This is a genomic window from Collimonas sp., from assembly GCF_035566375.1.
Taxonomy (GTDB): domain Bacteria; phylum Pseudomonadota; class Gammaproteobacteria; order Burkholderiales; family Burkholderiaceae_D; genus Collimonas.
This window is the reverse complement of the sequence record NZ_DATMRK010000048.1, coordinates 1-50,065: the sequence shown is the minus strand read 5'-3', so window position 1 is coordinate 50,065 and position 50,065 is coordinate 1. Positions and strand designations below refer to the sequence as shown.

At 56.4% G+C, this 50,065-nt stretch carries 39 protein-coding genes, 1 tRNA gene and 3 pseudogenes; 28 read left to right on the top strand and 15 right to left on the bottom strand.

The genetic code is table 11. The features are described 5' to 3' along the window. From VNZ60_RS16340 to VNZ60_RS16325, 4 genes are all read left to right on the top strand, one after another. The coding region (locus VNZ60_RS16340) for an AMP-binding enzyme (protein WP_414648863.1) at window positions 1-307 on the top strand (307 nt) is incomplete at its 5' end. A gap of 139 nt (window positions 308-446) precedes the next feature. Beyond that, a tRNA-Ser gene (locus VNZ60_RS16335) sits at window positions 447-537 on the top strand. Between the two features lie 182 nt (window positions 538-719). Next, the gene (locus tag VNZ60_RS16330) at window positions 720-1,034 is read left to right on the top strand and encodes an Arm DNA-binding domain-containing protein (protein WP_325660916.1); all 315 of its coding nucleotides are present in this window, start codon (window positions 720-722) and stop codon (window positions 1,032-1,034) included. Window positions 1,035-1,441: 407 nt separating this feature from the next. Next, on the top strand, window positions 1,442-4,177 hold the full coding sequence (locus tag VNZ60_RS16325) for a sensor histidine kinase (protein WP_325660914.1): 2,736 nt from the start codon (window positions 1,442-1,444) through the stop codon (window positions 4,175-4,177). Window positions 4,178-4,204: 27 nt separating this feature from the next. Here VNZ60_RS16325 and VNZ60_RS16320 read toward each other — a convergent pair whose 3' ends face one another. From VNZ60_RS16320 to VNZ60_RS16305, 4 genes and pseudogenes are all read right to left on the bottom strand, one after another. Next, window positions 4,205-4,618, bottom strand: a complete 414-nt coding sequence (locus VNZ60_RS16320; protein WP_325660912.1) for a hypothetical protein — start codon at window positions 4,616-4,618, stop codon at window positions 4,205-4,207. A gap of 60 nt (window positions 4,619-4,678) precedes the next feature. Further along, window positions 4,679-5,032: pseudogene (locus VNZ60_RS16315) on the bottom strand (molybdopterin cofactor-binding domain-containing protein); the annotation flags it as partial. A gap of 14 nt (window positions 5,033-5,046) precedes the next feature. Continuing rightward, a complete protein-coding gene (locus VNZ60_RS16310; RefSeq protein ID WP_325660922.1) occupies window positions 5,047-6,225 on the bottom strand; it encodes an MFS transporter in 1,179 nt (392 codons plus the stop codon). A 260-nt stretch (window positions 6,226-6,485) separates the two neighbouring features. Further along, complete coding sequence (locus VNZ60_RS16305; protein ID WP_325660910.1) at window positions 6,486-8,372, bottom strand: amidohydrolase; 1,887 nt, start codon at window positions 8,370-8,372, stop codon at window positions 6,486-6,488. 374 nt (window positions 8,373-8,746) lie between these two features. On the opposite strand from VNZ60_RS16305, the gene VNZ60_RS16300 reads away from it, so the two are divergent. Both VNZ60_RS16300 and VNZ60_RS16295 read left to right on the top strand, forming a co-directional pair. Beyond that, complete coding sequence (locus tag VNZ60_RS16300; protein WP_325660908.1) at window positions 8,747-9,445, top strand: YoaK family protein; 699 nt, start codon at window positions 8,747-8,749, stop codon at window positions 9,443-9,445. Beyond that, complete coding sequence (locus tag VNZ60_RS16295; protein ID WP_325399724.1) at window positions 9,442-10,017, top strand: TMEM175 family protein; 576 nt, start codon at window positions 9,442-9,444, stop codon at window positions 10,015-10,017. The genes VNZ60_RS16300 and VNZ60_RS16295 overlap by 4 nt, the downstream gene beginning before the upstream one ends. Before the next feature lie 25 nt (window positions 10,018-10,042). Here the strand turns inward: VNZ60_RS16295 and VNZ60_RS16290 are convergent, their stop codons facing one another. Together VNZ60_RS16290 and VNZ60_RS16285 are read right to left on the bottom strand one after the other, a co-directional pair. Then, window positions 10,043-10,702: a c-type cytochrome gene (locus VNZ60_RS16290; RefSeq protein ID WP_325399722.1), complete on the bottom strand. Its 660-nt coding sequence runs from the start codon at window positions 10,700-10,702 to the stop codon at window positions 10,043-10,045. Between the two features lie 148 nt (window positions 10,703-10,850). Further along, complete coding sequence (locus tag VNZ60_RS16285; protein ID WP_325399719.1) at window positions 10,851-11,453, bottom strand: response regulator transcription factor; 603 nt, start codon at window positions 11,451-11,453, stop codon at window positions 10,851-10,853. 392 nt (window positions 11,454-11,845) lie between these two features. Between VNZ60_RS16285 and VNZ60_RS16280 the strand changes: the two genes are divergently transcribed. The 3 genes from VNZ60_RS16280 (at window position 11,846) to VNZ60_RS16270 (ending at window position 14,499) form a co-directional block, all read left to right on the top strand. Then, on the top strand, window positions 11,846-12,535 hold the full coding sequence (locus tag VNZ60_RS16280) for a hydrolase (RefSeq protein WP_325660906.1): 690 nt from the start codon (window positions 11,846-11,848) through the stop codon (window positions 12,533-12,535). A gap of 110 nt (window positions 12,536-12,645) precedes the next feature. Next, complete coding sequence (locus VNZ60_RS16275) at window positions 12,646-12,930, top strand: XapX domain-containing protein (protein ID WP_325660904.1); 285 nt, start codon at window positions 12,646-12,648, stop codon at window positions 12,928-12,930. 123 nt (window positions 12,931-13,053) lie between these two features. Then, window positions 13,054-14,499 carry a catalase gene (locus VNZ60_RS16270; RefSeq protein ID WP_325660902.1) on the top strand — a complete coding sequence of 482 codons (1,446 nt, stop codon included), beginning with the start codon at window positions 13,054-13,056 and terminating at the stop codon, window positions 14,497-14,499. 92 nt (window positions 14,500-14,591) lie between these two features. Here VNZ60_RS16270 and VNZ60_RS16265 read toward each other — a convergent pair whose 3' ends face one another. Together VNZ60_RS16265 and VNZ60_RS16260 are read right to left on the bottom strand one after the other, a co-directional pair. Further along, entirely contained in the window at window positions 14,592-15,215 is a 624-nt protein-coding gene (locus VNZ60_RS16265; protein ID WP_325660900.1) for a response regulator transcription factor, read from the bottom strand. Between the two features lies 1 nt (window position 15,216). Then, a complete protein-coding gene (locus tag VNZ60_RS16260) occupies window positions 15,217-17,217 on the bottom strand; it encodes an ATP-binding protein (RefSeq protein WP_325660898.1) in 2,001 nt (666 codons plus the stop codon). A 599-nt stretch (window positions 17,218-17,816) separates the two neighbouring features. Between VNZ60_RS16260 and VNZ60_RS16255 the strand changes: the two genes are divergently transcribed. Then, window positions 17,817-18,734: a LysR family transcriptional regulator gene (locus tag VNZ60_RS16255; protein WP_325660896.1), complete on the top strand. Its 918-nt coding sequence runs from the start codon at window positions 17,817-17,819 to the stop codon at window positions 18,732-18,734. Between the two features lie 90 nt (window positions 18,735-18,824). Here the strand turns inward: VNZ60_RS16255 and VNZ60_RS16250 are convergent, their stop codons facing one another. Next, window positions 18,825-19,799: an alpha/beta fold hydrolase gene (locus VNZ60_RS16250; protein ID WP_325660894.1), complete on the bottom strand. Its 975-nt coding sequence runs from the start codon at window positions 19,797-19,799 to the stop codon at window positions 18,825-18,827. 486 nt (window positions 19,800-20,285) lie between these two features. Between VNZ60_RS16250 and VNZ60_RS16245 the strand changes: the two genes are divergently transcribed. The 12 genes from VNZ60_RS16245 to VNZ60_RS16190 all read left to right on the top strand — a co-directional run bounded on the left by VNZ60_RS16245 (window position 20,286) and on the right by VNZ60_RS16190 (window position 36,641). After that, window positions 20,286-21,212 carry a glyoxalase gene (locus tag VNZ60_RS16245; protein ID WP_325660892.1) on the top strand — a complete coding sequence of 309 codons (927 nt, stop codon included), beginning with the start codon at window positions 20,286-20,288 and terminating at the stop codon, window positions 21,210-21,212. Window positions 21,213-21,222: 10 nt separating this feature from the next. After that, entirely contained in the window at window positions 21,223-22,638 is a 1,416-nt protein-coding gene (locus VNZ60_RS16240; RefSeq protein WP_325660920.1) for an alginate export family protein, read from the top strand. Between the two features lie 272 nt (window positions 22,639-22,910). Beyond that, a complete protein-coding gene (locus VNZ60_RS16235) occupies window positions 22,911-23,951 on the top strand; it encodes a LacI family DNA-binding transcriptional regulator (protein WP_325660891.1) in 1,041 nt (346 codons plus the stop codon). A gap of 98 nt (window positions 23,952-24,049) precedes the next feature. Next, window positions 24,050-25,894 (top strand): hypothetical protein, encoded by a 1,845-nt coding sequence (locus tag VNZ60_RS16230; RefSeq protein WP_325660889.1) that lies wholly within the window; start codon window positions 24,050-24,052, stop codon window positions 25,892-25,894. 149 nt (window positions 25,895-26,043) lie between these two features. Beyond that, a complete protein-coding gene (locus VNZ60_RS16225; RefSeq protein WP_325660887.1) occupies window positions 26,044-27,195 on the top strand; it encodes an ABC transporter ATP-binding protein in 1,152 nt (383 codons plus the stop codon). Between the two features lie 97 nt (window positions 27,196-27,292). Then, window positions 27,293-28,531, top strand: coding sequence for an ABC transporter substrate-binding protein (locus VNZ60_RS16220; protein WP_325660885.1), 1,239 nt, complete (start codon window positions 27,293-27,295; stop codon window positions 28,529-28,531). A gap of 514 nt (window positions 28,532-29,045) precedes the next feature. Then, complete coding sequence (locus tag VNZ60_RS16215) at window positions 29,046-29,891, top strand: carbohydrate ABC transporter permease (RefSeq protein WP_414648864.1); 846 nt, start codon at window positions 29,046-29,048, stop codon at window positions 29,889-29,891. Continuing rightward, the gene (locus VNZ60_RS16210; protein ID WP_325660881.1) at window positions 29,892-30,743 is read left to right on the top strand and encodes a carbohydrate ABC transporter permease; all 852 of its coding nucleotides are present in this window, start codon (window positions 29,892-29,894) and stop codon (window positions 30,741-30,743) included. A 15-nt stretch (window positions 30,744-30,758) separates the two neighbouring features. Further along, window positions 30,759-32,927, top strand: coding sequence for an alpha-galactosidase (locus VNZ60_RS16205; protein WP_325660879.1), 2,169 nt, complete (start codon window positions 30,759-30,761; stop codon window positions 32,925-32,927). A gap of 198 nt (window positions 32,928-33,125) precedes the next feature. Next, window positions 33,126-34,178: a porin gene (locus VNZ60_RS16200; protein WP_325660918.1), complete on the top strand. Its 1,053-nt coding sequence runs from the start codon at window positions 33,126-33,128 to the stop codon at window positions 34,176-34,178. Window positions 34,179-34,654: 476 nt separating this feature from the next. Further along, window positions 34,655-35,803: a galactonate dehydratase gene (dgoD, locus tag VNZ60_RS16195; protein WP_325660877.1), complete on the top strand. Its 1,149-nt coding sequence runs from the start codon at window positions 34,655-34,657 to the stop codon at window positions 35,801-35,803. Window positions 35,804-35,864: 61 nt separating this feature from the next. Continuing rightward, entirely contained in the window at window positions 35,865-36,641 is a 777-nt protein-coding gene (locus VNZ60_RS16190) for an SDR family oxidoreductase (protein WP_325660876.1), read from the top strand. Between the two features lie 121 nt (window positions 36,642-36,762). Here the strand turns inward: VNZ60_RS16190 and VNZ60_RS16185 are convergent, their stop codons facing one another. Next, on the bottom strand, window positions 36,763-37,887 hold the full coding sequence (locus VNZ60_RS16185; RefSeq protein ID WP_325660874.1) for a hypothetical protein: 1,125 nt from the start codon (window positions 37,885-37,887) through the stop codon (window positions 36,763-36,765). A 384-nt stretch (window positions 37,888-38,271) separates the two neighbouring features. On the opposite strand from VNZ60_RS16185, the gene VNZ60_RS16180 reads away from it, so the two are divergent. The 5 genes from VNZ60_RS16180 (at window position 38,272) to VNZ60_RS16160 (ending at window position 45,515) form a co-directional block, all read left to right on the top strand. Further along, window positions 38,272-39,456, top strand: coding sequence for an efflux RND transporter periplasmic adaptor subunit (locus tag VNZ60_RS16180; RefSeq protein WP_325660872.1), 1,185 nt, complete (start codon window positions 38,272-38,274; stop codon window positions 39,454-39,456). A 25-nt stretch (window positions 39,457-39,481) separates the two neighbouring features. Then, the gene (locus tag VNZ60_RS16175) at window positions 39,482-42,565 is read left to right on the top strand and encodes an efflux RND transporter permease subunit (protein ID WP_325660870.1); all 3,084 of its coding nucleotides are present in this window, start codon (window positions 39,482-39,484) and stop codon (window positions 42,563-42,565) included. A 118-nt stretch (window positions 42,566-42,683) separates the two neighbouring features. Continuing rightward, on the top strand, window positions 42,684-43,475 hold the full coding sequence (locus VNZ60_RS16170; protein WP_325660869.1) for a MipA/OmpV family protein: 792 nt from the start codon (window positions 42,684-42,686) through the stop codon (window positions 43,473-43,475). A gap of 14 nt (window positions 43,476-43,489) precedes the next feature. Beyond that, window positions 43,490-44,176, top strand: coding sequence for a response regulator transcription factor (locus VNZ60_RS16165; RefSeq protein WP_325660867.1), 687 nt, complete (start codon window positions 43,490-43,492; stop codon window positions 44,174-44,176). Beyond that, window positions 44,166-45,515, top strand: a complete 1,350-nt coding sequence (locus VNZ60_RS16160; protein ID WP_325660865.1) for a sensor histidine kinase — start codon at window positions 44,166-44,168, stop codon at window positions 45,513-45,515. Before VNZ60_RS16165 ends, VNZ60_RS16160 begins: the two co-directional genes overlap by 11 nt. Before the next feature lie 42 nt (window positions 45,516-45,557). Here VNZ60_RS16160 and VNZ60_RS16155 read toward each other — a convergent pair. Further along, window positions 45,558-45,794: pseudogene (locus VNZ60_RS16155) on the bottom strand (helix-turn-helix domain-containing protein). A 529-nt stretch (window positions 45,795-46,323) separates the two neighbouring features. On the opposite strand from VNZ60_RS16155, the gene VNZ60_RS16150 reads away from it, so the two are divergent. Then, window positions 46,324-46,530 carry a SymE family type I addiction module toxin gene (locus VNZ60_RS16150; protein WP_325660864.1) on the top strand — a complete coding sequence of 69 codons (207 nt, stop codon included), beginning with the start codon at window positions 46,324-46,326 and terminating at the stop codon, window positions 46,528-46,530. A gap of 423 nt (window positions 46,531-46,953) precedes the next feature. Here VNZ60_RS16150 and VNZ60_RS16145 read toward each other — a convergent pair whose 3' ends face one another. From VNZ60_RS16145 to VNZ60_RS16130, 4 genes and pseudogenes are all read right to left on the bottom strand, one after another. Next, complete coding sequence (locus VNZ60_RS16145; protein ID WP_325660862.1) at window positions 46,954-47,280, bottom strand: hypothetical protein; 327 nt, start codon at window positions 47,278-47,280, stop codon at window positions 46,954-46,956. Between the two features lie 197 nt (window positions 47,281-47,477). Beyond that, window positions 47,478-48,380 (bottom strand): hypothetical protein, encoded by a 903-nt coding sequence (locus VNZ60_RS16140; RefSeq protein ID WP_325660861.1) that lies wholly within the window; start codon window positions 48,378-48,380, stop codon window positions 47,478-47,480. Window positions 48,381-48,399: 19 nt separating this feature from the next. Then, entirely contained in the window at window positions 48,400-48,681 is a 282-nt protein-coding gene (locus VNZ60_RS16135; RefSeq protein WP_325660859.1) for a hypothetical protein, read from the bottom strand. Window positions 48,682-48,693: 12 nt separating this feature from the next. Further along, window positions 48,694-50,065 (bottom strand): annotated as a pseudogene (locus VNZ60_RS16130) (hypothetical protein); the annotation flags it as partial.

Genomic DNA, 50,065 nt, shown 5'->3' with positions numbered 1-50,065 from the left:
CGTGGTCGGCAAGCCGGACGAAACCACCGGCGAAGCCATCTGCGCCTTCGTGGTCCTCAAGCGCAGCCGGCCCACCGGCGATGAAGCCAAACAGATCGCCAAGGAATTGCGCGACTGGGTCGCCAAGGAAATCGGGCCGATTGCCAAACCAAGGGAAATCCGTTTTGGCGACAACTTGCCAAAAACCCGTTCCGGCAAGATCATGCGCCGTTTGCTGCGGGTACTGGCCAAAGGCGAGGAAATCACCCAGGATGTTTCCACGCTGGAAAATCCGGCGATCCTGGAGCAGCTCAAGGAAGCCCAGTAAGCGCTTGGAAATGGCTTGAGTAGGGCTTGAGTAGGGCTTAAATAAGGCTTTAAAGAGAAATTTCTATTTCTGCCGGATTTGTTGCTATAATACGCGGCTTCGTGAAAATCAAATTTCGCGAAACGCTGTTGTAGTTGCAGGAGAGATGGATGAGTGGTTGAAGTCGCACGCCTGGAAAGCGTGTATAGGTTCATAGCCTATCCGGGGTTCGAATCCCCGTCTCTCCGCCAAGTATTAGTTTCAAATAGATCCAAGAAGTCCTGAAACCCGCATACCTCACTATGAGAATGCGGGTTTTTCGTTTCATGACGTCTCGGTTGGTTCATTGACATCCCAAAAAATTGGGGGTGTTTGGGGGAGTATCAAAAGTACCCTGTGGGGATACTCATATCAACCCTGACCCAATGAACTGATGGCACTGACAGACGCAGCCTGTAAAAATGCAAAACCAAAAGAGAAACCCTATAAGCTGGCCGATAGCGGCGGCTTGCATTTACTGGCGAAGCCGAACAGCGGGCCTTACTGGCGCGTGAAATACCGCTTTGACGGAAAAGAGAAGTTGCTTTCCTTTGGCCTCTACCCTGAAGTTTCCCTTGCCGACGCCCGTACCAAGCGCGATAAAGCCAAGGCTCGCCTTGAGCAGAGTCAGGATTCGGCGCAGGCCAGACTGATTGCTTACCGGCAAGCATGTGGCGTAACATTCATGCCGCTATACGTCATTGCCTGAACGGGTGAAAAGGGGCCGGTTTGGCTGCCGGCTTGCGTTTTTTTTTGGGAGTAGAACATGAGAGTGGAAGGAATGCACGAGGCAATATCTTTCATGTGGCTGATTTTTAAGTGGTGTCCAAAATCATGACTGGTTGGGCTCTCGCACTAGCGGTTCTGTTGTTGCAACAGACTGCGCTATCAGCCACTCGCTTCTCGCCGGAGGTTTCGCAAAATCCCATGAGCGCAAGCAATGCTGTCCCGATAGACATGCATCACACGAGCTGGACTGCAAAGGACGGAGCTCCTCCTTACATTATCGCGATCGCTCAAACATCTGATGGCTGGTTGTGGCTTGCCTCTCCTAGCGGAATTTTCCGATTTGACGGCGTAACTTTCGAGCGTTTCCGCCCAAACGGAGTGCAGCCCATGTCTAACAATGTCTGGGGCATGCGCTTGCTGGCGTCTGGTTCACTCTGGTTCGGGTATGTTGGCGGTGGCGCCAGCGTCTGGAAAGATGGGAAGGTTCGCAACTACGGCCTTGAAGAAGGAATGCCAGCGGCAAGCGTTTTCGATTTTGCAGAAGATGGCGTCGGCAGAGTCTGGGCTGCCACAAGCATGGGATTGCGCGTTTTTGATGGCAAGCGCTGGCAACAGCCGGCACAGGATTTTCATGCGCCTGAGAGCACTTGTACGCTGTTGCCGGACCAGGACAGGAGCGTCTGGGCGCAGTGCGAATCTGGTGCATTCAGATTAGCGCCGAAAGGACAAGCCTTTGTTCAGATGCCAGGTCCTGTCGGCATGGGGCGAATGGTTCAGGGGCCGGGTATGAGCGTCTGGAGCATAGGAGGTCCCAAGGGCGAAATTGTCGCTCTCAACGGGGCAGCTGCGACGATGTCCAGACATGCGTGGCCACAGCCTCGGGTGAGCGGTGGGACCATGTTGTTCGATCGAGACGCCGAACATCTTTGGATTACCCGTGCGGATGGTTTGATCCGCACCAGCACCGATGGCCGCATCGAGGTTTTTGGCGTCGTACACGGTTTGAGCGGCGCTATTCCAAACAGCATCCTGCAAGATAAAGAGGGCAATGTCTGGGTGGGTACCGAAAACGGTCTGGATCGTTTTCGGCGCAATGCACTTTCCGGTGTCGCATTACCTCAAATATATGGCGACAGCCCGGCGCTGGCGGCTGGCGAAAATGGCGCTTTGTGGGTAGGGAAAACGCTTCTGGCCAAGCCGACAAAAGAAGCATTTGCAAGTATTCCGCGGGAAAGCGGAGAGGACACCGTCACGGCGCTGTGGCGAGAAGCGCCTGACAGCGTGTGGATCGGGGCGAAAGATGGCTTGTTCCATCAGCGCGGACTGGCGCGAGAGAAAATTGCCTTGCCTAAGGAAGTCCGGGCTCCACAGATTCATGGCATTGTCCGGGACGCCGGGGGGGCGTTATGGATATCCATAGTACGGGCTGGAACTTATCGGCTGCGAGATGGCGCATGGGAGGCCGGGGGCGGCTTTCCGGAACTTAAGCGGAAGATTTTATGGATGCACGCAGACAGGGATGGCCGGATGTGGTTTGCATGCCGCGGCAATAAGGTGTTGATGCTTGAGCGGGGCAAGTTGCGGCAGTATGGCGTCGAAGAAGGTCTTCAAGTTGGCAGCGCGTTGCAGATCAGCGGTAGCGGCAACGATATCTGGGTAGGCGGAGAAAACGGTCTGTTCCATTTTGATGGCCAGAAATTCACTCCCATCCTGGGCACCGGCGACGACAGCATGCTCGGCATCTCAGGCATGCTGGAGTTTAATGGCGCATTGTGGCTGAACGGCACTGCCGGCATCACCAGTATCGCGCTGGATGAGCTGAGGCATGCGCAGAGTGAACCCGGATATCGCGTACAGTTTCGCCGCCTTGACCATAAAGACGGATTGCGCGGGGCGGCGACGCAAAGCGAACCGTTGCCGTCTGCGGTGCTTGGCAGCGACGGTGTGCTGTGGTTCAGTACGACAGCCGGCGTGTTCTGGCTGAATCCATCGGCGGTGCCGAGGAATCTGCTGCCGCCGCCGGTGTACGTTCGCCGGGTCACGACGGAACATGCTGCCTTTCCATTTGTTGCAGAAACTGCGACACGCCTGCCCCCGCACCCGGGCCGTATCCAGATTGACTTCACGGCACTGGGCTTGACCATGCCTGAGCGCATGCAATTCAGTTATCGGCTGGAGGGCGTGGATAGCGATTGGCAGAAGGCCGGCGCCAGTAGGACGGCGACTTACACCGACTTGGGGCCGGGAAAGTATAGATTCAAAGTAAAGGCGGCCAATAACGACGGAGTATGGAACGAAGAGGGCGCCGCCGTGCAGTTCTACCTGGCGCCAGCGTTCTATCAAACGCTATGGTTCCGAATGCTGATTGGCTTGCTGATCGTGGCTATCCTTTGGGTGCTTTACAATTTTCGCCTGGCGCAGGTCGCGCGGCAGGTGCGCGCCCGCAGCGAAGAAAGGTTGATGGAGCGTGAACGCATTGCGCGCGAACTGCACGACACCTTGCTGCAGGGGACGCAAGCGATGATTCTGCGCTTTCATGCAGCAACGGCGCACGTTCCACGGCAAGACCCGGCCCGAAAAATGATCGACAGCGCGCTCGAGGGGGCAGATTGCATGTTGCTGGAAGGGCGAGAGCGGGTGCACGACCTGCGTGCTCACGATCATTTCGGCGTTGGCGTAACTGCTTCGATCAGGCGTAATGGGGGAGATCTGGCAAGGGAAAGCGGCGTGCAGTTTGACTTCGAAGAATCGCTGCAGCCGCGCAGCATTATCCCGGCTGTCGGGCACGAACTGTACCGTATTGCCAATGAGGCGCTCACCAATGCTTTCCGCCATTCCCAGGCTACTCAGGTAAAGGTTGAGGTGATGCATGGGCGAAAAGCTTTGATTCTAGTAGTTCAGGATAACGGCTGCGGCTTGCCTGTGGAAGTGATGCGCTCGGGCCAACTTGCCGGGCACTGGGGCCTGCCGGGCATGCGCGAGCGTGCCAGCAAGCTGGGAGCAACCATGGTGTTGGAGTCAGCACCAGGCAAGGGGACTACCATCCGGCTGAGTATTTCGGCAAAAATTGCTTACCAGCCGGCGCCAAGCCGCATCGGCTGGATATTCCATCGGCTGACATGAGTCAACGATTTTGGCGGAAGAGGACGGCTATCGGGCAGGTTGGTTTTGCGGAGAAACGCTCACTAGTATCTGGCGCAGCGCGCCATGCGCCATCACAAGGTCGGGCGAGTCGTGCAATAAAGCGTTGTACTTGGCGCGAAATGCCATATCGCCTTTTTCGCCTGGCCCGATCAGTTCTTCTATTGCGACTCGGAACGCATAGGCATCGGCAGCACTGATCTCCTCTGGCTCATCAAGGCGCTCATCCATCTGCGCCATCAAACCTGATAATTTCTGCAGCCAGGAAAAATGAGGGTGATTGACTACCAGGTGCAGGTGCTCTAACGGGCTGCCGACGACGCCAAAGTTCTGGGTTTCAACGTGAATTAATTGTTTATGCAAGTCGCGCAGCGCCCGGCCCAGCGAACTCAGTTTTGCGTGTTGAGACTGATTCGAATCCATTATGGCGTTCCTTTGAAAATTATCTTCTTTAGAAAAATCTATCCGTACATCACTTGAGACTCAGGAGCGCAGCTGCGGCCCGGCCAATGGCAAATTACGCAGGCGCTTGCCAGTAGCCTGCGCCAGTGCGTTGGCCAATGCACCTGCCATTGGTCCCTGGGCAGCTTCGGCCACGCCCAGAAATGGCAACCCAGGGCGCTCCAGCAAGCATACCTCTACCTTGGCCGGCACCTGGGAAAAGCGCATGATCGGATAGCTGGACCAGTCGATGCTTTTGACGCCATCGGTCGAAAACTGCAATTGTTCATACAAGGTCCAGCTGGCCGATTGCAGTATGCTTCCCTCAATCTGGTTCTTTACGCCGTCCGGATTGACGATCTCTCCACAGTCGGCAGCCGCGACCACGCTGGCTACCGAGGAACGCATCTTTACCCGACGCTTTTATATGCCTTGACGCCACCCTGGATGAATTCGGTCGCCCAGTAGAGCAGTGCCAGGCCCGGGAATGCCATGCCGGTCAGCATGGCAGCTTGCCAGCCGTGACTGGCATACATCCAGGCTCCCAATGCCGAGCCGAGCGCGCCGCCGGCGAAGAAGATGGCGAAATAGATGCCGTTCAGGCGGCTTCGCACTTCCGCACCCAGTGCGAAGATCGAGCGTTGACCAAGCACCAGATTGGCAGCGACTCCCATGTCTAGAATAATAGAAGCCGAGGCCAGCATAGCCAGTGTGGCGTTGCGTGAATCGGTGGCAATCAAGGGTAATGCAAATCCGATAACACCTAACAGCAGCGCCACACCCGTGGCAGGCCGGGTGAAACCAGCATCGGCGAGCCGCCCCGCGACCGGCGACGCTACCGCGCCGGCGATGCCAACCATGGCAAAAATTGCGATGCCGGTCTGCGACAGATGCAATCCCGGGCCGGCCAGTGCCAGAGGAACCGTGGTCCAGAACAAGCTGAATGAACCGAACAGCCCGGCGTGATAGGCGGCGCGACGGCGCAGCACGGGTGTGCGCTGAAACAGATGCCAGAGCGATGCCAGCAGCTGCGGATAGCTAAGTGGCGAGACGGGGACGCGTTGCGGCAGTTTTTTCCACAATAGCACTGCCAGCGCAGCGACGACTACAGCGGCGCCGCCGAATACGGCGTGCCAGCCGGCATGGCCAGCCACCAGGCTGGCTGCGGGGCGCGCCAGCAGGATGCCGATCAAAAGGCCGCTGACAACCTTGCCGACAGTTTGGCCGCGCGTCGCTTCCCTGGATAAATGCGCGGCGAAAGGAACCAGGATCTGGGCTGCCACCGAGCCCAGTCCGATTGCCAGCGACGCCGCCAGAAAGATTGACGGACTGGCCGCAGTTGCCGCTACGACCAGCGCCACGGCAGTAAATGCCAGGGCGCTGGTGATCAGGCGGCGGTTTTCAATCAGGTCGCCCAATGGGACGATGAATAGCAATCCGAGGCAGTAGCCGATTTGCGTCAGTGTAACGATCAGCCCGGCCGCCTCGGGCGACAGGCCGGTAGCCGCGCTGATCGGGCCGACCAGTGTTTGCGCATAGTACAGGTTGGCAACGATGAGCCCGGTAGAGATGGCCAGCAGCCATACCATGCCGGGAGAAATGTCCGATTCGGGGATGTTGCTCACGATATATCCTTCATTTGAGATGCCATGCTGACCATGGCGAAAAATGCCTGTACCGATTTCCTGCTGGGGCTCATTCTAGGCACAATGCAGGTAAAGATAATTGGGGCCGGATGCACTCATACTGTTCGTTTTAATTGAACAATCGATGCCGGCCCCGATCGTGGCAGATGCATATCGCATCATTCGAGCGACAGTTCCCTGAGATAGCGCAGCTGCTCCATACCTTAAAACGCAAAGCAGCTGCAGCCTAATGCCCCCCAGAAGCCCGAGTAATTCGACGCCGGGACAGCCGATTTACGGGCAACGTCATGCGCATGTGCATGCACGCCACAGGCACCCTGGCATTGATGCGGCATGGACGTCATTGGTTTATTCGGCAGCGGCCGATAGTGCCCAGGGACAGTATTGACCGGCGACCAGTCTGGCAAGACAGGAATTGGCGCAGGCGCGAGCGGTTTGAATTCGGCCTCTCCGTACACAATTTTTCCGCCAACGATCGTCAGTACAGATTCAATCGACTTGATCGTTTCCTCGTCGATGCTAAAAAAATCCGCGCTGAGTACCGCCAGGTCAGCTAGCATGCCTTCCTTGATCCGGCCTTTCTTGCCTTGCTCGCTGGAGAACCAGGAACTGCCGGCAGTCCACAGTTCCAGCGCGGTATCGCGCGACAGGCGGCTGGCGCTGTCATACATGCGGAGGCCGCCTACCGTGCGGCCGGACACCAGCCAGTACAGTGCGGTCCAGGGGTTGTAGCTGGCGACACGCGTGGCGTCCGTGCCGGCGCCAACCGGCAAACCTGCCGCCAGCATGCGGGCGATAGGCGGGGTATTTTTTGCAGCTTCCGCGCCGTAGCGATCAACGAAATATTCTCCCTGGAAAGCCATGCGATGCTGAATGGCGATGCCGCCGCCAAGGGCGCGCACGCGGTCGATGTTTTTGGGGCTGATGGTTTCTGCGTGATCGAACATCCAATGCAAGCCATCGAAAGGGATATCGCGATTCACTTTTTCAAACACATTCAGCATGCGTTCGATGGATTCGTCATAAGTAGCATGCAAGCGGAACGGCCAGCGTTGGGATACCAGGTGACGCACGACTTTTTCCAGCTCGTCGTCCATGCCGGGCGCCAGGTCTGGGCGCGGCTCCAGGAAATCCTCGAAATCGGCCGCGGAAAACACCAGCATCTCGCCGGCGCCGTTGTGACGGTAAAAGTCTGTGCCTTGCCCAGGCGTGACCATGCCTGTCCACTTCTCGAAGTCTGCCAGTTCCTTGCCCTTGTTTTGCGTAAACAAGTTGTAGGCGATCCGTATCGTCAGCTGGTCATCGCGCGCCAGCTGGTCCACCACGGCATAGTCTTCCGGGTAGTTCTGGAATCCGCCGCCGGCGTCGATGGCGCTGGTCAGACCGAGGTGATTCAGCTCGCGCATGAATTGCCGTGTCGAGTTGACTTGCAATTCGCGCGGCAGGGTCGGGCCCTTGGCCAAGGTGGCGTATAGAATCATGGCATTCGGACGGGCGATCAGCATGCCGGTAGGATTGCCGGCAGCGTCGCGGACGATCTCGCCGCCAGGCGGATTCGGCGTGTCCTTGGTGTAGCCGACCACGCGCAGCGCTGCCCGGTTCAGCAATGCCCGGTCATACAAGTGCAATATGAATACCGGCGTATCGGGCGACGCAAGATTGATTTCATCCAAGGTCGGCATGCGCTTTTCAGCAAACTGGAATTCATTCCAGCCGCCGACGACGCGGACCCATTGTGGATTGGGTGTGCGCAGCGCTTGTTCTTTCAACATGCGCAAGGCATCGGCGAGCGAGGGTACGCCTTCCCAGCGCAGTTCGAGATTGTAGTTAAGACCGCCGCGGATCAGGTGCAGGTGCGAATCGTTCAGGCCTGGAATGACTGTGCGGCCGTTCAGGTCGATTACCCGGCTGGTGGCAGTGCGATGCCGCATCACCTCATCGGTATCACCCACTGCAAGAAATTTTCCATCCTTGATTGCTACCGCATTGGCTTGCGGCTTGCTCCGGTCCACAGTGTGAAAGCGTCCATTCGTCAGAATCAGGACGTCGGGAGTACCTTGCGAAGCCGGTGTTGAGATAGTTTGTTCCATGTGCTGCTCCATTAATGAACTATAGGAAAGAACGAGGGCGCACGATCAGCGCGTAGTTGTGCGGGCGGTAGCGGTTCGGATCGATTCATATCAGCCCCGGTGGACGAAGGGACGCTTGGGCACGGCGGCAATGGCCGGAAGCACGAAATTGCTAGCGGCTAGTTTATGCGTCGCTATCGCTTTAGACACGGACCAAAAGATCAGGTTTTTTTCCAAAAAACCTGATGGCTGAATTCCTGTCTGGCTAAACTGGCTACACTGGCCAAATGGCAGGGCGAATTGACGCGGCAATCAGTTACTATGTTCCGACGCTGCGGCTTGCCATCAGAGCTGGGCGAGGAATGTTGTAAAGCTGACGCCAGGAGAATGGACCCATGGATGCAAATCGCCGCAATCAATTACAAGGGATGAGCCTTGGCTGTGTCGCCGGTTATGTCGATACACTCGGATTCATTGCCCTGTTCGGGCTCTTTACCGCCCACGTTACAGGGAACTTTGTATTGATCGGCGCGGGATTGGCGGATCCGTCGCATGTCTCGATTCTTCTCAAGTTTTTGGCTTTCCCGGCCTTTATTCTCGGCGTCGCCGCCGCCCGCCTTTTGATGGCCGCCTCTGAAAGCCGAAGATGGCCGGGCCTGACGCTGGCGCTGAGTCTGCAGATGCTGCTGCTTTGCGGTTTCATGGTGTGCGGCTGGCTTGCCTCGCCGGTGGCGGCGGACGTCACGCCGTTTGCAATGGCGGCTGGCCTGCTGGGCACCGCCGCCATGGGCGTGCACAGCGCGACCAGCAGGCTGTTGCTGTCGCATCTGGCGCCGACGTCGATGATGACCGGGAATGTGACGCAACTTGTGATCGACACGGTAGACGTACTGCGCGGCGCGGCGGACCAAACGGTCGGTGCGCGCTGTGCGAAATTCATCTGGCCTCTCGCCGCTTTTGGCGGCGGCGCGATTCTTGCCGCATTTGCCTATCTGGCGATCGGGTTCAGCGCCTTGCTTTTGCCGATTGCCATTTTATGCAGCATGATCATCGCGCAATGGAACCTGGGGCGGGTCCAGGCAGGCGCCGCATGAACAAGAGCCGGCTGGAGGCATTCAGCGACGGCGTGGTGGCGATTGCCATCACCATCATGGTCCTCAATCTGAAAATTCCGCGTGGCACCGGCTGGGGCGAGCTATCCGCGCTTGCGCCGCTGCTGTCCAGCTACGTGCTGAGCTTCATTTACGTCGGCATATACTGGGTCAATCACCATCATCTGATGCAACCGGTGAAAAGCGTCAACGGCTTGATTCTATGGGCCAACTTGCATCTCTTGTTTTGGCTGTCGCTGATCCCTTTTGTTACCGCCTGGGTCAGCGTGGATCCAACTGCTTCGCCGCCAGTGGCCATTTACGGGGTCGTGTTATTGATGTCTTCCTTCGCCTTCCTGCTGCTAGGAAAGTCACTGCTTGCAAAGGAAGGTGAACATTCTCGCCTGGCTCTTGCCCTCGGCAAGGGGAAAAAAAACCAGATCTCGATCGTCCTCTATTTCCTGGCAATATTGCTGTCCTTGTGGAGCGGCATTGCCGGTTTGCTGGTGTATGCGGCTGTGGCCGCCCTTTGGTTCCTGCCCGATCGGCGCATAGAAAATCTGCGCTGGGACTGAGTATGCCAGTCCCTTCCCAGCGCGCTTATGGCAGCGTTGCAATATAAGCCGACACCGATTTCATCTCATCCTCGCTCAGCTTGACCGCAACGCCTTTCATGACAGTTGCCAAAGGATTATTGAACTTTGGCGCATCGCGATAAACATGCAGTTGTTCCAGCGTGTAGCCTGCTGGTTGCGATGCAATGCGTGGAAACGCTGCCTGGCCATGCCCTTGGGCGCCATGGCAGCTGGTGCAGGCTGGTGCGCCAGCGATGCTTCCCTTGGTAAAGATGTACTTTCCTTTTTCTTCCTGCTCGTGATTTGATGGTGGCTGAGCTTTGACAGCTTGCGCGCCAAAATAGACGCCAAGGTCATGCATGTCGGCATCTGTCAGCGAGGCGGCGAAGCCCTTCATGATCGGGTTAGGCCGCTCCCCACTCTTGAAATTGGCTAGCTGCAGTTCCAGGTAAGCTGGCGCTTGCCCTGCCAGATTCGGATAGAGTGCAGGATTAGCCGTATTGCCAGTTATTCCATGGCATGCGGCGCAGGCTTGCGCCAGCTGGCGTCCGTGCTGGAGTGCGTTCTGTTGTTCTGCGGCCATGGCAGGCGCGGCGGCTAGCAGCAACGCACAGCAAGTCAGGCCGGTTGCCGCCAGAACGCAAAGAAGGGAAGGGGAATTATCGCGCGGGGAAGAAGTAGTCATGAGTTTTCCTGGTTTCTTTTTAAGATACGAGGAAAGCAGACTGAAATCTACTGAACGAAAGGTAGGGGAATTTGCGGATGCGGCAGCCGCTAAAAGCGTGGTCTGCCAATGCGGGCAGGAATAGGACGCGGCGATGTCAATTTTTCACTCAAGCGTCTAAATATCCGCGTCGCACGGCAATGGTGACCGCATGTGTGCGGTCGTTTGCTCCCAGCTTTGCAAGCACCGCGCTGACGTGGGCTTTCACGGTCTCTTCCTTGATCGCGAGTTGCCGCCCGACTTCTTTGTTGGTGTTGCCTTCGGCGACAAGCCGCAATACCTCTAGCTCTCGCCCCGACAGTGCGTCGCACGCAAAGTAGTCTGCGACTTCAGCGGCCAGTTCAGGTGGAATATATCGTTCACCTGCATGGACTGTCCGAATTGCCGTCTCCAGGTCCATGCGCAACGCGCCTTTAAACAGATAACCGGCGGCGCCAGCTTTCAGAGCCCGTCCAACTTGCGCGTCGCCCTTGTAGGAAGTGAGCACAATAATACGGGCGTTTCTATCCAGGGAGCGGATCGACATCATGGCATCGAATCCACTCAAGAGCGGCATTTGCAAATCCAACAGCGTGACGTCAGGCCGCAAGCGCAGGAACTGTTCGACCGCATCTTGCCCATTGCCTGCCTGCCCCGCCAGTTCGATGTGGTCAAAGCCGGCCAGCACAGCGACGATGCCCTCTCGCATTAAAACATGATCATCGGCGATCATCACCCGAATCGGTTGCGGCGAAGTTGTCGGCGGAGTTGCGGTCGGGGTTGTGGTCGGATTTGTCGTCATTAAGGGCTGGTTTCCCTGGTGGCTTTAAGAGAGCGGGTAAATGATATATCAATCATCTCATCAGATCTCGCGGCCTGGCGTAATTATGCAGCTGGATCAGGTCATCGGCTCTTGATTAAATGTCACGATGAATTTTCGGACAATACGTTTTGTCATACATTTAGATAGTGGTTTTCGATTTTCGGACGCCCTAACATGGTTGGAGATAGCACGCATATCCGCCCCCGGCCGCAGTTGCCAGGTGTGGGACAGAGCGCCTATCGCCTGAGCTAGCTGCATGTTCGCTATAGCGTCGACTTTACCAACTATGAATGGATCCCATCATGATGAACCCGAAACTTGAAGTATTGACTCCGACCAATTGCCAGATCATTTTCATCGACCAGCAACCTCAAATGGCGTTCGGCGTCCAGTCGATCGACCGCCAGGTGCTGAAGAACAATACCGTTGCCCTGGCCAAAGCGGCGAAAGCCTTTAACATTCCTACCATTATCACTACGGTGGAAACCGAAGCCTTCTCGGGACACACCTATCCAGAACTGCTCGACGTTTTCCCAGGCAAGGATATCCTTGAACGCAGTTCCATGAATTCCTGGGACGATCAAAAAGTACGCGACGCGCTCGCCACCAACGGCAAAAGGAAGGTGATCGTTTCCGGCTTGTGGACTGAAGTGTGCAACAACAGTTTCGCGCTCTGCGCCATGCTCGAAGGCGGCTACGAAATATATATGGTTGCCGACGCCTCCGGCGGCACCTCGAAGGAAGCGCACGATTACGCTATGCAGCGCATGATCCAGGCCGGCGTTGTGCCGGTGACCTGGCAGCAGGTCATGCTTGAGTGGCAACGCGACTGGGCCTTGAAAGAGACCTACGATGCAGTCATGGCCATTGTGAAAGAGCATTCCGGCGCATACGGCATGGGTGTCGATTATGCCTACACCATGGTGCATAAGGCGCCGCAGCGCATTGTCGGCAGCCACGAAACATTGGCGCCTGTGCACGCCAGCAAATAAGGAAAAGCGGCCGTGCCAGCGTTGAATTTGCAGTTTTACGCTGGCGCGGAAATTCTGGAACAGCTGCTGCAATTCTGCTGAATTGCGGCGATTGTTAGAAAGAGAAAGCCATGAAAATCTATATCATTTCCCTGGCAACGGGATTGCTGGTGGGCGTCATTTATGCGTTGCTGCAGGTGCGTTCGCCTGCGCCGCCTGCCATTGCCCTGGTCGGCTTGCTGGGCATACTGGTCGGCGAACAGGTGGTGCCGACGGTCAAACGCCTTATCGTCGGTGAGCCGGTCACCGTCTCCTGGCTGCGCACGGAATGCGTCAGTAAAATTACCGGCGTGGAACAGCCTGCTACGCTGGCAAAAAAAGATGCGACGGATTCTAAAGTAGACAACGAAGCCTGATCGCCAGGTTCGGTTTTTTATTTTGCCAAACCTGATCGAAATGCATGGAGAAAAGTATGCTTTCGACAGGTGGAAGCGTTGGCTAATGAAGCTATTCTGATCCGACCCAATCCCGGAGAGATCATGAAAAAACTTACCACCGCAGCTGGCGCCCCCGTCGTTGACAATCAAAATATCCAGACCGCGGGGCCGCGCGGCCCCGCGCTGCTGCAGGATATCTGGTTCCTGGAAAAGCTTGCGCATTTCGACCGCGAAGTGATTCCCGAGCGCCGCATGCACGCCAAAGGCGCGGGTGCATATGGCACATTCACCGTGACGCACGATATCACCGCTTACACCAAAGCCAGGCTGTTTGCCGAGGTGGGCAAGAAAACTCCGATGTTTGCCCGTTTCTCCACGGTGGCCGGCGAGCGCGGCGCGGCGGATGCAGAGCGCGATATCCGTGGTTTTGCATTGAAATTTTATACCGAAGAAGGCAACTGGGATCTGGTCGGCAACAACACCCCGGTATTCTTCATGCGAGATCCCCTTAAATTCCCAGACCTGAACCACGCCATCAAGCGCGACCCGCGGACAGGTTTGCGCAATGCCAACAGCAACTGGGATTTCTGGACCATGCTGCCGGAAGCCTTGCACCAGGTCACGGTGGTCATGAGCGACCGCGGCTTGCCGCGCACTTATCGCCATATGCATGGCTTCGGCAGCCATACCTACAGTTTCCTGAACGAAGCTAATGAACGCTTCTGGGTGAAATTCACCTTCAAGACCCAGCAAGGTATTGAAAATCTGAGCGACGCCGAAGCGGAAGCGCTGGTTGGCCGCGATCGCGAGAGTGCGCAACGGGATTTGTACGACAGCATCGAAGAAAAAGACTTTCCGCGCTGGACTCTGTTCGTCCAGGTGATGCGAGAGGAAGATGCTGCGACCTATCGCATCAATCCGTTTGACTTGACCAAGGTCTGGCCGCACAAGGACTATCCGCTGATCGAGGTCGGCGTGATGGAGCTCAATCGCAACGCCGAGAATTTCTTTGCCGAGGTCGAGCAAGCTGCATTCAATCCTGCTCAGATTGTGCCTGGCATCAGTTTTTCACCAGACAAGATGTTGCAGGGACGCTTGTTTTCATACGGCGACGCGCAGCGCTATCGATTAGGCGTCAATCATCATCAGATTCCGGTCAATGCGCCGAGATGCCCTTTCCGTAGCTATCATCGGGATGGCCAGATGCGGGTCGACGGCAATGGCGGAGGAAGCACGCCTTACGAACCGAACAGCGGCGGCGAATGGCAGGAACAACCGGATTTTCGTGAACCTCCGCTGGCGATCTGCGGCGCCGCCGGCCACTGGAATCATCGCGTTGACGAAGACTATTACTCGCAGCCCGGCGCACTGTTCCGGCTGATGAGTCCGGTTCAGCAACAGATCCTGTTCGAGAATACCGCGCGTGCAATGCGCGGTGTTTCCGATGAGGTGAAGATGCGTCACGTCGGCAATTGCCATAAAGCCGATCCGGCTTACGGCGCTGGCGTAGCTGAAGCCTTGCGCAAGATCGCGCCGTCAATCGATTAATGTTTGCCAGCGGGACGGCAGCGATGCTTGCCGTCCCGGGTGCAGCTCAGGAATCGAATCAGAGAGTGCTGCAAAAGCAGCGCTCTTTATTTTCAAAACAGGCTGATCAGGCCGCGTCTGGCGGCGACAGTCGCTGCTTCGGTACGACTGGATACGCTAAGTTTCGCCAGGATATTATTGACGTGGAATTTCACGGTGCCGACCTCGATCCCGGCGCTGCGCGCAATCATCTTGTTGCTCTTGCCGGTCGCCAGATGAACCAGGATTTCCAGCTCGCGTTTCGATAGCCGGTTGGTTTCCATCCGTTCGGCCAGTTTCGATGCGACTTCAGTCGGCAAGAATTTGCTGCCGCCGGCGACAGTCTTGATGCATTTGATCAGCTGCTCCAGGCCTGCGTCCTTGAGCAGATAGGCTTGCGCCCCTGCTTGCAGACCGCGATAGACATCTTCTTCACCCTGGTACGAGGTCAGGATCACAACGCAGGCGTTGGGATCGATCTGACGAATCCGCCCGATGGTTTCGACGCCGTTCATTTCCGGCATATTCAGGTCCATCAAGACCACCAGCGGGCGCAGCTGCTGGTAATAGTCCAACGCCTGGCGCCCGTTGGCGGCCTGGGCGACAAGACGGAAATCAGGTGTCGCATTGATGAGCGATGTAAGGCCCGCGAGTATCAGCGGATGATCGTCCACTATCATGATCGAAATGGCTTCCATGTCACGTCGCTTTCTTTTCAGAATCGAGAATGTGCTGATGGTCTGGCGCACCAAGCCGTGCGCCGTCTGCGGGGAAAGTGATATGGAATGAAGTGCCGTTCGGTTGCCGCGATGTGCACCAGATCCGTCCGCCGTGGGCTTCGACGATCGAGCGGCAGATGGCAAGTCCCATGCCCATGCCGTCGGGCTTGGTGGAAAACAGCGGATCGAACAGGCGGTCGGCTGAGTTGGCCTCGATGCCGGTTCCATTGTCCTCGATGCTAAGCCGCACAGTGCCCGACTTGTCCATGATGGCAGAACGGACATACAGCAAGCGCGTTCTGTTTTCGATGCCGCTCATGGCGTCGATCGCGTTCAGCAACAGATTCATGATGACCTGCTGCAATTGTGCGCGATCGGCGTTGAGCAAGTGTGCGCAGAGCGTAAGCTCAGAACAGACCTTGATTTTACGATTTTGCAATTCGGCGCGAAACAGCTGCAATACCTCCCGGATAGCATCGTCCACGGTGACGGGAGCAAATTCAGGTCCGGATTTGCAAGCCATCCGCCTGATGCTTCGGATCATGTTTCCTGCGGACTGGCCGGCCTCGCGTATCTGCTTCAAGGCATCTTCTAGCTGAGCCAGTTGTGCCGGCTGTTGCCGCAGCCAGCAGAGCCCTGCCTCTGCATTGAGCACGATGGCCGCCAGCGGTTGACTGACATCGTGCGCCATCGATGCGGCAAACTGCCCCATTGCGGATATCCGTGCTACACGTGCAAGCTCGCCCTGTACCTGGCGCAGAGCTTCATCCGAACGTTTCTCATGACTGATATCCATGAGCGAACCGTCAAACTCCAGTCTGCCGGCGCGATTGACTTTCACCTGGCCGGCGCTGCGCAGGTGGCGCAGGCTGCCGTGAGCGAGAGTAATGCGAAATTCATGCTGCAGGCTCTTGTGCGTGCTCAGCGCTTCGTAGAGCTCTCTTTCTACCCGCGTTCTGTCTTCGCAATGAACGCGCGCCATGAATTCTTCAAAGGTGGCGGTATGGGGGGCAGGATTAAAGTCGAGCAGGCGAACCAGCTCTTCGCAGCAGCTGAGTTCCCCGCTTGCTACATTCCATCGCCATGTGCCGGCCCGGGTAAGCAGCCGCGCGATGTTGATCGACGCCTTGCTGGCTTCCAACGCGTCTTCGGCGTTTCTGCGCCTTTCCCTTTCTATCTGCAGTTGCCGGGATAAATCGGCGTTCTCGCGCGAGAGTGCATTTTGTGTTGGCGCCAATTCATGTACATCTGCACCAGGCAAGGATAAGCAGGAAGCTGCCTTGCCGACTTTGCGCCATTCGCCCCGGCAGTCTATAAGATCAGTCAATGCGGATTTGGCGCTTTGGTAGCATTCGCCGTTGCGCCTGCCGAGAAGTTTCAGCGTGATCGTGGACAGGCGTTCCCGTAAATCTGGGCTGGCGCCGGCGCCGCTGCCGCTGGGTAAACGCAGCGGGTCAAAATCGTCAGCTCGCGAGAATGGCGGCTCGCCGTTCAGCAGCTCGTAGAGTATTGCACCCAACGCATGCAAGTCGTCGCCGTGGCCGTCCATCCCGTGAAAAATCGTGCGCTGGTCCGAGGTGGCGCGGATAGGGAAGACGTTGCTGGCGCATTCGAATCCTCTCGGCGTTTTACTTAAATAGTTGGCTTTGCCAAAGCCCGTTAAATAAACACGCCGATTGTGTGCCAGAACAATGCTGGAGGGATGCAAAGCCAGGTGCAGCATGCCGCTGGAATGCATGTCGTCTACTGCTGCCGTGAGGGCCAGTGCAATGGACAAGAAGTCACCGATGTCGAGCCTTCCTTTTGGGAGGCTGCATAGTGATACGCCTCCTGGATCGGGGAAAACAAGTGCCAGTCCCTGGTCGTAGGTTTGCAGAGACAGCGGCGGCAGGGCCCAATTGGAATGCAGGCGTATGCGCAGATCGAACTCGCGTTCCAGCAGCTGTTGCGCTGCCGGGTTCTGGGCAGGGCTGGCAGCCATGGCTACCAGTGCGCTATTCATGCCGGCGCCCGCGATACCTCTTGCCCGATGCAATACGATCATGCGATGCGCGTGCAGCGGCGTCAGTTTCGATGCCGACAGGTCGATCGCTGGACGGCTGGTCATTATGGCATTCATGCGTTTGTACGATTCAATTTGGTTGCATGTGGTGTGCTTTACCTTGTTTCGGGTAATCGTGCGTCGCTTGCCCGATGCTGGCAGAGCCTCTAGTACAGCATTCGCGATTCAGTGCTTCCTCATATCGATTGATGCCATGCCATCTGTTTGCCATGATATAGGTGAGCAAACTCTTGACGGTATACGCTCCTGCTCGTAGTCATCGCTATATTTTAAATTCTATAAGTAAGGTCAGAATCCGCTCCGTGACAGAAGCATCAGGGAGTGCTGGGATTATGCTACGCGAGGCGGGATTGTCGTCTATACGAAAGGGGTATTGATACTGATCTTTGTGCCGGGTTGGTTATCCGCGCTGGAGAGCTCTTCCCTTGCGCCATTCTAGGGAAAATCCGGGTAAAGATTGTTCTGGTTTTCCCCATCTATACTGTATGATTTAATTGAACAATATTGAGGAGAGCTTCTTGGATCGCTTGAAAGCCATGCAAACCTTCGTGCGGATTGTGGAGGCAAACAGCTTTTCGAAGGCAGCTGAGACATTGAATCTGCAACGTGCTTCATTGACTTCGACACTGCAAAACCTGGAGGCTTTTCTTGGCACCAGGCTCTTGCAAAGATCTACCCGCCGTTTGTCGCTGACACCGGATGGCGCCGAGTACTTTGAAAAATGCACCCAGATCCTGGCCACCATCGAAGATTTGGAAAACAGTTTTCGCGACCACGGCCAGAAAGGACCTAAGGGCAAGCTGCGTCTCGATATGCCGGGGGCGGTCGGGCGCCACGTGGTGCTGCCTCGCATTGCCGAGTTCTATGATGCCTATCCAGATCTGGAACTGGTCATGAGTCTCACTGACCGCCTGGTTGACATGACCCAGGAAGGCGTCGACTGCGCCTTGCGCGTCGGCAGCTTGCAAGACTCCTCGCTGGTCGGCAGGCAGATTGGCAGCATGCAGTTTGTTACCTGTGCCTCGCCTTCCTACCTGAAACGTTACGGCACTCCGCGCACGATTGAAGAACTGCGGCAGCATCGCATGGTGACACATTGTTCCGGCAGGACAGGACGGGCGTTCGACTGGGATTTCCAGGTGGAGGGCAAGGTCGTCAAAGTCGAGATGTCGGGCATCGTATCTGTGAACGATGCCGATGCCCATGTCACTTGCGGCCTGCAGGGCCTTGGCCTGATGCAGCCTGCGCGCTACCAGGTGCGGGAATATCTGGACCGCGGCGAATTGGTGGAAGTCCTCTCTCAGTGGCTGCCAGTACCCAGGCCGGTATCGCTGCTGTACCCGCAAAATCGGAAAAATGTGCCCAAGCTTCGCTTGTTCGCCGATTGGGTGGAACAGATATTCCGTGATCACATCGATTTCAACGAGCCGAAGTAAGCAGCATGGCGCGCTCGAGTCGGTACATTGCCCGGCATGATGTCCTGCCTGGCCGGCGCCGCCTAAACGACTGCGCCGGCCAGGCATCGCTTAGGATTTCAAGAATGCCAGCAAATCTGCATTCAATTTATCCTTGTGCGTGGTCGGCAGGCCGTGCGGTGCGCCTTCATAGATAATCAGCTTCGCATTTTTGACGATTTTGGCCGCGGCCTTGCCGGAGGTGTCGATCGGCACGATCTGGTCATCGCTGCCATGCACGATCAGCGTTGGCATATCCATCTTCTTTAAATCTTCGGTGAAGTCGGTTTCCGAAAATTGCTTGATGCAATCGTAGGCATTTTTAATCCCGCATTGCATGCCTTGCGCCCAGAATGTGTCGCGCACGCCTTGGGATGGCTTGGAGCCAGGACGGTTGTAACCGTAGAACGGTATCGTCAAGTCCTTGAAGAATTGCGAACGGTCGGCCAGCACCCCGCTGCGGATGCCGTCGAACACGGACATCGGCAAACCGTCAGGATTGTTGGCAGATTTCACCATTTGCGGAGGTACGGCGCCCACCAGCACAGCCTTGGCGACGCGCTTGCTGCCATGGCGTCCGATGTAACGCGCCACTTCGCCGCCGCCGGTGGAATGGCCGACCATGGTTGCACCCTTAAGATCCAAGGTGTCCATCAGTGTCGCCAGATCGTCGGCATACGTGTCCATGTCGTTGCCGCTCCATGGCTGGCTAGACAGTCCATGCCCGCGACGATCGTGTGCAATCACCCGGTAGCCGTTGCTGGCCAAGAACATCATTTGATCTTCCCAGGCGTCGCCCTGCAATGGCCAGCCATGGCTGAAAACCACAACCGGACCTGTTCCCCAGTCCTTGAAATGAATCAGGGTGCCGTCTTTGGTGGTGATCGAATTGATTGTACGTTTTTCGGCTCCTGCGCCGGATGTTGATACGGCGGAAGCAGCGGCGGCGCTGGAAGATGCCAGCACGGCGCCGGCAGCAACACCTGCAGCGGAGACCAGCAATTTGCGGCGTGAGCTAACTTCTTCGCGTTCGATTTTCTTTGACATGATATTGGCCTTTCTTGGTGAACGATAGAGGTACCAGAGATACCGTGGGCGCTTGGATAAGCCTTGAGAAGTTTAGTTAGCCGCAGCGTGTCCTGATACTGCCAAAAGACCAGTAAGCGGATCAGGGCGAACGTCTTGATCCTGACGCTCTTCATTTTCTGAGCTTCTTTTGAATCCGGGGAAAACTAGACATCGCTTCAGCGCTCATCACGATAAAAAGTCACTAATCGTCTGTCCGATACCGGCCTTTTGGCAGGGGATAAAAATTGCCCTGAGCGATAAACTCAGGCATGCAAACTTTGTTTTCGATTGAAACGTTGCTGGGCGCCGCGGCCCGGAAGATTTCAAGGTAAATCGGTTTCCAGTATGGCCTTCCGCAATGCTTGAGCGAATCCGACTTCTATCATCAATGCAGAGTTATTTACGCTAGTTCGGGCAACTGATGTTCGCGCATCCATTCAAATTTCCAGCTAAAGGAATTCATCCATGCGAATTTTTCCAATTTGTCGTCGTTTCATCGCTGTCAGCCTTGTTGGCGCCGTAGTCTGCAGCTTCACTCTGCCGCTTTCGGCAAAAAATACGTTCAAGAATGAAGCTGCGACCGCGAGCGTAGCTGTCGGGCCGCAATACGACACCACCCATGTCTATGTATCCGGCGACACGATCGACGCTTTCGTCAATAGTTTCGTCGCTACATTCGGCGGCCAGGCGTCGCCGCGCGCCGTCTTCACCGTCACGCCGACTCCGAGCAAGACGGCATCCCAATACATCCAGACGCCGGTCGGCATGCTCTCGGTATTCGCCTTCCAGACGCCGCTTCCCTACGGCTTCGGCGAAGAGCGCAGCGGCTACCTGGTGACGGATATGGCCGCGGCGACAAAAGCTGCAGTGGCTGCCGGCGCCGATCTCACGGTCGAGCCGTTCGACGATCCGATCGGCAAGGACGTACTGATCCAGTGGGCCGGCGGCGTCAAGATGCAGCTGTATTGGCATACTAAGGCGCCGTCCTACGCGCCGCTGGAATCCATCCCGGAAAACCGCGTCTACGTATCGCGCCTGGCGGCCGATAAATTCATGCAGCAATTTATCAGGTTCTCGCATGGGAAAATCGTCTCCGACGAGCGGCAGGCGGACGGCGGCGAGATCGGCCGTCCCGCCGACAAGATCCGACGCATCCGGATCAGCTCCGGTTTCGGCAAGATGGTCGTGTTCGCCACGGATGGCAAACTGCCTTACCCGTTCGGTCGCGAAATGACCGGCTATGAGGTCAAGGACTTGGCTGCAACGCTGACAAAGGCAGAGGCCAATGGCGTCAAGCTGCTCGCGCCATCTTACAAGACCAATGAGGGCAATAGCGCCGTGGTGCAATTCCCAGGAGGCTATGTAGCAGAGATTCACGATGCGGCGAAGTAATCTGTTGTCCATGCTGACGAGTGTCGGCTTCGGCCGGCACTGTTTGCTGCTCTTGATCGCAGGCTGCGTTCCGCTGCACGACGCGTTTGCGCAAGATGCTGGGGCCTGCGCGGTTCAAAGGCCGGTCATCAATTTCAATCGCTGGCACGAGGATTGGGGAGTGCTGGCGGATCCCTGCCTGCCGAGAAAGCCGTTTGACCAATTGAAGTACGTAGCGCTGTCCGACGATGGGATTTCCTATCTGTCGTTCGGCGCCGGCTTGCGCGAGCGCATGGAAGTCAATAATTCTGCGCTCTTCGGCATAGGGGGCGGACGTCCGGCAACCTATGTCTTGCAGCGCGCCCAGCTGCATGGCGATCTGCGCCTGGGCGAGCATGTGCAGGCCTTCCTGCAGCTTGAGGATGCACGGCCTTTCCGCAAGGATGCGGTCAGCCCTGTGGACAAGGACCAGCTGGATGTGGAGCAGGCATTCGTCACTGTTACCGGACAGCACGCTAGCGGCACCTTCAAGGCGCGCGTCGGGCGTCAGGAAATGGCATTCGACCTGCAGCGCTTCGTATCGGTCCGCGATGGGCCGAACGTGCGCCAGGCCTTCGATGCCCTGTGGGCTGATTGGGAAAGCGGCCAGTGGCGGACCATAGGCTACCTCACCCGTCCGGTGCAAAACCGCGCCGCCACTGACTTTGACGACACCTCGAACAGCCGCCTGACCTTCAACGGAATACGCCTGGAGCGCAAGCACGTTGGTCCGGGGGATCTTTCCGCCTACTATTCCCGCTACAGCCGCGACGGCGCGAAATTCCTCGATGCAAGCGGTGACGAGCGGCGTGACGTTGTCGACGTGCGTTACGCCATCAACACCGACCGCATCGACTGGGATGTCGAGATCATGGGGCAGGGGGGGCGAGTCGGCAGCAAAACCATCTCGGCCTGGGCGCTTGGCTCTTTGGGTGGCTACACGTTTGCAGACCGGGCATGGAAACCTCGTCTCGGCCTGCAATTGGACATGGCATCGGGCGACCGTCATCCGGGCGACGGCCAGGTCGGCACTTTCAGTCCGCTTTTCCCGAATGGCTACTATTTCACGCTGGCGGGCTTTACCGGATACAGCAATCTGATTCATGTCAAACCATCGCTTACCATCCGTCCGTCCAGCACACTGACGGTACTGGCCGCGCTCGGCCTGCAATGGCGGGCGACCACAGCCGACGCAGTCTATGCACAAGGTTCCGCCGCCGTGCCAGGGACCGCCGGCCGCGGCGACCGTTGGACCGGTGCGTACGGGCAGCTGCGTGCCGACTGGAGCATTAACCCGAACCTGGTCGCCTCTGTGGAAGCGGTGCATTTCCAAGTGGGCGATACGATCCGCCAGGCGGGCGGCAGAAATGGGGACTACTTAGGAGTGGAGCTGAAGTTCGGATGGTGAGTTAAGTTGCGGCGCTTGCCGAGGGAGGACGGCTGGATGACGATCAGTTTTCGGTGCGCATCCAAGCTCACTCAAATTTAACTAAAAAAAACTTGACGCGGCTGATTTGACTATCTATTATCTAAAGCACGTTAGTAGATGCGAAGATTTATCTAGTGATCGCTGAACAGGTCGAAATCGTCAATGCAGGTTGTAGTAATGGACATTTAGAAAGTCCTTTTTTTTAAAGCGTTACTAACACGTGTTAGTAACTAAATTCCAGGTCAAAGACAATGAGTCACGTAACAAGCAATCAGGTGGCAAAGCTCGCTGGCGTGTCGCGCACGACGGTTTCCTTCGTTCTCAACGATGTGCCCGGGATGGGTATCAGCCAGGAGACGCGGGAGCGCGTCTTGACCGCCGCCCGGCAACTCGGCTATGTAGCCAATGCGATCGCTCGATCGCTTGCCAGCGGGGCAACCAGGACTGTCGCCCTGGTCATGCCGCATCGCGACCACATCAACATCGATATTGACGCTTACCTGCCGCGCTTTCTGGCTGGAATTAACCTGACCTGCCATGCGAGCGGATACAAGGTCTTGTTTGAGCCAGTCGAAGAAACCAGCCGGCCGGGCGTATTTGCGGATCTGGTCGACAGCAGGCGCGTCGATGGACTGATTGTCCTCAACCCGCGCGGAATCGACGACGCCTATTTGTGTGAACTGGCCAGTAACGCATTTCCGCTGGTGGTGTTTGGTTCGAATCTGTCTGAACACCAGGGCGTCTGCAGTATCGATGCCGACAACCGTGACGCCGCGCGACGCGCCACCAACCACCTGCTTGCGCTCGGACACCGGCAGATTGCCCATCTCGGTTACGCATCGGACGAAAATCAAATTCCACGCGAACGCCTGCGCGGATTTCACGATGCGATGCAAGCGTTCGGCGCCGATATCAATCCCGCATGGATCGCGTATGGCAACTACAGCGCGCAAAGCGGCTATGACGCGATGCGCAACATGCTGTCCCGCGCACCAGGTATCACCGCGCTGTTTGCCGGCAACGACACGATCGCGTTCGGCGCCATGGCTGCGTTGCGCGATGCGGGCCTGCGTATCCCGGAAGACGTCGCGGTAGTCGGCTACGACGATATCCCGCTGGCAGCCTTTGCGGCGCCGCCCCTGACTACCATGCGGACCGAACCATTCAAGGACGGCAGCGATGCCGCTTCCATACTGCTGCGGGCAATCGCCGGCGAGCCGCCGGAGAAGACCCATATGCGCGACGCCGTGCCATTGATTGTGCGGCGCTCTTGCGGCAGCGCCACAGGTTGACGAGCAGTTGTATCAAGAAAGTGTATTGCATCCATCGTTTTAGTTGTGTTCCATATTGACCTATTGGTTTTTCCTCAAAAAAAACAGGAGACGGAATCATGAACAAAGGCGCAGCAAAACTCAAGAAACATGGTAACCAAGGTCGTCATCATCGCACCACAATGATGGCTGGCTTGCAGCCGCAACGCAGTTCGAGTTTCCAGAAAAAAGGCCTGCTACTGGCTCTGGCGATCAGCGGTATTTTCTATGGCGGCAGCGCCGCTGCCCAGGAACTGACGGCAAGCTCCAGCAGCGTAGCCGCGGGCTTGGTCGGTGGTTTCAATCAAGCGGTTGCGGAAGCACGCAAGATGGATTTTACAAACGCGAATTACAATTTCCTGGCCACTTTGGGAAACTGGGCGTCGATAAGGCCTAACTATCCCGAAGATCCCACTCAGTGCTCTCAGGCGACGATGAAAACCGGGTACTTCGCGGGGCTTTTCAATCGCTGTGCCTACTATTCAAGAGATTACGTGCATCACGCAATCGGCGCATATTATCTCGGGATGTATGAGCAGAACTATCAGATGGCCTACAATTTTGTCACGCAACATCATGATGATGTCATCAGCTCAACCGACATCGTCACGGCGCCGTATTGGGCAATCGGGCTGGACGGCAGAAGATATGAGCAAAGAGACGAATCGCCGGCACCTTTCGAGATCGGCGAAAACATCGCGAACATGTACCGCCTCACCGGCGACGCGCGCTATCTCGGCAGCGCGTTCCAGAACTACATCAGTAACATCAATAACAATTTTTCAAATACCCAGAACGGGAAATATATAAGCGGCAATCTCAACGGCGATAACGTGCACGACGGCTTCAGAATAGCAAGACGCGATCGCGGCGAGGACGGGACCTACAATGAATTCCCCGCCAACTCCGGGGTGCAGTTTGACATCGTGATTGGCGGCGATATGGCGGCAAGCGAAATTGCCTACTATAGAAATGTGTCGAATTACCCGGCGTTGAAAGCCAGCACCGACAGCACGGATATGGCGGCCAAATTCAACAAGCTTTCGTCGTATTTCAATTCGTACTGGAACAACGTCAACGGCACCGGTCATTTTGCAGTCGCCCGAACCAGGGCTACCACCAGCTCAAGCTCGGATTTCAGCAATCTGACTTACTTTGACCAATACGCAGAAGAGCCGAATCTGTTCCCTTTGTATAAGGGCATCATCACCGACGCGAATGCGCTGGCGAACCAGGCGGTCTATGTCGACAGCCAGGCCGAAAGTCTGTATCAAGCCAAAAATGCGCAGGATCACGTGACAAACGGGCTCAACTCACCCGGCGTCGAATCGCATACCTATCTGCCTACTGCTTTTTACAACGCGAATAAACCCGATTTAGCCTGGAAGTGGCTAAGCAGATTGGCTGCATGGCAGGTGTCAGGCGGTAACACAACTTATCCCGAAGTCAGTTTTGCGATGATATCGGACACCATTACAAAAGTTCTCGGGCTGGATTTCAATGCATCCACCAACAACCTTGTCACGCTTGCCGAGAATCTGCCGTCCACATTCAGGAGCGGGGACTACGTTAAGGTCAGCAACATTCCGATCCATACCGGCAACTACACCGTGCACGTAGGGGTCAAGCAAGCACTGGACGCCGCCACCGGCCGGCCGGCGATCACGCTCGATTACGCAAAAGATCCGTATGCCCAGAGCGGCTTCGGGGTGCATTGGCTGCCACGTTTCAAATCAAATTACGGCAGTCACTGCAGTGTGTTTACTACCTACGCAAATAACGTGACTCAGACTAATACCTACAATCTTGTCTGGGACGGCAGCAATCGCACATATACCTGCAATGGCGATAATGGCGGCATCTATCTCTACGCCAACGATCCCAATTACACCGTCACCAGCATGACGGTGACTGCCATTCAGTAATCGGCAGAGCATTACCGAAGCAACGCAATCAGCCCTTTGGGCGCTGGTGCCGCGGCAAGCATTTGCCCCGGCGCCGGCGCCATCCTGACCACAATAATTACATGCGCATGACGCGCAGCGCATCCTGCTGCACATGTGGAGACAAGAATATGGCAAGCATCACCCTGAAGGGCGTATCCAAAGCCTATGGCAAGCACGAAGCGGTCATCCGCAACGTGGATCTGAATATTGCGCAAGGAGAGTTCTGCGTGTTTGTCGGCGCTTCCGGTTGCGGCAAATCCACGTTGTTGCGGATGATCGCCGGCCTCGAAGACATCGGCAGCGGCGAGCTATTCATCGGCGACCGGAAAATGAATGAAGTGCCGGCAGCGCAGCGCGGTGTGGCGATGGTGTTCCAGAGTTACGCGCTGTTTCCGCACATGACAGTTTACGAAAACATGGCATTCGGCCTGACCCTGGCGAAGGTCGACAAGGCAGTGGTCCGGGAAAAGGTCGTCAGCGCGGCGCGTATTCTGCAACTGGAGCATCTGCTGGCGCGCCTTCCCAAAGCCCTGTCCGGTGGCCAGCGTCAGCGGGTGGCAATCGGCCGCGCCATTGTGCGCGAACCGGGCGTATTTTTGTTTGATGAGCCTCTGTCCAATCTGGATGCAGTGTTGCGCGTGCAGACACGCTATGAAATCGCCAAGATACACCGAGAAATCGGCAGGGCGTCCACCGTTTATGTCACCCACGATCAGGTCGAGGCGATGACCCTGGCCGACCGCATCGTGCTGTTGAATTCGGGCAGCGCGGTTGCGCAAGCCGGTAGCATCGCCCAATGCGGCGCGCCACTTGAGCTGTATCACCGCCCCAGGAATCTTTTTGTGGCCGGCTTTATCGGCTCGCCGAAAATGAATTTCATTCCGGCCAGACTGATCGCCGCCAGCGAGAGACTGGCGCAGGTAATTCTCGCGACCGGAGAGATTCTGGAGGCGCAGGTGGACGCCCGCCGCGTGCCAATCGGCGCGCCAGTGACGCTGGGCATCCGCCCCGAAGACGCAAGCGCCGGCAACGGCAGCCAGCACCTGATACGCGAAGTGCAATGGCAAGAACGGCTGGGAGATGCAACTTACCTCTACCTGCGTAGCGGTGAGGAGCACGCGCCCTGGATCGTCAAGGTGCCCGGCAATACGCATGCCGATCCCGGTCAGCGCGTCCCGATGGCGGTGCCCAGCTCCGCTTTGCATGTCTTCGACGCTGAGGGCGATGCGCTGCCGCGCTGCGTCGACGCTAGCGACATATTGCTTCCACTCGCTGCATAACGCTGCTGGTCCGGGCGGTTGGAAATGGAAGGGGAGACTTTCCAAAAAACTGCGTCGAAATGACGCGATGATTCGAAAAAATAAAAAGGAGACTGTAATGAGAACTTGTTCGACATTGTTAGTGAAACTCTTGCCGCTGCTGTTTGCAGCAACCGCCTTATCTGCGAGCGCCGGCACGCTCGTCATCAATTCGGATGCATCGGATCCCGCCGCCAAGGCGGCCCTTGACTCCATCATCAAAGGTTTCAAAACCGAAAATCCCGATGTCGAAGTGAAGCTCAATACCTTCGATCATGAAGGCTACAAAACCTCGATCCGCAACTTCCTCACCGCCAATCCGCCGGATGTGGTGAATTGGTATCCGGGGCACCGGATGGCGCCTTTCGTCGACGCCGGCTTGTTCGAGGACGTCTCTGATCTGTGGGCTAAACAAGGCTTGGACGAGGCCCTCAAGCCAGCCGCCAGCGCGATGACCATCAACGGCAAGAAATGGGGCATTCCCTATCTGTATTACCAGTGGGGCATCTACTATCGCAAGGATATATTTGCGAAGCTGAACATCACACCACCCAAGACCTGGAAGGAATTGCTCGACGCCAGCGCCAAACTCAAGCAGAACGGCGTCACGCCGTTTGCCATCGGCACCAAGCAGACCTGGACCACGGCGGCCTGGTTCGATTATCTCAATCTGCGCGCCAACGGCTATCAATTTCATATGGATCTGACCAACGGCAAGGTGCCCTATACCGACAAACGCGTGAACGCCGTGTTTGATCGTTGGGACGAGCTGGTCAAGCCTGGCTATTTCTTGCCGAATCACGCCTCATATACCTGGGAAGAGGCGGTGCCGGCGATGGTCAAAGGGGAGGCCGCCATGTACCTCATGGGCAATTTCGCGGTAGCGCCAATGAAAGCTGCCGGCCTCACTGAAAGCACCTTGGGTTTCATGCAATTCCCTGCTATCACCCCGGGCCTGGCGATGGCGGAAGAAGCACCGATCGAATCCGTTCATATTCCTGCGCAAGCAAAGAACAAGGTAGATGCAAGACGCTTGCTGACGTACATGGCGCGTCCCGATGTGCAGACCAGGGTAAGCCAGATACTTGAAGAGCTGCCGGTCAACATCAAAGCCAGCGAGCCGACCGATCCTTATCTGAAAGCAGGCTTTGATCTGCTGAAGAACGCTAGCGGCCTCTCGCAGTATTACGACCGCGACGCGCCGGCGGAAATGGCCAAGGCGGGCATGGATGGATTCCAGCGCTACATGCTGAAACCAGAGTCCCGCCAGAAAGTATTGGAGCGCCTGGAGCAGGTGCGTCAAAGCGTCTACAAGTAAAAAAACAATCGCCGGAAAAGCAACACGGCGGCGATTACCGCCGTGTTTGACTCTGTTTTTTATTGAGACTTCCATAAGTCATGACATCGCCCCGGCAAGAGTCATCTGGGGTCAGAGTCAACTTTCGCAGCGCTTCATCGCGAAACTTGACTCTGACCCCACATGACGGATTCGGAGAAAGACAAAGCACACCACGCGGCTTTGTTCTTTCTTAACGATGAGGCAGCTGCTCCGTGGCCCGCTAAGTGGGGTCAGAGTGAAGTTTCTGCAAAAGGCGCGCAGAAAGTTCACTCTGACCCCAGTTAGCTCAGTTAGCTGCGTTTGTTAAGCGCAAACCGGGCAAGGGCATTGTCATGTTTTATGAAGCGCTCAATAGTTAAGCAATCATTTTTGAGCAAGTTCTTAGGAAATTTTTATGTTGACAGCAACCCAACGCCCCCCCGTAGCGGCGGCAGCTGTGCGAGCAACCGGGTTCTCTTTCTGGCAGCGTCACCAGCGCGCAATTGCGCCATGGATGTTCCTGGCGCCGGCATTGATCCTGTTTACCGTGTATGTGATTGCGCCGATTTTCCAAACCGTTTCTCTTAGCCTGTATGCCTGGGATGGCTTGAGCAAGGCCCGCTATATAGGCCTGCATAACTACATCGAACTTTATGACGACCCGGATTTCTGGATCTCGTTAAAGAACAATCTGATCTGGCTGTTTGGCTTCATGCTGGCGCTCCCGATCGGCTTGTGCATGGCATTGTTTCTGAACCAGGCCGTGTTCGGAATCCGCCTGGTCAAAGCATTGTTTTTCTTTCCGTTTGTGATTTCGCAGGTGGTCATCGGGCTGGTGTTCAGCTGGTTCTACGATCCCAGCAACGGCTTGCTGTTCCACGTCCTGCATTTTTTCGGTATCTCGCCGGTAGCGGTGCTGTCGGACGACCGGCTGGTCACCTACGGCATTGTAGCTGCCGGCCTGTATCCGCAAATAGCCTACTGCATGATCCTCTATCTGACCGGCCTCAACAACTTGCGGGCCGACCTGATTGAAGCGGCGCGGCTGGAAGGCGCCAGCGGCTGGCAGATGCTGATCAAGGTCATCCTGCCGCAATTGCGCGCGGCCACTTTCGTTGCGGTAGTGGTCACCATCGTCGGCGCCTTGCGCAGCTTCGACATGATTTCCATCATGACCCAGGGCGGCCCGTACGGTTCGTCTCGCGTCCTTGCCTATTACATGTATGAAGAAGCGCTCAGCGAATACGGTTATCGCATGGGTTACGGCGCAGCTATTGCGACAGTGCTGTTCCTGATCATGCTGGTCTATATCAGCATGGTGCTGCTGCGGATATACAAACAGGAAAAGGAGCATGGCTAAATGTTTCCAACACCGATCGATCGAACCAGCCAGCCGTTGCAGTGGCTGTATCGCGTGTGCCTGGTGCTGGCGCTGGTGATTTGGCTGCTGCCCTTGGTCGCCGTTGCACTGACCTCGGTGCGCGGCCCGGCCGATATCAGCATGGGAAATTATTGGGGACTGCCGAGCCAATGGCAGATGAGCGAAAACTATCTAGCGGTGTTCAGCAACACGCCGCTGGCGCGCTATATCTTCAACAGCATCCTGATCACGGTACCGGTTGTCATCGGCGCGGTTGCGCTGAGTTGTCTTTCCGGATTCGCCTTGGGAATCTATCGTTTCCGCTTGAATCTGCTGGTGTTCTTCCTGTTCGTCGGCGGCAATTTCGTGCCATTTCAAATCCTGATGGTGCCGGTTCGCGATCTGAGCCTGCGCTTTGGCTTGTATGACTCGATACTTGGCCTAGTGTTGTTCCATACCGCTTTCCAGGCCGGCTTTTGCACCTTCTTCATGCGTAATTTCATTCGCGAGCTGCCTTACGAGCTGATTGACGCGGCACGCATTGAAGGGGCTTCCGAATTCCAGATTTTCTGGAGGATCGTGCTGCCCTTGGTGAGGCCGGCGATTGCCGCCGTGTCGGTGTTGATTTTTACTTTCGTGTGGAACGATTATTTCTGGGCGACGGTATTGATACAGGGCGACCACGCAATGCCGGTGACGGCCGGACTGAAATCCCTCAATGGCCAATGGGTCGCACAGTGGAATCTGGTTTCGGCCGGCTCGATTGTCGCTGCACTGCCGCCAGTACTGGTCTTTTTTCTCATGCAAAAGCACTTCATCGCCGGCTTGACGATGGGTGCAACCAAAGGGTAGACGAAGGAAGTATGTATGACTGAATCACAATTTCTGCATTTGGGTGGCCGCGATCTGAGCATGGTGCTGGAGCCGGTTATCGGTGCGCCTCCTGTCTGGCGTCACTTCGGTCCCAGGAGCCATGTCGGTACGGACACATGGCCGGCAGCGAACGCGCGGCCGCATCCGCCCACGCTATTGGATAACGATCCGGCGTTGAATGTGCTGCCAACTCACGGCTTCGGCTGGTTCAATCAGCCGGCGCTCGCCGGCAGCCGGCCAGGCAGCCTGGGCGAACTTGACTGGGCTCAGAGTTTCGTTTTGGATCAGGTGGATCAAGGGCAGCATTCACTTCAGCTCAGCTTGAGTGACAAAACGGCGCAACTTGGCCTTGGCATCAATTACACATTAGATCCAGATACCGATGTTGTCAGCATTTGGACGGAGTTGGAAAATCGCGGCGCCACGCCGTTTCGGCTTGACTGGCTGGCTGCCGCCTGTGTGCCGTTGCCGCCAGAGGCAGACCAGGTGCTGGGATTTTCGGGGCGCTGGACGCTGGAGTTCCAGGAAGTGCGTGAGACGCTCGGGATTGCCACCTGGCGTCGCGACAGCCGACGTGGCCGCACTTCTCACGATTCCTTTCCCGGCGTGATTATCGGTAGCGGATTGGCGGACGATTCAGGCTGGACGCTTGGCGCTCATTTAGGCTGGAGCGGCAACCATACGGTGCTGATCGAACCGCTTAACGATGGCCGGCGTCAGTTGCAGATAGGGGAGTGGCTGGCGGCGGGCGAGATATTGCTGGCTCCCGGTGAGCGCTATCGCACACCGACGGCCTACTTCTCTTTCAGCGGGCAAGGGCTGAATGGGCTCAGCGCTAATTTCCACGGCTTCGTGCGGCAACGCATACTGAGCTGGCCGGGGCAGCGCATGGCGCCCAGGCCGGTGCATCTGAACACCTGGGAAGCGGTGTATTGCGATCACGATCTGGATGGCCTGAAGGCGCTGGCCAGCGCCGGAGCTGAAGTGGGTGTCGAGCGTTTCGTGCTGGATGACGGCTGGTTTCAGCATCGCAATAACGATAGCGCCGGGCTCGGCGATTGGTGGCCTGATGCGCGTAAATATCCGCAAGGATTAAAGCCGCTCATCGATCATGTGCGCAAGCTCGGCATGCAATTTGGTTTGTGGGTTGAACCGGAAATGGTCAATCCCGACAGCGACCTGTTTCGCGCCCACCCGGAATGGGTGCTGCAACTGGCGGGGCGGCCGATGCTAACCGGGCGCAATCAACTGGTGCTTGACTTCGCAAATACGCAGGTGACGGAATATATCTTCGACAAACTTAACCGTTTGCTGCAGGCCTATCCGATCGCGTATTTGAAATGGGATATGAACCGCGATCTTGCCACCGCCGGGCATCATGGCCGCGCTGCGTATCACCTTCAGACGGAGGCGCTTTATCGCTTGCTGGCCGAGCTGCGCCGCGCTCACCCTGCAGTCGAAATCGAAAGTTGCGCTTCGGGTGGCGGGCGTGCCGACTACGGCATGCTGGCGCACACGCACCGGGTCTGGACCAGTGATTGCAATGATGCCCTGACTCGTCTCGATATCCAGCGCGGTTTCTTGCGCTTCTTCCCGCCAGAGGTGATGGGCGCCCACATCGGGCCGGCAGTTTCCCACACCACGGGCCGCCGCCATGATCTGGCGTTTCGCGCAGCGGTGGCGATGTTTGGCCACCTCGGGCTAGAACTGGATGTGCGGCTATTGGACGCCGCTGAAAAGACCGAGCTGCGCTACTGGATTTCTCTTTATAAAGAGTGGCGCGATCTGGCGCATAGCGGCAGCTTGCGGCAAGGCGGGGCGGCTGGCGCCTTGTCCTGGCTGCAGGTTAGCGCTACCGATCAGAGTGCCGTGTTGTGCGCTGTCTATCGGCGGCGCGAAGACGTGACGCGTTATACGGCGCCGCTACGTCTGGCAGGCCTTGATCCCGCCCGTAACTACCGTCTGCGCGCATTCTGCGTGCCGCATGCACCGCACTACTTGCGCCAGACCGAGCTGTTACAGGCCTTGACGGATGGCCAGCTAGTCTTGTCCGGTGCAACGTTGCGCGACTTCGGCTTGCCGCTGCCGCCGTTGCCGCCGGAGTCGGGCGTTGTCATAGGGATTACCGTCTGCGATCGGGCAGATCAAAGATGCAATGAATAGAGATGGCGCAGGCGGTAAGCGGGGAAGCCGGCATTTGTAACTTGCGGCGGCCAATCGGTTACTAGCTGTTTCGCGCTCGAAAGGCTTCGAAAGAAGGTGCGATTTTATCTCCAGGAAAATCGGAGAGGGGACAGGTCGCGCAAAATTAAACCAAAAAGGGGACTTAACGTGAAACAGAAGAAGATCAAATTGCAGTGTATGCAGGCAACGGCAGCCGCCATGCTGATTGGCGCCGTTTGCAGCCAGGCGCAAGCGCAGAACAACGTCACCATTTATGGCCGGGTCGACGCTGGTATCGATTATCAAACCAACGTCGCCCTGAAAGACGCCAACGGCAACCTGACCGGCAAGACCGGCAGCAAGCTGGCGGCGTCCGGCAACCAATGGGGCACCAGCATGATCGGTTTCAAGGGCACGGAAGATCTGGGTAGCGGACTTAGCGCATTCTTCCTGCTGGAATCCGGCTTTGACGCTACCAAGGGCACCACCAACGGCAGCGCCTTGTTCAATCGCCGTTCCTACGTCGGCTTGAACGGCGGCCTCGGTTCGATCAAGTTCGGCAAGAACCTGTTCATCGTCAATGACGTCTGGTATATCGATCCCACTGGCCAGCAATTCATGAGCACCGCCAGCCTGGTCAATGGTCGCAACTGGCCGGGGGCTAACAACGTCATCGAATACCAGACCCCGACATGGAGCGGTTTTAACGCCACTGTGCAAACCAGCTTGGGCGAACAGGCCGGCTCCACCAAAAATGGCCGCAAGGACGGTATTTCTTTGGTCTACACCACCGGCGGCCTGGAGTTGCGCGCGATTTACGACGTGATTCGCGACAACAACGGGCGTTATACGGACCTCTACAGCGCTTCCAAGGATTTGATTGTGGGCGGCACTTACACGCTCGACAAACTGAAGCTGTTTGCCGGTTACGAAAATCTCTCGGCACCGGATACCGTCGCCGCTAGCGCTGCCGACAAACTCAATCACTACTGGCTGGGCGTCAATTATGCGGTGACACCGGCGTTGACCTTGATCGGCGCCGCCTACCATAGCAAGCTCAACCACGACGCCGGCAGCGCCAGTCTGTTCGTGCTCGGCGCTAACTACAACCTGTCGAAACGGACCTTGCTGTATGCCGCCGTCGGCACCGTGCGCAACAAGGGCAACGCCGATTTCGCTACCGAGTACGACAACCCCCTGCCGGGACATGGCCAGAACGCCAGCTACATCGGCGTCAGCCATTCGTTCTGAGTTAGTGAGAGCTTCATAATTCATGACATCGCCACGGCATGAGTCATCTGGGGTCAGAGTCAACTTTCGCAGTGCTTCATCGCGAAACTTGACTCTGACCCCACATGACGGATTCGGAGAGAGACAGAGCGCACACCGCGGCTTTGTTCTTTTTAACGATGAGGCAGTACTCCGTGGCCTGCTAAGTGGGGTCAGAGTGAAGTTTCTGCAAAAGGCGCGCAGAAAGTTCACTCTGACCCCAGTTAGCTGCGCTTGTTAAGCGCAATCTGGCAAGCGCATTGTCATGTTTCATGAAACTCTCAATAAATATTGCTCGTCTCGCCGATCTTGCCGGATCTCCGTGGCTTGAGGCAATAGTTACAGTGATGCCGCTATTGCCTCTTTTTTTATGAAGATCAAATTCACGCAGAATTGACGCGGCGCTGAGCCGACGTTTCCCGACGTTTCCCGACGTTTCCATTAAGGAGAACGCAACAATGAAAATCACCAAGCTGACCACTTACATCGTACCGCCGCGTTGGTGTTTTCTGAAAATAGAAACCGACGAAGGCGTGGTCGGTTGGGGCGAACCGGTCGTCGAGGGCCGCGTGCATAGCGTGGTTGCCGCCGTCGAGGAGTTGTCCGACTACCTGATCGGCAAGGATCCGCGCCATATCGAAGACCATTGGACCGTGCTGTACCGCGGCGGCTTTTATCGCGGCGGCGCGATTCACATGAGTGCCTTGGCCGGTATCGACCAGGCGCTGTGGGATATCAAAGGCAAGGCGCTCGGCGTCTCGGTCAGCCAGTTGCTGGGCGGCCCGGTGCGCGACAGCATCCGCGTCTATTCCTGGATCGGCGGCGATCGCCCGGCCGATACCGCCGCAGCAGCCAGAGATGCGGTGGCGCGCGGCTTTACCGCAGTGAAGATGAACGGCACCGAAGAACTGCAATTCGTCGATTCCTATGAAAAGGTGGAAGCGACGCTGGCCAACGTCGCCGCAGTGCGCGACGCAGTCGGGCCGCATATCGGCATCGGCGTCGACTTTCACGGCCGGGTGCACAAGCCGATGGCGAAGATCCTGATCAAGGAGCTGGAACCGTACAAGCTGATGTTCATCGAAGAACCGGTGCTCAGTGAAAACTACGAAGCGCTGAAAGAGCTGGCGCCGCTGACCAGCACGCCGATCGCACTGGGCGAGCGGCTGTATTCGCGCTGGGACTTCAAACGCATCCTGAGCGAAGGTTATGTCGACATCATCCAGCCCGATGTTTCCCACGCCGGCGGCATCACTGAAACCCGCAAGATCGCTACTATGGCAGAAGCCTACGATGTGGCGGTGGCGTTGCATTGCCCGCTCGGTCCGATTGCCCTCGCTGCTTGCCTGCAGGTGGACGCGGTGTCGTACAACGCTTTCATCCAGGAGCAGAGCCTGGGCATCCATTACAACGAGAGCAACGATTTGCTCGACTACGTGAAGCATCCCGAGGTATTTGCCTACGATAAGGGCTATGTGACCATCCCACAGGGGCCGGGGCTAGGCATCGAAATCAATGAAGAGTATGTAAAGGAACGCGCCGCTATCGGCCACCGCTGGCGCAATCCGATCTGGCGTCACAAGGATGGCAGCTTCGCTGAATGGTAGAGATCCTGCTTGAATTTTCGACATCTTCGCTAACGCTAACGCACACATGAACTGAAACAACATGACTCATCGACTTCAAGGAAAGATTTGCATCGTGACCGGTGGCGGTCAAGGCATTGGTGCGGCAGTAGCTGACTGCTTTGCCAGGGAAGGCGCCAGCCTGGTGATTGCCGAGCTGGATGAGGCCTTGGGCGCAGCCAAGGCGCGTGAACTCGTAGCACAAGGCGCACGCGCGCTGTTTGTTGGCACCGATGTGACGCAGATCGCATCGGTTCAGAGCATGGTGGCAGCGACACTGGCGCAATTTGGAGGCGTCGATGTATTGGTCAACAACGCGGGTATCAACGTTTTCCGAGAGCCGCTAAAAACCACACTGGATGACTGGAAGTTGTGCATGTCGGTCGATCTGGACGGAGTATGGCATTGTTGTCAGGCCGTATTGCCGGCTATGCTTGACGGTGGCGGCGGCAGCATTATCAATATGGCCTCGACTCATTCCTTTTCCATCATTCCCGGTTGCTTTCCGTATCCGGTGGCCAAGCACGGCGTGATAGGCCTGACCCGGGCGCTGGCGCTGGAGTATGCGGCACGCGGCGTGCGCGTCAACGCGATTGCACCGGGCTATATTGAAACGCGCCTGAATATCGAATACTGGAACAGCTTCGCCGACCCGGTTGCGGCCAGGCAAGCCACCTGCGATCTTCTGCCACCCAAGCGCATTGGGCGTCCGGAGGAGGTCGGAATGACGGCGGTTTTTCTCGCGTCTGATGAGGCGCCATTCATCAACGCCAGCACCATCGTCATCGATGGCGGGCGATCGGTTCTGTATCACGACTAGATTCACGACTAATTCACGACTGATTGCCGTAGCACGCGCCGCCGTCTGAAACTCGATCTGGCATTGAAGTGAACAGCAATCCCAGATCGATGATCGAGGTTACGGTGTGATCGAGGTGTGATCAAGGTGTAACAAACGCAATCCCATGCGGATCCTGAAGCGCCGACGCCACGCCTATGCCGGCAACCACCGGCGTCAGATGACCGGTGGTTTTATCCAGCTGCATGACTTGACCCTGGCCGGCGCTATACGCATCGCCTTGTTTAAACGGCGCGTCCACCCGATAAGTCGTATTTGAGGCATCGGTGAACAGCATGAAGGTATTGCCGTTGGTGCCGGCGGCAGGAACGAAGCGGGTGTCGTCGACCGGTTCGGTCGGGCCGTCCTTGTCGTTATACAGCGTCAACGACAATACGCTGACCGTTTGCGCCGGGCCGGGATTGCTGATGAAAACCAGTTTGCCGTCGCTTTGGCTATCCAGCACAAGATTGCCCGATGGGTCGGTCTCCATCGAATCCGGATCGCTGAGAACTAATGGCACCAGCTTGCCGTAATTGGGATTGGTGGCGCCGCCAACCGATGGCGTAATGTCGGTTGCCATGGCGTTACCTGCCAGCACCGGAGCGACGTCAAACGTAGTGCCGTTTGGATTCAGGGTAAGCGCCACTACGGTTGGCGCCGGTGTACCTGGGGTGGCAGGGGCGGAGGCGCTCACGTAGACCACGCCGTTGATGAGTTGCATGTCGTCGAAGCCGCCGCCATGCGCGGTCGGATTGACCGTTGCAGAATACGTTTTCTGGGCTCCGGACGCCAGATCGATAATGGTTAACAGAGGGTTGCCGTCTTCGTTAGCCAATGCCCACAAAGCATTCGTGTCCTTGCGCCCCAATAAGCCGTCAACGTGGCCTGGCGCCGTATACGTCTTGATCGGGTTGCCCTTCAAATCATATTGAACGATAGCGTTGCTAATGCCCGGAACCGATCCATCCTTGACCTCGCCTGCATTTTGATAGGCAATGTAGACGCTGCCGCCGAATCGGATAATCGAATCCGGCTTGCTGGTGGCGTTGGGAGCTTTGGCAAATACAGAAAGCGAGTAACCGTTTGCGGTTGCGGTATTGGCCACTGGCGGCTGAGCCGGCGTGGTTACCGGCGCCAGCGAGCTATCTCCGCTGCTACCGCCGCAGGCCGCCAGCGACAAGCTGGCTGCGATGATGAGAAGAGAGTTTATTTGCAGGATCTTCATCTTGTTTTGACTTTCCGATAACAATCGAGAGTTGACGGTTTTCCTATCCCGGGGGCTATGCGCTGCGACATCGTCGCAGCGTTTATGCGGCCTTGTTGGTACGCAGAAATATCGGCTTGTTTTGTGACTGGATCATTACAATGGGTGCTTGCGTGCAGCCGCGCAGCAACAGAGGTCAGAGCCTAAGTTTGGGCTAAGTTCTGGCTAAGTATTGACTGATAGATTCGCAATCGCGCAGAGTTGTGCATGTGTACCTGGGTTGAAAATATTCCTTTCGTACAAATGGTTTTGATGCCGCTTCGACTCGTTTTGACTCGCTTTGACTCTGTCCGCGCTGAATACGCGGTGAATACGCGCCCATCTCCTGGATTAAAAAGATAAAGCATGAAATCGGCAAAATCATGGTGGCTGGCCGGCGTAGTAGCCGCGGTAGCAGGTTTGTACATCGTTGGCACTCAATTGGGTGTGTTTGGCCAGAGCGGCAAGAAAACCGCCGACGCGGAAAAAGCGGTGCCGGTCAAAGTTGTGCTGGCAGAGCGCAAAAACGTGCGCAGTTATCTGGACAGCGCGGCCACCGTCCAGGCGCTGAATACTGTGCTAGTGCATGCGCGGGTTGATGCGCAAATCAACAAAGTGCTGTTCCAGGAAGGCAGTAACGTCAAACGCGGGGAGGTTCTGATCGAACTCGACCGCCAGCCTTTTGAAGTGCAACTGCGCGCGGCCCAGGCCCAGAAGCAGAAAGACAGCGCCCAATTCGCCAACACCAAACATGACCTGGAACGCTACGAATTCCTGGAGCAGCGCGATTCCGGCACCAGGCAAATTCTCGACACCACCCGCGCCTTGCTCGAACAACAGCGCGCCACCCTCAGCGGCGATCAGGCGCAAATCGACATGGCGCAGCTGCAACTGGGCTACACCACCATCCGCACCCCTATCGATGGGCGTCTTGGCGCCAGGCTGGTAGACGCCGGCAATCTGGTGCACGCTAACGATACGAATGGCCTGGTGGTGGTGAGCCAGATCCAGCCGATTGCCGTGGTCTTCTCGCTGCCTCAGGTGTTGCTGCCGGTTCTGCGCCAGCAGCAGGAGAACCAGCACCAGCGCCAAGCCCTGCGCGTGATGGCCTTGGCGGAAGACGGCAAAGCTGTGCTGGACGAAGGAGAACTTACTCTTATCGAGAGCCAGATCGACGCCGCTACCGGCACCATCCGCTGCAAGGCGATCTTCAAGAATGCGCGGGAAAATCTGTGGCCAGGCGCGTTCACAGCGGTACGTGTAGTGTTGAACGAACTGCCGGATGCAGTATCGGTTCCCTCCACCGCGATCCAGACCGGAGCGCAACATCCTTTTGTGTATGTGGTGACGTCCAAAAATGTGGCTGAACCAAGAGAGGTGACGGTCGGCCCGGTAGCGGATAGCCGCACTGTGATTCTGGCTGGACTCGCTGGCGGCGAACGGGTCGTGGTGGAGGGACAGTTCCAGCTCCAGGCGGGCGCGCGAGTTGAAGTCAAGGACGCTGCGACTACGGTGTCGTCGATCAAATCTGAGCGATCAAATCTGAAATAAACAAACACTAATCTGGACTGAGATCTTGAACCTTTCCGCATGGTTTATCCGGCGCCCGGTAGCGACATTCTTGCTGATGCTCGGGCTGATGTTCATCGGCGTCGCCAGTTACACGCAATTGCCGATTGCCGGCGTGCCTCAAGTCGATATCCCGACGATTTCGGTGAATACCGATTTGCCCGGCGCCAGCGCGGAAACCGTTGCATCCTCGATTACTTCGCCGCTAGAGCGAGCGCTGGCGATCCTGCCCGGCGTCACTTCCCTGACTTCGACCAGCTCGCTCGGCGCCAGTTCGATCAGCGTGCAGTTCGATCTGGCGCGCAGCGTGGATGCCGCGGCGCTGGACGTGCAAAGCGCGATTAATGCAGCGCTGGGTGATCTGCCCAAGAATCTGCCGCACCCGCCGACCTTCGAGAAAAAGAATCCCTCGGACGCCTTGCTGATGACGATTGCCGTGTATGCCGACAACATGCCGATCGGCCAGGTCGACGACTATGTCGAGAATTTCCTGACGCCTGAGATCGCGCGCGTGCGCGGGGTAGGCGCGATCGATTATCACGGCCGCCAGAAACCCGCGGTGCGGATTCAAATGGATCCGAACCGGGTGGCGACCATGGGCCTGACGCTTGAAGACGTGCGTCAGCGGATTACCGAAGCGACTGCCAACGGCCCGAAAGGGACCTTGAGCGGCAGCCGGCAGTCCGTCACGCTGGACACCAACGATCAGCTCAGCGATGCGGCGCAATATGGCGCGATTGCCCTGGCTTCGCGCAACGGTGCGACGGTCAAAGTGCGCGACGCCGGCACCGTGCTGACCAGCGTCGAAGATGTCAAGCAAAGCGCCTGGCTAGGCCAGCATCAAGCGGTATTGATCGATGTGCACAAGCAGATCGGCTTCAACGTTAACGCCACCGTCGCCAAAATCAAAGAGGTGTTGCCCACGCTTGAGCGCAATCTGCCGCCTTCGCTGCATCTGGTGCTGCTGGGCGATCGCACCCAAACCATACGTTCATCCGTCAGCGATGTGCAATTCACGCTCATCCTGACTTGCCTGCTGGTGGTGTTCGTGGTCTATCTTTTCCTCGGCAGCGTGCGCGCAACCTTGATTCCTGCGATCGTCATTCCGCTGTCGCTGTTCGGCACCATGGCGGCCATGTACGGGCTGGGCTACACGCTCGACAACGTGTCTCTGATGGCGCTCACCATTTCCATCGGCTTTGTGGTGGACGATGCGATCGTGATGCTGGAAAATATTCTGCGGCATGTGGAAGAGGGCATGGATCCCCAACAAGCAGCGTTCACGGGATCGCGTGAAATCGGCTTCACGATTTTTTCAATGACGATCTCCCTGGTGGCGGTATTCATACCGCTGCTGTTCATGGGCGGCGTCGTCGGCCGCCTGTTCCGCGAATTTGCCGACACCGCCGCGATTGCCATCCTGATTTCCGGCGTGGTGTCGTTGACCTTGACGCCGGTGCTGTGCGCCCGCTTCCTGACAGTGCAGGGAGTGCACCGCGGCTGGTTCCATCAGCGCTGCGAGCATTTTCTGGAGCGCATGCGCCAGGGCTACGCTCGCGGTCTGCGGGCGGTGCTGCGGCACCAGCGGCTAACCTTAGGCGTGATGCTGGCGACGCTGGTGGTGACGCTTGGCATCTATGTCTACATTCCCAAGGGTTTTTTCCCGCAGCAGGATAACGGCTTGATCGCCGGCGTCACCGAAGCCTCGCCGGATATCTCCTACGCTGCGATGTTGCGCCAGATGCAATCGCTGGCGCAGCTGGTCCGGCAAGATCAAGATATCCAAAGCGTTTATTTCTGGATCGAAGGCGATCCCTCGCTCAATGTCGGCCGCTTGCTGATTGACCTGAAGCCGTTTGAACAGCGCCAGGCCTCGGTATACGAAGTCATCGATCGCATCAATAAACGGGTCAAGAATATCCCGGAAATCACGCTGCATATGCAAGCCCGCCAGGATTTGCAGATTGGCGCGCGCGTCAGCAAGACGCAATTCCAGTACACCCTGCGCGACGCCAACCTGGCGGAGCTGCAGCTATGGACGCCGCGCATGCTGGCGGCGCTGCGCACCGTTCCGCAGATTCGCGACGTCGAGGGCGATACCGAACCGACCGCGCCGCGTTTGCAGATTGCCTTGGATAGAGAGGCGATGGCGCGCCTGGGTGTCAGCACCCAGGCCGTGGACGACACGCTGTATGACGCTTTCGGCCAGCGCCAGGTGGCGAGTTTTTACACCCAGGTCAATGTCTACCGGGTGATCCTGGAAGTCGATCCGCGTTTCCAGCTCGACGAAGGCGCGCTGGCGCGTATCTACGTGCCGTCGAAGAGCGGCGTACCGGTGCTGCTGAGCGCTATCAGCAAGTTCGAGCACTCATCAGCGCCGCTGACAGTCAACCATGACGGCCAGTTTCCGGCGGCAACCTTGTCGTTCAACCTGGCGCCAGGACAAGCGCTTGGCGACGCCATCGACGCCATCAATGCGAAAGAGCGCTCGATTGCCAAACCTGCCGGCCTGACATCGATTTTTGCAGGCAGCGCGCAAGCTTTTCAAGAGTCGCTGGCCAATCAGCCTTTCCTGATCCTGGCGGCGTTGCTGGCAATCTTTATCGTTCTCGGCATGCTGTACGAAAGCTCTATCCACCCGATTACCATCATGTCGACCCTGCCGTCGGCCGGGATCGGCGGTTTGCTGGCCCTGATACTGCTGCACTACGACTTCTCTCTGGTGGCGCTGATCGGTATCATGCTGCTGATCGGCATCGTTAAAAAGAATGGGATCATGATGGTTGACGTCGCCATCGTTGAAGAAGCCGGCGGCCTGGCGCCGGAAGAGGCGATCTATCGCGCCTGCCTGTTGCGCTTCCGGCCGATCATGATGACCACCATGGTGGCGCTGCTGGGCGCCTTGCCGCTGGCGCTGGGCGCGGGCGCGGGATCGGAGTTGCGGCGGCCGCTGGGTATCGCCATGGTTGGCGGCTTGCTGCTATCGCAAGTGTTAACCTTGTACACGACGCCCGTGGTGTATTTATACATGGACCGGCTGGTGCAGCGACTACGCCGCACGCGTGCCGAGACGCCGCCTGAAGCAATCTGACCTGAATATTTCCAATTTAAAGTGGCTCGGCAAGTCTCAGTAAGTAAGTGGTAAGAGCTTATGGCCGAACATGCTTCTCTGCAGCAGATTATTCATTCAATCATTTTGCGGAGTCGACATGCACCAATTTAAATTTTCCTACCGGCTGGCTCTCGCGGCCGCAATCGGCATGGCGCTTGGCGCCGTGACAACTCTGTGCTGCGCCGAAACGGCAGTTGTGGAAGAAGCGCATCCGGTCGACGCCAGCCAATGGGGCCTGGGCGTTGGCGTCAGTTCTGAAAGCAGGCCTTACCGCGGAGTCAGCAATCACACCAGGGTCTTGCCGCTGGTATTGTATGAAAGCCGCTGGATTCATTTCTTCGGGAATACCATCGATTTCAAACTGGCGACAGTCGACCAATTCAGTTTTACATTACGTGCCAAATATGCCTTGGGCGACGGCTACAAGAGCAGCGATTCACCGACGTTGCGGGGCATGGATGAGCGCAAGGGGAGCATCTGGGGCGGCGCAACCGCCAGCTGGGATAACCCCTACGCCAGGTTATCGTTGGAATGGCTCACCGCCGGCAGCACCAAGGGTAATACCGTGCAGCTTGGTATCGAACATGGGTTTGCGATGGGCAGGTTTAAACTGACGCCGCATCTGAGCGCAACCTGGATGGATAGCAAATATGTGGGCTATTACTACGGCGTCAAACCAAACGAAGTCATCGCCGGCCGCGCAGCTTATACTGGAAAATCGACCAGCAACATCGCGTTTGGCGTGCGTGCGGACTATGCTCTGACGCCCAATCAATTGATCTTTCTCGACGTTGGCGATCTTCAGCGCGGCACCGGGATCAAAGATAGTCCCTTGGTTGACAAGTCGTCGGCACTGACCGCTCGGGTGGGTTACTTGTACAAATTTTAAGTGATGAATCAATCATGAACCGAGTCGGTCTGTTGGAAGATCATGAGCGCATGGCGCATCTGATTCGCGTGGCGCTGGCGGCAGCGGGCATCGAAGTCGATATCTATGGCCGTATCGACCACGCAGCCGATGGCTTTGCCAATGTTCCCTACGCCGTGCTGGTGATCGACCGTGGCTTGCCAGACGGCGACGGCCTTGATTTACTACGCCGGCTGCGGGCCAAAGGCGTACTGGCGCCATGCCTGATGCTGACCGCTCTCGACGCCTTGCACGATCGTGTCACCGGATTGGAAGCCGGCGCCGACGACTACCTGCCCAAGCCATTTTCGATGGAGGAGCTGGTCGCCAGGATACGCGCCTTGATGCGGCGTCCACCGCAGTTGCAAAGCCTGGTTCCCGAATATCTGGACGTACAGGTATTTCCCGAATCCAGTTGCATGCGCAGCGGCGCCGACACGGTATCGCTGGCACCTTCCGAACTACAGCTAATGCTGAGCCTGGTCCGCGCCGGCGGCCAGCCGGTGCGCCGCACCGCCCTCGAAATGGCCGCCTGGGGCATCGGCGATGCGGTGACGCCAAATGCGCTCGACGTAGCTTTGCATCGCCTGCGGCGCAAGCTGCTTGCAATCGACTCTGGCGTCGAGATTGCCAACATCAGGGGCTACGGCTTTGCCCTTCATGAGGCGCCAGATGCGGCCTAGCTTAGCGACCAGGTTAATCGTCTCTACCGCCGCCACGCTGCTGATCATCAGCGCCGTGGTTTTCGCGGCTCTGGCCGCGGTGCTGCAGTGGGGGCCGCAAATGCTGCTCAGGCAAGAGTTGCGCAGCAATGCCGAGCACCTGGTAACTGGCATGCGTTTCGACTCTGCTGGAAGGTTTGCGGGCGTTGTGCTGTCTGCGCGCAACCAATATATCTACGACGCCTTGAAATCGGATGCGATTTACTGTGTATTGGATCGGCAAGGAGCGCTGCTGACGTCTTCCGATGGCGCCAAGACACCATTGCTCCCGCTCAACACTCGTTTCGCTCCTGATGATTCTGGCATTGCCGATTTCACGCTCGTTCGCGCTGGCGCCACGCTGCACGTATTTACCAAGCGTGTCGCGCACGAAAGGCAAAATTTTTATATTCAGATAGCGCGCAGCGAGCGATTACAGGCCGCGCTGCTCAGCAATGACAGCGCAAACTTCAGAGCTGCCATCATCGCTGCAGTACTGATTGCCATGCTGGTATTTACCATCGTTGTCTGGATTACCTTCAATCGGGCGCTGCGGCCGCTGCGCAATGTATCGGAAGCGGCAAGCCGGATTGAATCGAATAACCTGGATGCGCGCTTGTCCACGGCGGACATGCCTAAGGAACTTGTGCCGCTGATGGATGCATTTAATAAAGCGCTGGACCGGCTGGAACTTGGTTATCGGACGCAGCAGGAATTCCTCGCCACGGTAGCGCATGAACTGAAGACTCCGCTGGCATTGATCAGAGGGCAAATAGAACTCGATGGACTGGCCGATCGCGATTTGTTGTTGAAGGATGTCGACCGCATGGCGCGCCAGGTACACCAGCTATTGCATTTGGCAGAAGTGAGCGATCGGAAGAATTTCCTGTTTGAAGAAATGAACGCGACGGCAGTGATCCAGGACGTAGCCGAACATTTGACGCGGCTTGCCGAACGGCTTGGCGTCTCGGTGCATCTCGCCTTGCCAAAGCAAAAAATCCTGCTTGATGCAGATGGGGCTGGGTTGTTTGTATTGGTGAAAAATCTATTGGAAAACGCTTTGCATCATTCTCCCCGCGGCAGCGAAGTAGTGATCACCGTTGCTGCCGACCTGATCTCGGTGCGAGATCGCGGACGGGGAATTACGCCGGAGGAGATGCCCATGTTATTCAAGCGTTTCTGGCGCGGCGCGAGTCGGCGCGACGAAGGCGCCGGTTTAGGATTGTCGATCTGTAAGGAGATTGCGCTTGCTCACGGATGGCAGTTGATCGTTAATCAAGACCGGCAGCCAGGAGCCGAATTCATGGTTGCCTTTGCTTGACTGCGCGGCGGTTTTCGAAACGGTCAATTGTCACAATAAAAATTACGCAACTCGCCGGGATTCTTCAATAAGTACTTCCGGATGGCGTATTGCAATATTCAATAATGTCCGCGCGGCCCCGGATGGGGCGCGGCGGCCTTGCTCCCATTCCTGTAATGTCCGGACCGATACGCCCATGAGTGCAGCGAATTGCGATTGCGACTAACCGGACTGCGTGCGTGCCTTGGCAATAGGGGAAACCGCAACGGTTGTCGAGCGCGCAGCTTTGCCTGCCTTCATGTCACTTACCGATTTGAGTAAGTCGGATTGAAATTGATCCAGTTCTTTATCCACGATGAATTTCCTCTCGAAGTTTATTTAAGAAATTGATTGGCAGCTTGTCGAATAAGAAGGGGAGCAAAAAGCAACCTTACTCTAATTTAAAACTACCCATGTTTTTGGGGACGACGTCAATCTGGTCGTTGATCAGTTTCTGTTCTTAAAAACCGTCGTCCAGACGCTTTTGCGCTTTCTGCGGATCGAAGGCGAGGCGGCCTAGTCCTTCATTCTCGGATGCAGGATATAAATAGTCCTTTGTCTTAAATCTGCCGAGATGCGCTGGTCTTTCTATCCTGTGCTTCTATACTGTACCGATATCCAGTCATCTTTCAACCAACAGAAAGGATCGCAAGTCAGCAGTTGAAATAGTAAGCGGCAATCGTATTTTACGAGTCCGTGCAAGATCGGCAGGCATGAGAAGAAGCGCGGGCCAGGGATGCTACGAACATCCAAGACCCGCTAACCACAAGTAACTTACCAGGAGTTAAGTATGGCTAAGCGCAATGATACGCGAGACAGCAACACATCAACAGTAAACGCAGCACAACGGCTCACAGTATCTTTCTATCAGGACGACAATCCCGAAACACTCTGGATACGCCTGCACGGCAGCGGAGTGGCACAGACCGACTTCAGCCCCAATGCCACCGTACGTGTCAGGGTCATGACTGGGTGTTTGATGATTACCAGTGATTAGGAGCGTCACTGACATCTGCAGCTAAAAAAGACCGTTCCTAACCCCGCGCAATGCCTGGGGTTGGGAGCGGGTTTTATTTATTCAAAGAAAAGCGAAGAGAATAAATTCAACGGCCAGAACTGCGTTTCTTGCAGTACCAGTGACCTGCACCTGTACAACCAGCCGACTATAATCCAGCCCCAATTTGAGAGCGACATAGATTAAATAAACCTGATAGGCCTAAGCTCATCAAGACAGAAAACCAGCTAAATCCGTCAGGTTCTTTATACCAAAACCAAAGAAATAGAAAAACAGCTACCAAAATGGTGGACTTCAACCAATAAAAAAACTTACTACGAAATGAATTCTCTACTTTTCGCCCGAAGAAGAGATATGTCGCAAGTAGTGAAATCAATAAGATCGCTACAATCCCAAATCCAAGACTCATTTTTCGCCCTTCATTAAATTCCAAGTGTTTTTTGCTCCCCACCAAGGATTTGTTGCTGAATCAAATAAAGGATCGATTGATCCACCTAAAGCTGTTCCATTGCCAAAAGATGTACCGACTTGTTTTCCGCCAGAAATACTTCCGGTTTTCGTTACCCAAAGCGTAGCATTCTGCATGAAAGAGCTTGTTTGACCTGACCATGCGGCTAGGTTTTGTCCATAAATACCACCGATAACACCTCCATAAGCCGAACCAATAACTCCCGCTGTAGTAATAGAGTCATGAATTGTTTTTATCGTCTTCGATTGGCTTTTTTGGAGCACTCAACGAACCGACGAAGGCGACGAAGACCGCTAGCAAGCCTATTCCAGCGATGGCCAGAAGGCTGTAAAATTCCAGAGCTCTTTTTAATCCTACGGCAATTGCAAACTCCCAGCCTTTCTCTGTGATCACAAGAATTAGCACTCCAAAGAATATCGATAAAATTGTCACTAAAAAATCACCCAATATTTAAAACGACTTAACCATTGCGCAATTGCCGGCCCGAACAAGCCGCCAAATATCCCTGACCAGAAACCGTCAAACATAATAACCTCCGACTAATGATCGCTAGACTGCTTAACTGCGCCTTGTACTGCACCACCAGCGGCTTTGCCAAACACACCACTATTAATGCGGGTAATAAATCCCGGCAGTGTCGCCCAATTTTTGAAGGTATTTGGTACGCCAGCCCAGCCCAACCAAACATCGCCGTGCTGTACATACCGGTTAAACCACCTACTGCCATTGCTGCACCTAGTCCGGGATAGGAGAAGCGTTGATCAAATCCTGCAGCAACACTTTGACCCTTCATTACTTTGTCATAAAACGCACCACCCGCAGCTCCTCCTGTATAAGACGCTCCGCCAATCGCCATCCCACTCCCCAAAGCCAGGCCCCTCGAATATCCCGCCGCCGCAGCCTTGTAAGCGGCATAGGCATCCATCGCCCCCGCACTCAACGGACCAGCACCCGCAATTGCGCCCGCAATCCCAGCGGCGCCAAGGGTGGCGTCACTTACTCCCTGCCGGATTACCTGATCCCGATTGATGGCCGCCGCAAGGTCTGCGGCTGATGGGGTATTCGTCCCACCAAATCCAGCATACATAGCCGGATTAGCCTTCTGATCTGGTGTCGCATAGAACATATAACCCGGCCCACTAGCGCCATCGGCAGCAAGCATGCCTTTCGCTTGACTTAAAAATGCACTGGCGTCTTGATCCCATGCGCCGGGCGAACCATTCTGTACTTGACGATCTCCCTGCGCAGTCAATTCCTGTACCGCCTGATCATAGTGAATTCCCTTTTGTGTTGCGTAGCGCTCCGCATTATTTTTGATCCATGTTTCTTCTGTTGGACGCAACTGTCGATTGTTGGCACTCACCAAGTCGGACGCTTACTTTTTATTTTTTAGGTTTGCTCAATGAACCTACGAATGCTACAAAGACAGCTAGCAAACCGATTGCTATTGGTGCAAAAATTCCAGCAGGTTTTGATAGCAAATTAATAGACCTTTCAAACGCAACGGTGACACCGTACTCTAAACAATCTTGAATAAAAGAAGCGACATGAACTGTTACTGTAGCCACTACGAAAATTACCCAATACTTAAACCGGATCAACCATTGCGAAATTGCAGGGCCGAACAAACCACCAAATATGCCAGACCAAAAGCCGTCAAACATTATGCCTCCCGATTATTGATTAGCAGACGAATTAATGGCGCCTTGTGTCGCACTGCCAGCAGCTTTGCCAAATACGCCGCTGTTAAAGCGGATTATAAATCCCGGTAGTGTCGCTACGTTTTTAATGGAATTAGGGATGCCCGCCCAACCGAACATGGCAGTACCATACATCCCAGTTAAACCACCTATAGTCGTTGCAGCAGCTAGGCCGGAATAGGAGAAGTGTTGGTTAAAGGCGGTATAGAAATCTTGATCGCTACGCATTCCTGCATATATAGCTGAGCCTGTATAAGACGCTCCACCAACCGCCATTCCCGTTCCCAAAGCCGCCCCCTGAGAATACCCAGCCGCCGCAGCCTTATAAGCTGCATAGGCATCCATCGCCCCCGCACTCAACGGGCCAGCACCCGCAATTGCGCCTGCAATCCCAGCAGCGCCAAGGGTGGCGTCACTTACATCCTGCCGGATTGCCTGATCACGGTTCATCGCGGCGGCGATGTTGCTGGCCGAAGGGGTATTCGTCCCCCCGAATCCCGCATACATAGCCGGATTAGCCTTTTGCTCCGGCGTCGCATAGAACATATAGCCCGGCCCGCTAGCGCCATCGGCTGCCAACAAGCCATGTGCCTGACTTAAAAATGCGCTGGCGTCTTGATCCCATGCACCCGGCGAACCATTCTGTACCTGACGATCCCCCTGCGCCGTCAGCCTCTGCTGCGCCTCGTCAACGGAAATGCCCTTTTGCGTTGCGTAGCGCTCTGCATTATTCTTGATCCAAGTCTTCTCATCCGGATGCAACTGCCGATTGTTAGCGTCGACGGCCAATCCCATCCCCGCACCAGCCGTGCTACCCCCACTCATCAACGCCCCCATGCCTGCCGCAGTCCCAAGCGCAATCGTTTGTGACGTGAGGATTGCAGTAGTCGGATCAACCCCAGCGTTAATCAAGCCGTCACGGACATTGTTTTGCAAGTCGGTGAGTAGTGGAGCCGCGCTGGCCGTTGCACCGGCCCCCAATGCTCCTGCAACGCCGCCACTCAAGGCCCCAGTGGCGGTATGCAAGGCGATCCGATACACGCCGCCTTCATCCCATTTCCTGGCGTCGGCCATCAGCTCGGCCCGTTTATCAAGATCGGGTTCGTTCTTCGCCTGATCGCGCAGATCGCTTGCCCGTCCACCCGCAAAGGTGGCGACTGCTTTCGGTGCTTGCTGGCTGAAGGCTAGCGTGATCTGGGTTTGTGCATCGATATCCTTTTGCACTTTGTCCTGGTCGAAGATTTTACCAATCCCGGTTTCCTTGTCGCCGGTACGGACACTGGTATTACCCGCAATGCCGCTAATCCCGCTCTGGCTGGTGCTGCTGGCGTTGCCGCTGTCGAGACCG

Coding starts and splice junctions, on each gene's coding strand:
- VNZ60_RS16330 (WP_325660916.1), top strand. CDS start 720: ATGGCACTGACAGACGCAGCCTGTAAAAATGCAAAACCAAAAGAGAAA.
- VNZ60_RS16325 (WP_325660914.1), top strand. CDS start 1,442: ATGTCTAACAATGTCTGGGGCATGCGCTTGCTGGCGTCTGGTTCACTC.
- VNZ60_RS16320 (WP_325660912.1), bottom strand. CDS start 4,618: ATGGATTCGAATCAGTCTCAACACGCAAAACTGAGTTCGCTGGGCCGG.
- VNZ60_RS16310 (WP_325660922.1), bottom strand. CDS start 6,225: ATGGTATGGCTGCTGGCCATCTCTACCGGGCTCATCGTTGCCAACCTG.
- VNZ60_RS16305 (WP_325660910.1), bottom strand. CDS start 8,372: ATGGAACAAACTATCTCAACACCGGCTTCGCAAGGTACTCCCGACGTC.
- VNZ60_RS16300 (WP_325660908.1), top strand. CDS start 8,747: ATGGATGCAAATCGCCGCAATCAATTACAAGGGATGAGCCTTGGCTGT.
- VNZ60_RS16295 (WP_325399724.1), top strand. CDS start 9,442: ATGAACAAGAGCCGGCTGGAGGCATTCAGCGACGGCGTGGTGGCGATT.
- VNZ60_RS16290 (WP_325399722.1), bottom strand. CDS start 10,702: ATGACTACTTCTTCCCCGCGCGATAATTCCCCTTCCCTTCTTTGCGTT.
- VNZ60_RS16285 (WP_325399719.1), bottom strand. CDS start 11,453: ATGATCGCCGATGATCATGTTTTAATGCGAGAGGGCATCGTCGCTGTG.
- VNZ60_RS16280 (WP_325660906.1), top strand. CDS start 11,846: ATGATGAACCCGAAACTTGAAGTATTGACTCCGACCAATTGCCAGATC.
- VNZ60_RS16275 (WP_325660904.1), top strand. CDS start 12,646: ATGAAAATCTATATCATTTCCCTGGCAACGGGATTGCTGGTGGGCGTC.
- VNZ60_RS16270 (WP_325660902.1), top strand. CDS start 13,054: ATGAAAAAACTTACCACCGCAGCTGGCGCCCCCGTCGTTGACAATCAA.
- VNZ60_RS16265 (WP_325660900.1), bottom strand. CDS start 15,215: ATGGAAGCCATTTCGATCATGATAGTGGACGATCATCCGCTGATACTC.
- VNZ60_RS16260 (WP_325660898.1), bottom strand. CDS start 17,217: ATGGCTGCCAGCCCTGCCCAGAACCCGGCAGCGCAACAGCTGCTGGAA.
- VNZ60_RS16250 (WP_325660894.1), bottom strand. CDS start 19,799: ATGTCAAAGAAAATCGAACGCGAAGAAGTTAGCTCACGCCGCAAATTG.
- VNZ60_RS16245 (WP_325660892.1), top strand. CDS start 20,286: ATGCGAATTTTTCCAATTTGTCGTCGTTTCATCGCTGTCAGCCTTGTT.
- VNZ60_RS16240 (WP_325660920.1), top strand. CDS start 21,223: ATGCTGACGAGTGTCGGCTTCGGCCGGCACTGTTTGCTGCTCTTGATC.
- VNZ60_RS16235 (WP_325660891.1), top strand. CDS start 22,911: ATGAGTCACGTAACAAGCAATCAGGTGGCAAAGCTCGCTGGCGTGTCG.
- VNZ60_RS16230 (WP_325660889.1), top strand. CDS start 24,050: ATGAACAAAGGCGCAGCAAAACTCAAGAAACATGGTAACCAAGGTCGT.
- VNZ60_RS16225 (WP_325660887.1), top strand. CDS start 26,044: ATGGCAAGCATCACCCTGAAGGGCGTATCCAAAGCCTATGGCAAGCAC.
- VNZ60_RS16220 (WP_325660885.1), top strand. CDS start 27,293: ATGAGAACTTGTTCGACATTGTTAGTGAAACTCTTGCCGCTGCTGTTT.
- VNZ60_RS16215 (WP_414648864.1), top strand. CDS start 29,046: ATGTTCCTGGCGCCGGCATTGATCCTGTTTACCGTGTATGTGATTGCG.
- VNZ60_RS16210 (WP_325660881.1), top strand. CDS start 29,892: ATGTTTCCAACACCGATCGATCGAACCAGCCAGCCGTTGCAGTGGCTG.
- VNZ60_RS16205 (WP_325660879.1), top strand. CDS start 30,759: ATGACTGAATCACAATTTCTGCATTTGGGTGGCCGCGATCTGAGCATG.
- VNZ60_RS16200 (WP_325660918.1), top strand. CDS start 33,126: ATGCAGGCAACGGCAGCCGCCATGCTGATTGGCGCCGTTTGCAGCCAG.
- dgoD (WP_325660877.1), top strand. CDS start 34,655: ATGAAAATCACCAAGCTGACCACTTACATCGTACCGCCGCGTTGGTGT.
- VNZ60_RS16190 (WP_325660876.1), top strand. CDS start 35,865: ATGACTCATCGACTTCAAGGAAAGATTTGCATCGTGACCGGTGGCGGT.
- VNZ60_RS16185 (WP_325660874.1), bottom strand. CDS start 37,887: ATGAAGATCCTGCAAATAAACTCTCTTCTCATCATCGCAGCCAGCTTG.
- VNZ60_RS16180 (WP_325660872.1), top strand. CDS start 38,272: ATGAAATCGGCAAAATCATGGTGGCTGGCCGGCGTAGTAGCCGCGGTA.
- VNZ60_RS16170 (WP_325660869.1), top strand. CDS start 42,684: ATGCACCAATTTAAATTTTCCTACCGGCTGGCTCTCGCGGCCGCAATC.
- VNZ60_RS16165 (WP_325660867.1), top strand. CDS start 43,490: ATGAACCGAGTCGGTCTGTTGGAAGATCATGAGCGCATGGCGCATCTG.
- VNZ60_RS16160 (WP_325660865.1), top strand. CDS start 44,166: ATGCGGCCTAGCTTAGCGACCAGGTTAATCGTCTCTACCGCCGCCACG.
- VNZ60_RS16150 (WP_325660864.1), top strand. CDS start 46,324: ATGGCTAAGCGCAATGATACGCGAGACAGCAACACATCAACAGTAAAC.
- VNZ60_RS16135 (WP_325660859.1), bottom strand. CDS start 48,681: ATGTTTGACGGCTTTTGGTCTGGCATATTTGGTGGTTTGTTCGGCCCT.